The organism is Azospirillum sp. ST 5-10 (assembly GCF_051225715.1).
Lineage (GTDB): Bacteria > Pseudomonadota > Alphaproteobacteria > Azospirillales > Azospirillaceae > Azospirillum.
In genome coordinates, this window is record NZ_JBPJSP010000002.1 from 290648 (window position 1) to 346169 (window position 55522).

General features: G+C 71.2%; 49 protein-coding genes, 2 tRNA genes and 1 pseudogene (1 of these 52 only partly in view). 25 read left to right on the forward strand and 27 right to left on the reverse strand.

Annotated features, from left to right (window positions below; translation table 11 throughout):
* The 4 genes from ACSBPG_RS03685 to ACSBPG_RS03700 form a co-directional block, all read left to right on the forward strand.
* Positions 1-451 (forward strand): ATPase, T2SS/T4P/T4SS family (locus tag ACSBPG_RS03685; RefSeq protein WP_435535755.1); only part of this gene is annotated, 451 nt, incomplete at its 5' end.
* Positions 448-1416 carry a type II secretion system F family protein gene (locus tag ACSBPG_RS03690; RefSeq protein ID WP_435535756.1) on the forward strand — a complete coding sequence of 323 codons (969 nt, stop codon included), beginning with the start codon at positions 448-450 and terminating at the stop codon, positions 1414-1416. The genes ACSBPG_RS03685 and ACSBPG_RS03690, both read left to right, overlap by 4 nt.
* A gap of 88 nt (positions 1417-1504) precedes the next feature.
* A complete protein-coding gene (locus tag ACSBPG_RS03695) occupies positions 1505-2464 on the forward strand; it encodes a type II secretion system F family protein (RefSeq protein ID WP_435535757.1) in 960 nt (319 codons plus the stop codon).
* A 45-nt stretch (positions 2465-2509) separates the two neighbouring features.
* Positions 2510-3010, forward strand: a complete 501-nt coding sequence (locus tag ACSBPG_RS03700) for a prepilin peptidase (RefSeq protein WP_435535758.1) — start codon at positions 2510-2512, stop codon at positions 3008-3010.
* Positions 3011-3014: 4 nt separating this feature from the next.
* On the opposite strand, the gene ACSBPG_RS03705 is transcribed toward ACSBPG_RS03700, so the two are convergent.
* Complete coding sequence (locus tag ACSBPG_RS03705; protein ID WP_435535759.1) at positions 3015-4727, reverse strand: hypothetical protein; 1713 nt, start codon at positions 4725-4727, stop codon at positions 3015-3017.
* Between the two features lie 264 nt (positions 4728-4991).
* Here ACSBPG_RS03705 and ACSBPG_RS03710 point away from each other — a divergent pair, with 264 nt between their 5' ends.
* Positions 4992-6176, forward strand: coding sequence for an ATP phosphoribosyltransferase regulatory subunit (locus ACSBPG_RS03710; RefSeq protein ID WP_435535760.1), 1185 nt, complete (start codon positions 4992-4994; stop codon positions 6174-6176).
* A 65-nt stretch (positions 6177-6241) separates the two neighbouring features.
* Complete coding sequence (locus ACSBPG_RS03715; protein ID WP_435535761.1) at positions 6242-7534, forward strand: adenylosuccinate synthase; 1293 nt, start codon at positions 6242-6244, stop codon at positions 7532-7534.
* Here ACSBPG_RS03715 and ACSBPG_RS03720 read toward each other — a convergent pair.
* The 9 genes from ACSBPG_RS03720 to ACSBPG_RS03760 form a co-directional block, all read right to left on the reverse strand.
* Positions 7509-7811, reverse strand: a complete 303-nt coding sequence (locus ACSBPG_RS03720; protein ID WP_435535762.1) for a DUF3325 domain-containing protein — start codon at positions 7809-7811, stop codon at positions 7509-7511. The genes ACSBPG_RS03715 and ACSBPG_RS03720 overlap by 26 nt on opposite strands.
* Positions 7808-9334 carry a PepSY-associated TM helix domain-containing protein gene (locus ACSBPG_RS03725; RefSeq protein WP_435535763.1) on the reverse strand — a complete coding sequence of 509 codons (1527 nt, stop codon included), beginning with the start codon at positions 9332-9334 and terminating at the stop codon, positions 7808-7810. Before ACSBPG_RS03725 ends, ACSBPG_RS03720 begins: the two co-directional genes overlap by 4 nt.
* Positions 9331-9621: a DUF3649 domain-containing protein gene (locus ACSBPG_RS03730; RefSeq protein ID WP_435535764.1), complete on the reverse strand. Its 291-nt coding sequence runs from the start codon at positions 9619-9621 to the stop codon at positions 9331-9333. The genes ACSBPG_RS03725 and ACSBPG_RS03730 overlap by 4 nt, the downstream gene beginning before the upstream one ends.
* Positions 9618-12056, reverse strand: coding sequence for a TonB-dependent siderophore receptor (locus tag ACSBPG_RS03735; RefSeq protein ID WP_435535765.1), 2439 nt, complete (start codon positions 12054-12056; stop codon positions 9618-9620). The genes ACSBPG_RS03730 and ACSBPG_RS03735 overlap by 4 nt, the downstream gene beginning before the upstream one ends.
* A 198-nt stretch (positions 12057-12254) precedes the next feature.
* Positions 12255-13241, reverse strand: a complete 987-nt coding sequence (locus ACSBPG_RS03740; RefSeq protein WP_435535766.1) for a FecR family protein — start codon at positions 13239-13241, stop codon at positions 12255-12257.
* A gap of 64 nt (positions 13242-13305) precedes the next feature.
* Complete coding sequence (locus tag ACSBPG_RS03745; RefSeq protein ID WP_435535767.1) at positions 13306-13875, reverse strand: RNA polymerase sigma factor; 570 nt, start codon at positions 13873-13875, stop codon at positions 13306-13308.
* Positions 13876-14137: 262 nt separating this feature from the next.
* Positions 14138-14995 (reverse strand): fumarylacetoacetate hydrolase family protein, encoded by an 858-nt coding sequence (locus tag ACSBPG_RS03750; RefSeq protein ID WP_435535768.1) that lies wholly within the window; start codon positions 14993-14995, stop codon positions 14138-14140.
* A gap of 4 nt (positions 14996-14999) precedes the next feature.
* On the reverse strand, positions 15000-15743 hold the full coding sequence (locus ACSBPG_RS03755; RefSeq protein WP_435535769.1) for a GntR family transcriptional regulator: 744 nt from the start codon (positions 15741-15743) through the stop codon (positions 15000-15002).
* Positions 15740-16654 carry a fumarylacetoacetate hydrolase family protein gene (locus ACSBPG_RS03760; RefSeq protein WP_435535770.1) on the reverse strand — a complete coding sequence of 305 codons (915 nt, stop codon included), beginning with the start codon at positions 16652-16654 and terminating at the stop codon, positions 15740-15742. Before ACSBPG_RS03760 ends, ACSBPG_RS03755 begins: the two co-directional genes overlap by 4 nt.
* Before the next feature lie 266 nt (positions 16655-16920).
* On the opposite strand from ACSBPG_RS03760, the gene ACSBPG_RS03765 reads away from it, so the two are divergent.
* The 3 genes from ACSBPG_RS03765 to ACSBPG_RS03775 all read left to right on the forward strand — a co-directional run bounded on the left by ACSBPG_RS03765 (position 16921) and on the right by ACSBPG_RS03775 (position 19614).
* Positions 16921-17922 carry an ABC transporter substrate-binding protein gene (locus ACSBPG_RS03765; protein WP_435535771.1) on the forward strand — a complete coding sequence of 334 codons (1002 nt, stop codon included), beginning with the start codon at positions 16921-16923 and terminating at the stop codon, positions 17920-17922.
* A 63-nt stretch (positions 17923-17985) separates the two neighbouring features.
* Entirely contained in the window at positions 17986-18849 is an 864-nt protein-coding gene (locus ACSBPG_RS03770) for an ABC transporter permease (protein WP_435535772.1), read from the forward strand.
* 3 nt (positions 18850-18852) lie between these two features.
* Positions 18853-19614, forward strand: coding sequence for an ABC transporter ATP-binding protein (locus ACSBPG_RS03775; RefSeq protein WP_435535773.1), 762 nt, complete (start codon positions 18853-18855; stop codon positions 19612-19614).
* A 37-nt stretch (positions 19615-19651) separates the two neighbouring features.
* Here ACSBPG_RS03775 and ACSBPG_RS03780 read toward each other — a convergent pair whose 3' ends face one another.
* On the reverse strand, positions 19652-20299 hold the full coding sequence (locus tag ACSBPG_RS03780; RefSeq protein ID WP_435535774.1) for a polysaccharide deacetylase family protein: 648 nt from the start codon (positions 20297-20299) through the stop codon (positions 19652-19654).
* Positions 20300-20411: 112 nt separating this feature from the next.
* Between ACSBPG_RS03780 and ACSBPG_RS03785 the strand changes: the two genes are divergently transcribed.
* A complete protein-coding gene (locus tag ACSBPG_RS03785; protein WP_435535775.1) occupies positions 20412-21407 on the forward strand; it encodes a VOC family protein in 996 nt (331 codons plus the stop codon).
* An 18-nt stretch (positions 21408-21425) separates the two neighbouring features.
* Here ACSBPG_RS03785 and ACSBPG_RS03790 read toward each other — a convergent pair whose 3' ends face one another.
* The gene (locus ACSBPG_RS03790; protein WP_435535776.1) at positions 21426-22457 is read right to left on the reverse strand and encodes a hypothetical protein; all 1032 of its coding nucleotides are present in this window, start codon (positions 22455-22457) and stop codon (positions 21426-21428) included.
* A 47-nt stretch (positions 22458-22504) separates the two neighbouring features.
* On the opposite strand from ACSBPG_RS03790, the gene ACSBPG_RS03795 reads away from it, so the two are divergent.
* The 4 genes from ACSBPG_RS03795 to ACSBPG_RS03810 all read left to right on the forward strand — a co-directional run bounded on the left by ACSBPG_RS03795 (position 22505) and on the right by ACSBPG_RS03810 (position 26455).
* The gene (locus ACSBPG_RS03795; RefSeq protein ID WP_435535777.1) at positions 22505-23065 is read left to right on the forward strand and encodes a carboxymuconolactone decarboxylase family protein; all 561 of its coding nucleotides are present in this window, start codon (positions 22505-22507) and stop codon (positions 23063-23065) included.
* A gap of 90 nt (positions 23066-23155) precedes the next feature.
* A complete protein-coding gene (locus ACSBPG_RS03800; protein ID WP_435535778.1) occupies positions 23156-23722 on the forward strand; it encodes an NADPH-dependent FMN reductase in 567 nt (188 codons plus the stop codon).
* A 160-nt stretch (positions 23723-23882) separates the two neighbouring features.
* Positions 23883-25922: a serine/threonine protein kinase gene (locus tag ACSBPG_RS03805; RefSeq protein WP_435535779.1), complete on the forward strand. Its 2040-nt coding sequence runs from the start codon at positions 23883-23885 to the stop codon at positions 25920-25922.
* Positions 25923-25939: 17 nt separating this feature from the next.
* A complete protein-coding gene (locus ACSBPG_RS03810; RefSeq protein WP_435535780.1) occupies positions 25940-26455 on the forward strand; it encodes a hypothetical protein in 516 nt (171 codons plus the stop codon).
* A gap of 54 nt (positions 26456-26509) precedes the next feature.
* Here the strand turns inward: ACSBPG_RS03810 and rpoH are convergent, their stop codons facing one another.
* Entirely contained in the window at positions 26510-27394 is an 885-nt protein-coding gene (gene rpoH, locus ACSBPG_RS03815; protein WP_435535781.1) for an RNA polymerase sigma factor RpoH, read from the reverse strand.
* A gap of 135 nt (positions 27395-27529) precedes the next feature.
* Entirely contained in the window at positions 27530-28552 is a 1023-nt protein-coding gene (locus ACSBPG_RS03820; RefSeq protein WP_435535782.1) for an RluA family pseudouridine synthase, read from the reverse strand.
* A gap of 68 nt (positions 28553-28620) precedes the next feature.
* Here ACSBPG_RS03820 and ACSBPG_RS03825 point away from each other — a divergent pair, with 68 nt between their 5' ends.
* Together ACSBPG_RS03825 and ACSBPG_RS03830 are read left to right on the forward strand one after the other, a co-directional pair.
* Complete coding sequence (locus tag ACSBPG_RS03825) at positions 28621-28989, forward strand: hypothetical protein (protein ID WP_435535783.1); 369 nt, start codon at positions 28621-28623, stop codon at positions 28987-28989.
* 12 nt (positions 28990-29001) lie between these two features.
* Positions 29002-30045, forward strand: coding sequence for a threonine aldolase family protein (locus ACSBPG_RS03830; protein WP_435535784.1), 1044 nt, complete (start codon positions 29002-29004; stop codon positions 30043-30045).
* 23 nt (positions 30046-30068) lie between these two features.
* Here ACSBPG_RS03830 and ACSBPG_RS03835 read toward each other — a convergent pair whose 3' ends face one another.
* Positions 30069-31667: a sensor histidine kinase gene (locus tag ACSBPG_RS03835; protein ID WP_435535785.1), complete on the reverse strand. Its 1599-nt coding sequence runs from the start codon at positions 31665-31667 to the stop codon at positions 30069-30071.
* 220 nt (positions 31668-31887) lie between these two features.
* Between ACSBPG_RS03835 and ACSBPG_RS03840 the strand changes: the two genes are divergently transcribed.
* Both ACSBPG_RS03840 and ACSBPG_RS03845 read left to right on the forward strand, forming a co-directional pair.
* A tRNA-Glu gene (locus tag ACSBPG_RS03840) sits at positions 31888-31963 on the forward strand.
* Positions 31964-32037: 74 nt separating this feature from the next.
* Positions 32038-32113: transfer RNA gene (locus tag ACSBPG_RS03845), tRNA-Glu, on the forward strand.
* Between the two features lie 118 nt (positions 32114-32231).
* On the opposite strand, the pseudogene ACSBPG_RS03850 reads toward ACSBPG_RS03845, so the two are convergent.
* The 3 genes and pseudogenes from ACSBPG_RS03850 to ACSBPG_RS03860 form a co-directional block, all read right to left on the reverse strand.
* Positions 32232-32517: pseudogene (locus tag ACSBPG_RS03850) on the reverse strand (IS3 family transposase); the annotation flags it as partial.
* A gap of 66 nt (positions 32518-32583) precedes the next feature.
* Complete coding sequence (locus ACSBPG_RS03855; RefSeq protein WP_435535786.1) at positions 32584-33660, reverse strand: alpha/beta fold hydrolase; 1077 nt, start codon at positions 33658-33660, stop codon at positions 32584-32586.
* A 185-nt stretch (positions 33661-33845) separates the two neighbouring features.
* A complete protein-coding gene (locus tag ACSBPG_RS03860; RefSeq protein ID WP_435535787.1) occupies positions 33846-35444 on the reverse strand; it encodes an ABC-F family ATP-binding cassette domain-containing protein in 1599 nt (532 codons plus the stop codon).
* Between the two features lie 115 nt (positions 35445-35559).
* Between ACSBPG_RS03860 and ACSBPG_RS03865 the strand changes: the two genes are divergently transcribed.
* Positions 35560-36207: a TetR/AcrR family transcriptional regulator gene (locus ACSBPG_RS03865; RefSeq protein WP_435535788.1), complete on the forward strand. Its 648-nt coding sequence runs from the start codon at positions 35560-35562 to the stop codon at positions 36205-36207.
* 126 nt (positions 36208-36333) lie between these two features.
* Here ACSBPG_RS03865 and ACSBPG_RS03870 read toward each other — a convergent pair whose 3' ends face one another.
* Both ACSBPG_RS03870 and ACSBPG_RS03875 read right to left on the reverse strand, forming a co-directional pair.
* A complete protein-coding gene (locus ACSBPG_RS03870) occupies positions 36334-37671 on the reverse strand; it encodes a sensor histidine kinase (RefSeq protein WP_435535789.1) in 1338 nt (445 codons plus the stop codon).
* Entirely contained in the window at positions 37668-38408 is a 741-nt protein-coding gene (locus ACSBPG_RS03875) for a response regulator (protein WP_435535790.1), read from the reverse strand. Before ACSBPG_RS03875 ends, ACSBPG_RS03870 begins: the two co-directional genes overlap by 4 nt.
* A 225-nt stretch (positions 38409-38633) precedes the next feature.
* Here ACSBPG_RS03875 and ACSBPG_RS03880 point away from each other — a divergent pair, with 225 nt between their 5' ends.
* On the forward strand, positions 38634-39404 hold the full coding sequence (locus ACSBPG_RS03880; protein ID WP_435535791.1) for an alpha/beta fold hydrolase: 771 nt from the start codon (positions 38634-38636) through the stop codon (positions 39402-39404).
* A 73-nt stretch (positions 39405-39477) separates the two neighbouring features.
* On the forward strand, positions 39478-41247 hold the full coding sequence (locus tag ACSBPG_RS03885) for a cytochrome c biogenesis protein DipZ (RefSeq protein ID WP_435535792.1): 1770 nt from the start codon (positions 39478-39480) through the stop codon (positions 41245-41247).
* A gap of 42 nt (positions 41248-41289) precedes the next feature.
* On the opposite strand, the gene ACSBPG_RS03890 is transcribed toward ACSBPG_RS03885, so the two are convergent.
* Positions 41290-41796 (reverse strand): MarR family winged helix-turn-helix transcriptional regulator, encoded by a 507-nt coding sequence (locus ACSBPG_RS03890; RefSeq protein WP_435535793.1) that lies wholly within the window; start codon positions 41794-41796, stop codon positions 41290-41292.
* 320 nt (positions 41797-42116) lie between these two features.
* Between ACSBPG_RS03890 and maiA the strand changes: the two genes are divergently transcribed.
* Positions 42117-42770: a maleylacetoacetate isomerase gene (maiA, locus tag ACSBPG_RS03895; protein ID WP_435535794.1), complete on the forward strand. Its 654-nt coding sequence runs from the start codon at positions 42117-42119 to the stop codon at positions 42768-42770.
* Between the two features lie 301 nt (positions 42771-43071).
* Here maiA and glyA read toward each other — a convergent pair whose 3' ends face one another.
* The 6 genes from glyA to ACSBPG_RS03925 all read right to left on the reverse strand — a co-directional run bounded on the left by glyA (position 43072) and on the right by ACSBPG_RS03925 (position 51145).
* Complete coding sequence (gene glyA / locus ACSBPG_RS03900; protein WP_435535795.1) at positions 43072-44388, reverse strand: serine hydroxymethyltransferase; 1317 nt, start codon at positions 44386-44388, stop codon at positions 43072-43074.
* 41 nt (positions 44389-44429) lie between these two features.
* On the reverse strand, positions 44430-45809 hold the full coding sequence (locus ACSBPG_RS03905) for an L-serine ammonia-lyase (RefSeq protein ID WP_435535796.1): 1380 nt from the start codon (positions 45807-45809) through the stop codon (positions 44430-44432).
* A 115-nt stretch (positions 45810-45924) separates the two neighbouring features.
* On the reverse strand, positions 45925-46530 hold the full coding sequence (locus ACSBPG_RS03910; RefSeq protein WP_435535797.1) for a sarcosine oxidase subunit gamma: 606 nt from the start codon (positions 46528-46530) through the stop codon (positions 45925-45927).
* Positions 46523-49543: a sarcosine oxidase subunit alpha gene (locus tag ACSBPG_RS03915; RefSeq protein ID WP_435535798.1), complete on the reverse strand. Its 3021-nt coding sequence runs from the start codon at positions 49541-49543 to the stop codon at positions 46523-46525. Before ACSBPG_RS03915 ends, ACSBPG_RS03910 begins: the two co-directional genes overlap by 8 nt.
* Positions 49543-49869: a sarcosine oxidase subunit delta gene (locus ACSBPG_RS03920; protein ID WP_435535799.1), complete on the reverse strand. Its 327-nt coding sequence runs from the start codon at positions 49867-49869 to the stop codon at positions 49543-49545. The genes ACSBPG_RS03915 and ACSBPG_RS03920 overlap by 1 nt, the downstream gene beginning before the upstream one ends.
* 25 nt (positions 49870-49894) lie before the next feature.
* Positions 49895-51145: a sarcosine oxidase subunit beta family protein gene (locus ACSBPG_RS03925; protein WP_435535800.1), complete on the reverse strand. Its 1251-nt coding sequence runs from the start codon at positions 51143-51145 to the stop codon at positions 49895-49897.
* Positions 51146-51398: 253 nt separating this feature from the next.
* On the opposite strand from ACSBPG_RS03925, the gene ACSBPG_RS03930 reads away from it, so the two are divergent.
* From ACSBPG_RS03930 to ACSBPG_RS03940, 3 genes are all read left to right on the forward strand, one after another.
* Positions 51399-53099, forward strand: a complete 1701-nt coding sequence (locus tag ACSBPG_RS03930) for a methyl-accepting chemotaxis protein (protein WP_435535801.1) — start codon at positions 51399-51401, stop codon at positions 53097-53099.
* A gap of 202 nt (positions 53100-53301) precedes the next feature.
* A complete protein-coding gene (locus ACSBPG_RS03935; protein ID WP_435535802.1) occupies positions 53302-54579 on the forward strand; it encodes an aromatic ring-hydroxylating oxygenase subunit alpha in 1278 nt (425 codons plus the stop codon).
* 17 nt (positions 54580-54596) lie between these two features.
* On the forward strand, positions 54597-55522 hold the 5' portion of the coding sequence (locus ACSBPG_RS03940; RefSeq protein ID WP_435535803.1) for a 2Fe-2S iron-sulfur cluster-binding protein. 190 nt of this gene lie beyond the right edge of the window; the window shows 926 of its 1116 coding nt (coding positions 1-926); it begins with the start codon at positions 54597-54599; its stop codon lies beyond the right edge, outside the window.

The window sequence follows — 55522 nt, forward strand, 5'->3', positions numbered from 1 at the left end:
GCGCGCCGGCGAGGCGTTCGACATGCTGCAGGCCATGAACACCGGCCACGACGGCTCGATGACGACGGTCCACGCCAACTCCTGCCGCGACGCCATCGGCCGCCTGGAGCAGATGATCGGCATGGCCGGCATCGACATGCCGGTGCGCTCGGTGCGCGCCCAGATCGCCTCGGCCGTCGACCTCGTCCTGCAGCTCGAGCGCATGGGCGACGGCCGCCGCCGGCTGGTCAGCATCCATGAGGTCCTCGGGCTGGAAGGCGACGTGGTGGTGATGAACGAGCTGTTCCAGTTCCGCCGCGAGCGCACCGACACGGACGGCACGGTCCACGGCCGCTTCCGCGCCACCGGCGTGCGGCCGCACTGCCTGGGCGAGCTGCGGGCGCGCGGCCTCGACCTGCCGAGCGCCCTGTTCGATCCCGACCGCCCGGCGGCGTCAGGAGGGGCGCCGTGACCATCGATCCCCTGCACCTGCTGTACGCCTGCGTGTTCCTCAGCGTCCTGCTGCTGGTCGAAGGGCTGTACCTGCTGGTCGCCGACCGGATGCGGTCGCGCGCCGTCAACCGCCGCCAGCGCCTGCTCGACGCCGGGGCGGCGCGCCAGGACGCGCTCGCCACCCTGCTGCGCCGGCGCTCCGGGGGCGACGCCGGCTGGCTCGCCCGACTGGCGCCGCTGGCGCGCCTCGACCGCATGGCGGCGCAGGCCGGCGTGCGGATGGCGACGCCGCGGCTGCTGGCGCTGGCCGGCCTGTGGACGGTCGCCGCCGGCGCCCTGGCGCTGCGGCTCGACGGCGTGCCGCCGGCGGCGGCGCTGGCGCTCGGCCTGGCGGCCGGGGCGGGGACGCCGCTGGCGCTGCTGGCGATCGCCCGCCGGCGGCGGCTGGCGCGGTTCGGCCGGCAGCTGCCCGACGCCCTCGACGTCGTCGTGCGGTCGCTGCGCGCCGGCCATCCCGTGTCGGTGGCGGTGCGCATGGTGGGCGAGCAGATGGCCGACCCCATCGGCAGCGAGTTCGGCGTCGTCGTCGACGAGATGACCTACGGCCTGGAGCTGCGCGAGGCGCTGGAGCGCCTGTGCCAGCGGGTCGGCCATCCCGAGCTCGGCCTGATGGTGGTGGCGATCAAGGTGCAGCACCAGTCCGGCGGCAACCTGGCGGAGGTGCTGTCCGGGCTGGCGCGGGTGCTGCGGGCGCGCGAGGCGATGCGGCGCAAGGTCCGCTCGCTGTCGGCGGAAGGGCGCCTGTCGGCGTGGATCCTCACCGTCATGCCGTTCCTGGTGGCGGGCGGCGTCTCGCTGCTCAGCCCCGGCTATTTCCGCGACGTCCAGAGCGATCCGCTGTTCGCCGCCGCACTCGGCGCCGCCGGCACCGGCCTGGCGATGGGCGTCTTCTTCGTCTGGCGGATCGTCAACGTCCGCATCTAGAGCAAGATCGCTTCTGGCCGATCCGGCCAAAAGCGTGATTCTTGCTCCGAACGTTCGAATTTGGAGCGGGAAGGGGAGGGAGGCCATCATGGATGCCACCACCGGCCTGGGAACCGTGGCGACGCCGCCGGTCCTGCTGCTCGTCCTGGTCTTCGCGACGACGGTCCTGGCGGTGCTCGGCGGTGCGGCTCTGGCCGCCCGGCCGCGGCCGCGCCGGCGTGCCGTCGTGCCCGAGGTCGCGGCGGCGGCCGAGGCGCCCAGCCTGCGCCGCGGCGGCGCCTCGCTGCAGCGCCTGCTGGCGCCGGTGGCGCGCCGCCTGCCCGGCGAGGTGGAGGGCCGGCGCTCGCCGCTGCGGCTGCGGCTGATGCGGGCGGGCTGCTACGGCACGGGCGCGGCGGCCACCTACCAGGCGGCGCGGATCGCCCTGGCGCTCGCCGGGGCGGTGGCGGCCGGGCTGCTGCTGCCGTTGACGCTGGAGGCGGTCAGCGGCCCGGCGCTGCTGCTGGGCGTGCTGGCCGGCGCCGCGACCGGAGCCATGCTGCCGGTGCTGTGGCTGTGCGAGCGCATCAGCGAGCGCACCCGCGCCGTCCAGGACGCCTTTCCCGACGCCCTCGACCTGCTGCTGGTGTGCGTCGAGGCGGGGCTGGGCGTCGACGCCGCCATGGCCCGCGTCGGCGACGAGCTGTTGGGCGTCCACCCCGTGATGGCCGAGCAGTTCCTCATGGTCGGGCTGGAGCTGCGCGCCGGACGCTCGCGCGAGGACGCCCTGCGCGGCTTCGCCGAGCGGATCGGCCTCGACGAGGTGACCGGATTCGTCAACCTGCTGGTGCAGTCCGACCGGCTCGGCACCAGCATGGCCGAGGCGCTGCGGGTCGGCGCCGAGGAGATGCGGGCGCGCCGCATGGCGCGCGCCGAGGAGAAGGCCCACCAGCTCCCGGCCAAGCTGGCGGTGCCCATGGTGCTCTTCCTGCTGCCGGGACTGGTCACGGTGGTCCTGCTGCCGGCGCTGATCCAGTTCCTGCGCTTCATGGGACCGGCCGGGTTCTGAGAGGGGCCGTCCACCCCGCAAGCCCCCAAGCAACGAGGACCAACCATGCCCGACACCGTCGTCCTGTTCCTCTACGCCGTGCCGCTGGCGCTCGCCATGGGCCTCGACGCCGTCACCTTCCGCATCCCCAACCCGCTGACGGCGGCCTTCGCCCTGGCGTTCCCGGCGGCGGCGGCGCTGGCGCCGGCGCCGGTCGACTGGCTGTCGCACCTGGGGGCCGGCGCCCTGGTCTTCGCGGTGGCGGCGGCGGCCTTCGCCGGCGGCGCGCTTGGCGGCGGCGACGTCAAGCTGCTGGGGGCGGCGGCGCTGTGGCTCGGCTTCGGCGCGTTGCCCGACTTCGCGCTGCTCACCGCCCTCTACGGCGGCGCGCTGGCGCTCGCCGTCCTGGTGGCGCGCCGCTGGACGCCGCCGCTGCTGGCCCGGCTGCCGGGCTGCGCCCAGCCGGCGTTGCCGCGCCTGCTGAGCGACGGCGAAGCGGTGCCCTACGGCCTCGCCATCGGCGCCGCCGGCCTGACCCTGGCGGCGCGGCTGCCTCTGCTGGGCTGAGGCGTCAGCAGAATCCGGCCTGGCCCAGGAGCTTGTAGAAGTCGCGCAGGGCGCGCTGCTGCATCGCCGGATCGACGATGTCGGAGACGTAGCGCTTCTCGAAGTTGGGCTGGCGCAGATGGTCGACGACGCGGCGGCGCACCATGTCCAGCGCCTTGCGGCTGCGCAGGGTGCCGGGGGCGCAGAGCTGGATCAGCCGGTTGGCGCGCAGGCGCAGCAGGTCCTCCGGGTTGTCCAGCCGCTCGACCACCCGGCTGTTGAGGATGTAGGCGCACAGCAGCTCGTCCAGGTTGTCGGTGAGCCGGTCGCGCAGCGGCTCGGGCAGGGGCGCCTCGACGGCCTGGACGTAGAGCCGGGTCAGCTCCTCGAGGTTGATCTTGATGGGCTGGTTGCGGTCGACGAAGCGGCCGACCGCCCCGGCGTCGCCGGTGAGCTGGTCCAGCGCCGCGCCGACGTCGTCGTCGTGCTGCCGGCCGAGGTCCGAACCGGCCAGCGCCATCAGGAAGCGCACCCGGTCCTTGGCGTCGGGCAGGCGGGCCGGCACTTCGGCGATCGCCTGCCGGCGCCCCGGCGCGCCGCCGGCCTCCAGGAAGCGGACGTAGCGCAGCACCAGCGCCTCGGCCATGGCGGCGCCGCCGAACAGGCCCTCGGGGCCGGTCGCCGCCGCCAGCACCCGGTCGAAGGCGGCGCGCTCCCCCGCCGGGTCGCTGCGGCTCAGCGGCTGGGTGCTCTTGAGCTGGCGGCGCACGAGATCGACCGCGACGTGGCGCGTCTCGTCCAGGTCGTGGAAGGCGAGCAGCTCGCTGAGCTGGAGCGCCCGGTCGTCGTCGGCGCGGCCGGCCGGCGACAGGCGGCCGCGCGACAGGTCCATGAGGCTGCACAGCGCCTCGGCCAGATTGCGCTGGACGCCCAGCAGCTCCTGCATCACCGACGGCGCGCCGAGCACGTCGGCGATCACCCCGTCGACGAGCGCCAGCGGCCGGTCGACCAGCCCGCCGTCCTCGCGCACCAGCTCCGACAGGAAGTCCAGCTTGGCGAACCAGTTGCGCATCTGCACCAGGTCGCGCGACAGCACCGTGCGGGCGAGGAAGTCGCGGTCGTCGGGGGGCGCCGTCGCGCACAGCGTCTCGTAGGCCGGGCGCAGGCCGCCCAAGGCGATCTCCGGCAGGTCGCGGCGGGCGGCGGCCTGGCGCGCCCGCTCGGTCATCGCGTCGACGACGCCGTGGATCTCGTCGCGCCGGGCCCGGCCGTCGCCGCCGCTGCGGTCGGCCTGCAGCGCCGCCACCCGGCCGACCGCCGAGGGGACCAGATTGTCCTTGTCCCGCAGGCGCTTCAGCTCCCCGTAATTGTGCATGATCTCGGTCGGGGTGACGACCATCCGCTCGGTGTAGCCGCGCAGCAGGCGGTTCATCACCATGCGGCTCTCCGCCCCGTAATAGTCCTCCATGCGCCGGCACACGGCCGGTGCGTCGTCGATGGGCGACACCAGGATGGTGTGGGCGGCGGGACCGCGGAACTCCGACAGCAGCTCGGTCTCGACGTGGCGGCCGTCGGGGCGCTGCCAGTCGCGGACGACCCGGTAGCCTTCGACCTTGGCCGACCACAGGAGCTTCTTGCCATGGTCGCGGGCCTGGGCCTCGTCGGTGAAGCAACCGTCGAGCACCCAGTGGTCCACCTTGTAGACCTGCACTTCGAAACGGTTGCTGCCGACAGCCATGCGTCCGGTCCCCTGCTCGCCGCGGCGGGGTACCCCCAAAGAGGGTGGGGTGTGGCAATTTTCAGCCAATATTCGGACAATTTCAATGATGATCTGCGGGCCGCACGGTCGACCGCGGCGCCGAAATCCGGAGCCCTGCCGCACCGCGGCGGCCTTTTCCGTTTGCACCGGGAGGGTCTGGTCGGCTATTCACCGGCCCCGTGCGCCCGACGCACGCGTTTCGCGCGCTCCCCGCGGGGAGCGGCACCCGACCGGACCGATGTCATGTCCAACACGATGAGCAACGCCCTGCTGCCCGCCGGCCTGCACGACGTGCTGCCGCCCGACGCCGCGCACGAGGCCGCCGCCATCGAGCGGCTGATGGCCGAGTTCGCCAGCCACGGCTACGAGCGGGTCAAGCCGCCGCTCGTCGAGTTCGAGGAGGGGCTGCTGGCCGGCCCCGGCGCCGCCATGGCGCAGCAGACCTTCCGCCTGCTCGACCCGGTCTCCCAGCGCACCATGGGGGTGCGCGCCGACATCACCCCGCAGGTCGCCCGCATCGCCACCTCGCGCCTCGGCAAGGCGGCGCGGCCGCTGCGCCTGTGCTACGCCGGCCAGGTGCTGCGGGTGAAGGGCTCGCATCTGCGCCCGGAACGCCAGCTTGCCCAGGCCGGCGTGGAGCTGATCGGGGCGCTGCGGCCGGAGGGCGACGCCGAGGTGATCCTGCTGGGCGTGCGGGCGCTCGACGTCGTCGGCGTGCGCCACGTCTCGGTCGACCTCTGCGTGCCGACCATGGTGCCGCTGGTGTGCCAGGGTCTTGGCCTCGCCGAGGCGGAGACGCTGGCCCTGCGCGCCGCGCTGGACCGCAAGGACGCCGCCGCCGTGGCGGCGGTCGGCGGGCCGGCGGCCGACCTCCTGGAGCGGCTGATGGACGCCTCCGGGCCGGCCGAGCGCGCCATGGCGGCGCTGGCCGCCGTCGACCTGCCGGAACCGGCCGAGAAGGACCGCCGCCGCCTGACCGAGGTGATGCGCCTCCTGCGGGCCGCCCGGCCGGACCTGACGGTGACCGTCGACCTGGTGGAGCATCGCGGCTTCGAGTACCAGACCGGCCTCTCCTTCACCCTGTTCGCCCGCGGCGTGCGCGCCGAGCTGGGGGTGGGCGGCCGCTACCGCGCCGGGGCGAACGGCGGCGGGGCCGGCGACGGCGAGCCGGCCACCGGCTTCACGCTCTATCTCGATTCGGTGCTGCGCGCGGTGCCGGCACCGCAGCCGGCGCGCCGCGTCTACCTGCCCCACGGCACCCCGGCGGGTGCGGGCGAGGCGCTGCGGGCGGCCGGCTGGGTGACGGTGGCCGCCCTGGAACCGGTGGCCGACCCGGCCGCCGCCGCCCGGGCCCAGCGCTGCACCCATCTCCATGACGGCGCCCCGGACGGCGCCCATGACGGCGGCGCGCCGAAGGTGTTGGACTAGAGGCCGAGGTCCCGTCCGCAGCGGACGGGACATTCCCACGGAACCCGGATATCGCGGAGAGACAGATGGCCAACGTGGCTGTGGTCGGCGCCCAGTGGGGCGACGAGGGCAAGGGCAAGATCGTCGACTGGCTGTCGAGCCGGGCCGACGTGGTGGTGCGCTTCCAGGGCGGCCACAACGCCGGCCACACCCTGGTGATCGGCGGCGTGACCTACAAGCTGAGCCTGCTGCCGTCGGGCGTGGTGCGCCCGGGCAAGCTGGCGGTGGTCGGCAACGGCGTCGTCTTCGACCCCTGGGCCTTCCTGCGGGAAGTCGAGTCGATCCGCGAGAAGGGCGTGACGGTCACCCCGGAGAACCTGCTGGTGGCGGAGAGCGTGCCGCTGATCCTGCCGGTGCACGGTGCCGTCGACCGCGCCCGCGAGGAGGCGCGCGGCGCCTCGAAGATCGGCACCACCGGCCGCGGCATCGGCCCGGCCTACGAGGACAAGGTGGCGCGCCGCGCCATCCGCCTGTGCGACCTCGCCGATCCGGCGTCCTTGGCGGAGAAGGTCGACCACCTGCTGTTCCACCACAACGCCGTGCTGCGCGGCCTCGGCGCCGCCGAGGTCGCCCAGGCGGAGGTGCTGGAGCCGCTGATGGAGGTGGCGCCCCGGATCCTGCCCTTCGCCGCCGTCGTCTGGCAGCGCCTGGACGAGTTGCGCCGCGCCGGCAAGCGCATCCTGTTCGAGGGCGCGCAGGGGGCGATGCTGGACATCGACCACGGCACCTATCCCTACGTCACCTCCTCCAACACGGTGGCCGGCAACGCCGCCTCGGGCTCGGGCATCGGGCCGCGCCACATCGGCTACGTGCTGGGCATCTGCAAGGCCTACACCACCCGCGTCGGCTCCGGCCCGTTCCCGACCGAGCAGGCCAACGAGGTCGGCGACCTGATCGGCGAGCGCGGCCGCGAGTTCGGCACGGTCACCGGCCGCAAGCGCCGCTGCGGCTGGTTCGACGCGGTGCTGGTGCGCCAGGCGATCAAGACGGGCGGCATCGACGGCATCGCGCTGACCAAGCTCGACGTGCTGGACGGGCTGGACGAGATCAGGGTGTGCGTCGGCTACCGCCTGGACGGCAAGGAGCTCGACCACCTGCCGGCCGCCGCCTCGCTGCAGGCGCGGGTCGAGCCGGTCTACGAGACCTTCGAGGGCTGGAAGGAGAGCACCCAGGGGGCGCGCTCCTGGGCCGACCTGCCGGCCCAGGCGGTGAAGTACGTGCGCCACATCGAGGAGCTGATCCAGTGCCCGGTGGCGCTGCTGTCCACCAGCCCGGAGCGCGACGACACCATCCTCATGCACGACCCGTTCGAGGATTGAGACGACGGGCCGCGGGGGCAAAGACCAAAACGAGGGCGGCGCCCGTCAGGACGCCGCACCAGGTGACCAGCCCGACGCTCCAACCCATCCCGGCGATGCACAGGGCGGCGGCCGTGGCCAGCCCGGTCCAGCCCCCCGTCCGCAGGACCGCCCGCCGCAACGGCCCGGGGAGGCGGCCGAAGGCCGCCCGGTGATGGCGGTCCATCGCCAAGCGCAGGCCGGCAAACCCGAGCATGGCGGGAACGAGCGCCAGAGCGATCAGTGCGGCGTCGCTCATCGCGCCGCTCCCGCACCGGAAACGCCACCGCGGCGGCAGGCGAGCCAAGCGAACGCCGAGCCCGCCGCGACGGCGCAGAGATCGAACCCGGCCAGCGGCCAGTCGCCGGCCGGCAACGACACCATGAGACCCCGTCCGGTGGTGGTGGCGTTGAGCACCGGAACCAGCGTGAACAAGGCTGCCGCGGTGCCGAACTGCTGGCGCCACGCCCGATCGGGCGGCACCAGGGCGGCGTGCAGCGCCGCCGAGGCCCAGACCACGTAGAAGATCAAGCCCTCCGTTTCCAACCGGGACGGGAAGGGCACGGGCACCAGCCGGTTGGCCCAGAAGAGGCCGGCAACGGCGATGGGCAGTCCGCCAATCGTGGCGACGTTCATCCGTTCCGCGACGCGCAGGCCGCGGGACGGGCGCCCGGCCTCCTTCCGCCGTCGCTTGGCCACCCACAGCACCAGACCGGTGGCGATCATCGCGGTGCCGACGGCGCCCGACAGGGCGAACAGCCAGCGCAACCCCGGCCCCGCGAACCGAGCCAGATGAAGCCCGTAGAGAACCGCACGCGTGTCGGCCGCCGGCCGAGACGGCGCGGCGGTGCCGATCACCGTTCCGCTGGCCCCGTCGAAGGCGATGCGGTCGCGCAGGTAGGACATGGACGTGGCTTCATGCGGTGCGGCTTCGATCGCCGCGTTGGCGTCGTTGGGGCGGTGGACCTCGATGCGTCCGGGCGGCGCGCCGCCCCAACGCCGCGACGCCTCGGCCAGCACCCCGTCCATGGCGGCCAGCGGCGCCGCGGTCCCGGAAGCCGGCGGCACGGGCCGTCCTTCCTCCGCCTCGGCGAAATAGGCGGCGCGGTCGCCGCCGTAGACGATGTCCACGCCCCAGGGCATGTACAGGTACATCAGCGTCACCAGTCCGCTGAAGGTGATCATGAGGTGGTAGGGCAGGGCGAGCACGCCGGCCGCGTTGTGGGCGTCCAGCCAGGCCCGCGGGGCGGACCCGTCCGGGCGGAAGGTGAAGAAATCGGTGAAGATGCGCCGGTGGATGATCACCCCGCTGACGATGGCAGCCAGCATGACCACCGCGGCGGCACCCACCAGCAGCCGTCCCCACACGCCGGGAAGGTTGAGGTCGAAATGGAAGTAGTAGAGGAAGTCGCCGCCCATCGTCTCGCGGGCGTCGACCGGCCGACCGGTCGTCGCGTCGAGCAGCACCCGGCGGAACCGCGGGCCCTCGCCCTGGTCGGACCATACCGCCGCGGTGCCCGCGGGGTGGCGGGCATCGGCCGGCAGGATCAGCCAGCGGGCGGCGTCGGGGGCGTTGTCCTGCAACCAGTCGGCCATTCGGACGGCGGACGCCGTGGGGTCGGCGTTCCCCGCCGCGGGAAGCTCGGGCCGCATCCACAGCGAGATCTCCGGCCTGAAATAGCTCAGGGTGCCGGTCAGGAAGACGGCGAACAGAAGCCATCCCGCCACCAGTCCGCCCCAGCTGTGAAGCTCGGCCATGGTCCGGCGAAACCGTTCGCTCATCCCGCGTTCCTTGCGTGCAGGATCAAGGCCCAGGCGCCGAGGCCGAGGGTCGGCAGCAGCAGGCCGAGCCATGCCCTCAGGGTCGAACGCGCCCCGAAGGCCCACAGCACGGCGCCGGTCATCACCAGGAAGCTCACGAGGATGCCGGTGGTCACGGCCTCCGACCGCGGCCCCGGCAGGACGAGCCCGAGCCAGACCGCGACCGCCGCCGACAACGCGTAGCCGCCGGCGCCAGCGGCCAGCACCCGCGATCCCACCGCCGCGCGGCGCGACCACCGCCCCTTCACCACTGGTACCTCACGGTGCCGATCACGGTCCGGCCGGTGCCGAAATAGCAGGAGGTGGCGCGCGTGCACGAGCCGACGTACTCGCGGTCGAACAGGTTGGTGGCGTTCACCGCGATGGACGTCCCGGCGAGCCTGTCGGACAGGGCGGCCAGGTCATAGCGGACCATGGCATCGACGACGGTGTAGGACGGCACCTTGAAGGTGTTGGCGGTGTCGCCCCAGGTCGATCCGACGAAGCGGACGCCGCCGCCGAAGCCCACGCCGGTCAGCGGGCCGGACATCATCGTGTAGTTGGCCCACAGCGACGCTTGGTGGGATGGAACCGCCGTCGGCGTCTTGCCGCGATCGGTGCCGTTGCTCTCGGTCACTTCGGCGTCCAGGAAGGTGTAGGCGGCCACGACGTCGAGGCCGTCGGAAAGGTTGGCCTTGCCTTCCACTTCGACGCCGCGCGAGCGCACCTCGCCGGTCTGCACGCTGAAACCGGTGTGGACGGGATCGGCGGTGGCGACGTTGCTCTGGGTCAGCTGGAACACCGCGACGCTGACGAAGCTGTCGGCGCCCGGCGGCTGGTACTTCACGCCGGCTTCGTACTGGGTGCCGGTGGTCGGCTCGAACGCGTTGCCGGAATAGTCCGTGCCGCTGGCCGGCTCGAAGGATTCGGCGTAGCTGACGTAAGGAGCGAAGCCGCTGTCGAAGTGGTAGAGGAGGCCGGCGCGGCCGGTGAAGGCGCGGTCGAACTGCTCGCTCTCGGCGCCGGACAGGCGGTCCGTGGTGCGCGTCTTGGCCCAGTCGTGACGGCCGCCGAGCAGCAGGTTCCAGCCCCCGTACTTGATCTGGTCCTGCAGGTAGACGCCGGTCTGCGTGCTGTGCTGCGCCACGCTCTGATAGATCGCGGGGTCGGCGAACGCGCCGTGGTAGACCGGCGTGAACAGGTCAAGGGTTGGAGCCGCACCGAGGCCGCGCACCGTGTCGGCGCGCAGATGGCTGTAGTCGACTCCGAACAGCACGGTGTGCCGCAGCGGGCCGGTGTCCGCCGTCGCCTGCACCTGGGTGTCCACGGCGAAATGGTCGGATCCTTCGTCGGCGGTGAAGGCGCGGCGGCTGAGTGTCCGCCCGTCGCTGGCCAGACCGGAGGGGTAGACCGCCTTGAGGTCGAGGTCGTTGTGCTGGTACCGGGCGTTCTGCCGCAGCGTCCAGCGGTCGCTCAGGTGGTGTTCGAACAGGTAGCCGACGGACTGCACCGTACGGTCCCATTCGTCGAAGTCCGGCTCGCCCGTGTAGAAGCCGCGCGCAATGTCGCCGTTCGGATTTGCCAGAACGGTGCCGTAGGCGGGCACGTAGTTCAGCGGCGACCCCGCAATGTCGTCGTGCTGGTGCGACGCCAGCAGGGTGAGCGACGTGTCGGCGGCCGGCCTCCAGGTCAGGGCCGGGGCGATGGCGGTGCGCTGCCGCTCGGTGAAATCGGTCTGGGTGTCGGTGTCCAGCGCGACGCCGGTGAGGCGGTAGAGAAGGGTGCCTTCAGCGTCGAGTGGTCCGGTGACGTCGAAGGCGCCCTGCAGCCGGTCATGGTTTCCCCACTGCCCGACGATCTCTCCGCCCGGCGTCGCCGACGGACGCCGGGAGATGGCGTTGACGATCCCTCCCGGCATTCCCTGGCCGTAGAGGACGGAGGCCGGTCCCTTGAGGATGTCGATCCGCTCGTAGAGGTACGGGTCGAACCCGGCCACGGCGTAGTTCGTGCCACGCACCCGCAGCCCATCGATGTACTCGCTGAAGGAGGCACCGGCCGTGCCGTCTCCGCCGAAGCCGCGGATGGCGATGTTGTCACCGCCGAAGGAGGAGGATTCGCCGCGGCCGCCGGTGGTGACGCCGGAGGTGTAGGACAGCGCCTCGCCGAGGTTGCGGACGGCGCGGACCTCCATTTCCGGGCGTCCAACCACCGCCACCGACTGCGGCGTTTCGATGATCGGCGTGTCCGTCTTGGTGCCGGCCGCGCTCTGGGTCGCCACATAGCCCCGGACCGGACCGGTGGCGCTTGCCGCCAGGCCTTCCACCGAAATCGGGTCGAGCGTGATGGCGCCCTCGTCCGCGGGGGCCTTCTCCAGTGTCACGGTCGTCGCGTTGGTGAAGCGGTGGGTGAGCCCGGTGCCGGCCAGCAGGCGGCTCAGCGCCGCGACGGGTGCCATGGTGCCGGAAACCCCGGGCGACCGGAGATCCCGGGCCATGCTGGCGTCGAAGAGGAGTTGCAGTCCGGTGGTGTCGGAAAAGCTCACCAGTGCCGGAATCAGCGGCTGGGCGGGAATGTCGAAGCGATGTTCGACCACCTGGGCCACCTGGGCCACCTGGGCCACCTGGGCCGCCCGGGCCGCCGGCCCGCCCTCGCTCGCCCCCCAGGCCAGCGAGCCGCCTTGGGACCACACGAGGGTGGTGAGCATCAACCAGCCGATCCCACTCCGGCTGCGCTTCGGTCCGCGGGGCTCTCGGCCGATGCCGCGAAGGATGCCCGCACCCGTGTCCATCCGTACCATGCCGTCTCCGCATATAAGAATGCGACGCATTTGCGTCTCTATCCACATGGACGGCCGGGACGAACGAAGTGAGGAGGGGACCGGCGAAAAAATCGGCGCCGGTCGTCAGTCCCGCGGCGACAGCAGGACCAGAAAGTCGGTGACGCGGCGGACGCGGACCGGCAGGGCGTCGGCGATGGCGGCGAGGGCTGCGTCGGTGTTTCGCGTGTTGATGACGGCGGTCACCGGCAGTCCGGCAATCCGGTCGTCGGTGATGAGGATGCGGCCATGGCGGAATCGCTCCAGGTCGGCGACCACGTCGATGAGCGGTGAATCGTGGAACACAAGGCGGTCGCGCCGCCATGCCTGAGCCAAGCTCGGATCGGCCGGCGTCACCCTCCCGACGCCGCCAGCCCCATAGCGCAGCTGCTGGCCTTCCGACACCGTGAGCGAGGCGCCGCCGGCGGAGCTCACCGCCACCGCATGCTCGGCGACGGTAACGATCACGGCATCGCCGGCCCGTTTCACGTTGAAAGCGGTTCCCAGCGCGACGGACCGCCCATCTGCCGCCACGACGATGAACGGCCGGTTCGCATCGGCCGCGACGGTGAAGAACGCCTCACCCTCATGCAGGGTGAGAAGCCGCGCGGACGCATCGTACGAGACGGACAGCGCGCTGGCGCTTCCAAGTTCGACGGACGAACCGTCGGCCAGCCACACGGTGCGACGTTCTCCGACGCCGGTGCGCGCGTCCGCGAACAGGGCCGGGCCGCCGACGGTGAAGCCGCCGGCGACCAGGACGACTCCGGCTGCGGCAGCCGCCATCCAATGGCGGCGGCTCATGCGACCCCTGCGACCGCCGTCGGCGTCGGTCGCAGGGGCGCTGCGGGGGCGTCGCGCCACGCGAAGCGCGGGGGTGAGCGTGTCGAGGCGGGACCAGACCTGACGCGCCTGGTCCCACGCGGCCCTGCGGTTCGGATCGCCGCCGAGCCAGGCGTCGAACGCCCGGCGATCCTCGTCGGTCGCGTCGGCGTCGTTGAGCACGACCAGCCAGCGCAGCGCCTCCTCGGTCAAAGGATCTCGACGGTTTCGGTCCATGGTGGTCTCTGTCATGCGATCGGCACGGCGTGCGCTGTCGTGTGGCCACGCTTCGCGGGGTGCGCGACCCCTTCATCTCCTAGGACGCGCGACGCGGGAAAGATGTGGATGGCGCCGGCGAACTTTTCCGCGGTGCCTGCGCCTCGCCCTCCCGCATGCCCTCTTCCAAGGCGACCAGCGCATTCACCATGTGGGTGATCACCGTCGTTCGCGCGATGCCGAGCCGGTCGGCGATGGCGGCGTAGGTCAGCCCCTCCACCTTGGCGAGGATAAACACCTCCCGGCTCCGGGGCGACAGGCCGTTCACCAGCTGCTGCAATCGCTCCAATTCGGACCGGTGAAGCGTCGCCATCTCGGGTGTGGGCCGCGGGTCCGCGACGACGGCCACCGTTTCGTCGGCGACCTGCACCTCGATGTGGTGGGCGACGTGGCGCTGGTGGTCGCGCGCGAGATTGGTGGCGATGCGGTAGAGATAGGCGGTCGGGTTGTCGATGGCGGTGGCGCCGTCGGCTCCGGCCGCGCGCAGCCAGGTTTCCTGAGCGAGGTCTTCCGCCAGAGCCATGTTGCCGAGGCGACGCTGCAGAAAGCGGAGCAGGGCGTCACGCTGGTCCAGGAACGCCGACAACAGAGTTGAGCGACTGCCGGGCATCGTTGTCCTTGGGCGGTGCACCACCTCCCCGGCAGCGGGTCGCGGCCCCGTCGGGTTCAGAGCGATGGAACAATAGTGCGGTTGATACGCATTTTCAACATCACCCTGCAATGGCTTCCTGCTGAGGCGGGCCGGCGGTGTCGAGGCCATCACGGCCGTCGACGCCGGCCCCCTTCAGGGGTCGTGCCCTATACGGGTCCAGTCAAACCCCATGCCCACCATCCGTTCGAGGACCGACGGAGCATCCTGCTCCGGTCGCCCGTCACGCGTCCCGCACCGCCACCGCCATCCGGCCGATGCGCTCGATGCGGCAGTCCATGACGTCGCCCGGCTCCACCGGGCCGACGCCTTCGGGGGTGCCGGTGAGGATGACGTCGCCGGGGTCGAGGCGGTAGGCGTGGGAGGCGTAGGCGATCAGGCGCGCCACGCCGTAGATCAGGTGCCGCGTGTTGGAGGCCTGGCGCACCGCCCCGTTGACCCGGAGCTCGAAATCGACGTCGCCGGGGTCGCCGAACGCGTCGGCCGTGACCAGCCAGGGCCCCAGCACGCTGAAGGTGTCGAGGGACTTGCGGTAGCTGCGGTCCTCGGTGCCGCGGATCGTCATGTCGAGGCCGATGGTGTAGCCGGCGACGTGGGCCAGCGCCTCGGCCTCCGGGATGTCGCGGCCGCCGCGGCCGATCACCGCCGCCAGCTCGATCTCGTGGTCGGTGCGGCGGTCGCGCCGCGGCGACACCACGCCCTCGCCCGGCCCCACCAGCGAGCTGGGGGCCTTCAGGAACACGCCGTACTCGTCGATGGTCTTGACGTGGCTGCCGAAGTTGATCCCGGCGTCGCGGCGGGATTCCTCCAGGTGCAGCGTGTAGTTGACGGGGGCGGCGACAATCTTGCCGGGATTGGCCACCGGGCTGAGCAGGCGGACGGAGCCGAGCGGCCGGCGCGGCGCGGTGGCGGCACGCCGTTCCAGCGCGCCGCGCAGGTCGGGCAGGGCGGCGACGAAGAGGTCGCCGGGCGGCAGCGGCCAGCGCACCGCGGGGATCGCCTCGGCCACGTCGGTGACGTCGGCGACCTCGTCGCCCACCACCACGCCCAGACGCTGGTCGTCGAAACGGCAGATGCGCATGCCCTCAGTCCTCCCCGGCCGTCGCCTGTGCCCGCCGCACGCCGCGCCGGTCGCCGGCCGGCCCGCGCGCCAGCATCGCCAGCCGGGGGCGCAGCAGCTCGCCGGTGCGGTGGTAATGCTCGACCAGCCGCGCCGCCGCAAGGTCGGCGTCGCGGGCCAGCGCCGCCTCGGCGATGCGGTTGTGCTCCTCGTAGGCGTCGGTGCGGGCGTCGGGGCTGAGGCGGGCGATGTAGCGGTAGCGGTTGTTCTCGTCGTAGAGCTGGGCGCAGAAGCGCAGCAGCATGGAGGACCGGCAGCCGGCGATCAGGTTGGCGTGGAACTCCCGGTGGCGGCGCTCCCACGCCAGCGTCGCCTCGTGGTCGACGTCGGGCGACACCCGCGGCGTGCGCGACAGATGGTAGAGGGCCAGCACGATGCCCTCCTCCCACTCCCGCCCGCCGTGCTCGATCGACTCCCGCAGCGCCCGCTCCTCCAGCCAGCAGCGGGTGCGCAGCAACTCCTCGAAGTTGGCCTCGCCGACCTGGGCGACGCGGAAGCCGCGCTGGTCGAGCCGCTCCACCAGCCCGTCGGAGGTGAGCAGGCTGAGCGCTTCGCGCAGCGGCGTGGCGCCGACGTCGTAGCGCTCGGTCAGGGTGTCGATCTTCAGCTTCATGCCGGGCGTCAGCGCGCCGTAGATGATGTCGTCGCGCAGGCGGGCGTAGAGCGCGTGGGTGCGGGAGGTGGCGCCGGTCGTGTCGCGTCCGCTCATGCCGGCAGCTCCGCGGCGGTCCCGGCGGCGGCCCCCGTCCCGCCGGCGGCCTCGGCGGTCACCGGGTTGGACAGGGTGCCGATGCCCTCGATCTCGATGGCGATGGTGTCGCCCGGCTTCAGCCACACTGGCGGGCGCCGGGCGTGGCCCACCCCGGCCGGCGTGCCGGTGGCGATGAGGTCGCCGGGCTCCAGCGTCATGATCTCCGACAGGATGGCGATGGTCCGCGCCACCCCGAAGATCATCCGCCCGGTGTCGGAGTCCTGCATGGTCTCGCCGTTGAGCAGCGAGCGGATGCGCAGCCCCGCCGCCCCCGGCGGCAGCGCGTCGGCGGTCACCACCCATGGCCCGATCGGGCCGGTGCCGTCGAAGTTCTTGCCGGCCGTCCACTGGGCGGTGCGGCGCTGGTAGTCGCGCACCGAGCCGTCGTTGAAGGCGGTGTAGCCGAACACGACGTCGAGTGCCCGCTCCTCCGGCACATGGCGGCAGCGCCGGCCGACGACGATCATCAGCTCCGCCTCGTAGTCCAGCCGTTCCGAGCAGGCCGGCACGACCATCGATGCGCCCGGACCGATCAGCGACGTGGTGCAGCGCAGGAACAGCGAGGGGTAGTCGGGCACGGCGTGCCCGCCCTCCTTGGCGTGGTCGGCGTAGTTGAGGCCGAGGCAGACGACCTTGCCGGGATCGCCGACCGGCGGCAGCAGGCGGCACGCGTCGAGCGGGACGAGCGCCGCCTCCGGCGCCTCCGCCACCCGCCGGGCGACCTCGGCCTGGAGCGGCGCCCCGGCGGCGATCAGCGCCCGCAGGGAGCGCGGCGCCCCGTCGAACAGGCCGGACACCGGGACGACCCCGTTCCCCCGCACCGCCCCCAGCGACGGAACCCCGCCGTCGTCGAAACTCACGTAGCGCATGACGCCCCCGCAGACCGTTCGCCCGGCGCTCCGCCGGCGGCCGGTCGGCCATCGCGGAAACGCACGTTCGGCGAAAATTATCGATTTTTCCCGTTGTGTCAAGAGTACGGCTCTGTACCGCGATTATATCGACAAAACGTCCGTGGTAACAAAATATCGATATTGACCGGGTGCGCGCAACACCGTACGCTCGCCGGCAACAAGCAACAAAAGATCGCCGGCCGGCGCCGCGCCGGAATGGCGAAGCCAGGGAGGGACCGAGGACGATGGATTGGAAATCCGCAGCCTTCGGCGCGTTGCTGGCGGTCGCCGCCGGCAGCGCCGCCGCGCCCGCCGCCGCGCAGGGTGAGAAGGTCGCCATCAGCATGGCGTCGGGCGTGAACTTCGTCTCGTCGCTGGTCGGCCGCGAGAAGGGATTCTTCGCCAAGGAGGGGGTCGACGTGACCTTGAAGCCGGTGCCGCGCGGCAGCATCGCCGTCGAGGCGTTGGTCGGCGGCTCCGTGCAGATCGCCGAGGTCGCGCACGTCACCTTCTTCGCCGGCGCCTCCAAGGGGCTGCCGCTGGTCTCGGTCGGCGTCGGCTCGCGCGGCTTCACCGGCAAGATGGTGGCGTCCAACGCCAACGCCGGCCTGACCTCGCTGGCCGACTTCAAGGGCAAGCGCATCGGCATCCAGGTCGGCACCGGGGTGCACGGCGTCTTCCAGATGCTGCTGGACAAGCAGGGCCTGAAGGAGAGCGACTTCGAGGTCGCCAACGTGCGCGTCACCGACATGCCGACCGCCATGGCCACGCCCGGCGCCTTCGACGCGGTGATCGGCTGGGATCCGATGATGCAGCGCATCGTCCAGGCCGGCTACGGCAAGGAGGTGATCTCGGCCCGCCGCTTTGAGGAGCTGGCGGACATCACCTATCCGCTGATCCTCATCACCACCCGGGCGTACCTGGAGGCCAAGCCGGCGGTGGTGCAGGGCGTGGTCAACGCCTACGCCGCCGCCCACCGCTACATCCGCGAGCACCGGGACGAGGCGGTCCGCATCTACACCGACTACATGGCCGAGACGGGCGCCACCCTCGACGAGGACATGCTGCGGGTCATGATGTTCGAGGTCGACAAGTTCGGCGGCGCCGCCTACAGCGACGGCGACTGGCGCGACATGCGCGGCACGCTCGACTTCCTGACCCGCTCCGGCCAGATCGAGACCCCGCCGGCGCTCGATGCCGTCGTCGACCGCAGCGTCGGCGAGCGGGCGGACAAGGCCGTGCACTGACCCGGTCCCCGTGAGCCGGACTGTCGATACGGGTCGCAACCGCAGCCTGGGAGGCTTGCCGCCTTGACGGACCTGTCGCACACCGCGGTCCACACGGACCGGCGTCTCGCCCCGGGGGCGCCGGAGGAGGTCCGCTCGGGCGGCGGCCTCCTCGCCGGCACCCGGAACGTTCTCTACGTCGTCCTGCCGCTCTGCGTCCTGCTGCTGGGGTGGGAGGTGGTGGCACGGGTGAGCCAGGTGCCGGCCGCCCTGCTGCCGCCGGTCAGCGACATCCTGGCCGCGCTCGCCCACATGGCGGCCACCGGCCAGCTCTGGGCCGACCTGGCCGGCACGCTCGGCCGGCTGTTCAAGAGCGTCTTCGTCGGCATCGCCGTCGGCACCGTGATCGGCACGCTGATGGGCTATTTCAAGCTGTGGGAGCGGGTGCTGTCGGCGCCGGTGAACTTCCTGCTGGCGATCCCCGGCACGGCGCTGTTCCCGCTGTCGATGATCTGGTTCGGCCTGAGCGAGCTGGCGATCACCAGCATCCTCATGTACGAGGTGGCGCTCACCGTCGTCCTCAACACCTGGACCGGCGTGAAGAGCGTGGACGCCTCGCTGATCCGGGCCGGCAAGGCCTTCGGGGCCGGCGGCGTGTCGCTGTTCTGGCGGGTGCTGATCCCGGCGGCGCTGCCGTCGATCATGGCCGGCTACCGCCTCGCCTTCTCGCGCTGCTGGCGCATCCTGATCGTTGCCGAGATGCTGGTCTCGGTGACCAGCGGGCTCGGCTACCGCATCTACTGGGGCCGCGAGTTCTTCCATTCGGAAGCCGTCTACGCCGGCCTGCTGGTGGTCGGGCTGGTCGGCCTCCTCATCGAGCGCGTCCTTCTCCGCACCATCGAGGTCGTCACGATCGAACGCTGGGGCACGGTCCGGGAGCTGAGCTGAGCCATGGGCGAGCTGCGCATCGACAATCTGAGCAAGGCCTTCGAACGCAAGGAAGGCTGGAACACCACGCGCATCCTGCACGTGTTCCGCGGCATCTCCTTCACGGTGAACGACGGCGAGTTCGTCTCCATCATCGGCCCGTCGGGCTGCGGCAAGTCGACCCTGCTGAACATGGCGGCCGGCTTGGCCGCGGCGACGGAGGGGGCGATCTACGTCGACGGGGCGCCGGTGCGCGGTCCCGGCCTCGACCGCGGCGTGGTGTTCCAGGAGTTCGCCCTGTTCCCCTGGCTGACCGTGCTGGGCAACATCGCCTTCGGCCTCAAGTCCGGCGGCATGCCGCGCGGCGAGCGGATCGAGGTGGCGCGGCGCTACGTCGACCTGGTCGGGCTGGCGGGGTTCGAGACCTACTATCCCCAGCGCCTGTCCGGCGGCATGCGCCAGCGCGTCGGGCTGGCGCGGGCGCTGGCGGTGGAGCCGGCGGCCCTGCTGATGGACGAGCCGTTCGGCGCGCTCGACGCCCAGACGCGCGAGGCCATGCAGCAGGCGCTGAGCGAGATCTGGCAGCGCACGCGCAGCACCGTCCTCTTCATCACCCACGACATCCGCGAGGCGGTCTACCTGTCGGACCGGGTCCTCGTGCTGGCCGGCCGGCCGGCCCGCATCGCGCTGGAGATGCCGATCGAGCTGCCGCGCCCGCGCGACCGCTTCGACCCGCTGTTCCAGGCCCACGAGCGCGAGCTGGAGCGGGCGATCGGCGGGCCCTGAGGCCGGCGGGTTCCGGGGGGCGGGTCCCGGGGCGGGGTCAGCCCGCCACCAGCCCGTCGATCGGCCGCACCACGCGGCCGCGGACGATCGGCACACAGCGGTCCGGAAGGTCCTGGACGACCGCCACGCCGGCGGCGGCGAGGCGGTCGAGGAAGGTGTCCAGCGTGTCCATCATGGCGTCCAGGCAATGATCGTGCAGGACCACCAGCGCGTGCTCCTCCCCCGGCAGGGCGGCGAACGCGCGGTCCACCCATTCCCGCGGCGGCTCCTCCCAGTCGCGGGGCACCGTGGTCCAGGTCACCAGCGTGTGCCGGTGGGCCAGCAGGTGGTCGCGGGCCTCCCGGCTGAGGACGTGCGGTCCCAGGCAGCCGCGCCCGACCGGGCGGAACAGGCGCTCGGGCATGGCGAGATCGCCCAGGATGCGCTCGGTCTCGCCGATCTCCCGCGCCGCGTGGCCGGGGTCGCGGCGTTCGCCCAGCGGATCGCCGTGGCTGAGGGTGTGGTTGCCGATCCAGTGCCCCTCGGCCCGGGCACGCTCCGCCAGGCGCCGCGCCGCGGGGTCGGCGAGGCGCTCGCCGACCAGGAAGAAGGTGGCCCGCAACCCGCGGTCGCGCAGCACGTCGAGAATGCGGCCGGTCGCTCCCGGAATCGGCCCGTTGTCGAAGGTCAGCGTCGCCCGCGCCATGACATCCCCCTGCGATCGTGCACCTGGCGGATGATGAAATCATCGAATCATCCGAAGAGTCAAGCAAGAGAGGCGTAGAATTTCCGAATATTCCGAGAAAAAGAGGAATATCATGCCAATACCTGCGACAAACTTCTCGCCACCGTTCAACATAACGCGGGCGAGCCACACGGTTCTCTCGGTGAATGACTTGGCCGAAAGCAAGCGGTTCTACGTCGAGGTGATCGGTCTGGTGGTCAGCGACGAGGATGCCGGCGCCGTCTACCTGCGCGGGCTGGAGGAGAGCGGCCACCACAGCCTGGTGCTGAAACGGACGCCGGGTCCGCCGCTGTGCGAGCGGGTCGGCCTGCGCGTCTTCACCGAGGAGGACCTGGACCGCGCCAAGGCCCACTTCGACGACCAGGGCCGCGAGGCCCGCTGGGTGGAGCTGCCGCACCAGGGCCGCACCCTGCACGTCAGCGATTCCCTGGGCATGCCGTTGGAGCTGGTCGCCGCCATGCCCAAGCAGCGCCGCCTGCACGACCAGCTGCAGCTCCACCGCGGGGCCGGCGGGCTGCGTTTCGACCATTTCCAGTTCCTCGCCCCCGACGTGGTGGAGGCGAGCCGCTTCTACACCGACCTCGGCTTCCGCATCTCCGACTACTTCACCGACACCGCCGAGGACGACCAGCCGCTGGGCATCTTCCTGTTCCGCAAGAACAACCCGCACGACCTGGTGTTCATGACCCGGCCCGGGCCGAAGATGCACCACTTCGCCTACATCGTGCAGGAATCGGCCAACCTGTTCCGCGCCCTCGACGTCGCCGGCAACCTCGGCTACGCCGCCAACATCGAGCGCGGCCCCGGCCGCCACGGGCAGGGGCACCAGCTCTACGTCTATTTCCGCGACCCCGACGGCCACCGCGTGGAGATCCTGCCGCCGCCCATCCAGCTCATCGATTTCGATGACGGGCCCGTGCACTGGCACGGCGGCAACCGCTACTCCTGGGACATGCCGCCGCCCAGCCGCTGGCTGCACGAGGCGTCCGGCTTCCCGGACGCCCCGGTGCGGCAGGGCGCCATCCCGCACAAGCTGCTGTCGCTGGAGGAGTTCCTGGCGCGGCGCTGAGCCGCCGCCCGGCTCCGGTCAGGACGCCAGTTCGCGGCGGACGGCGGCGGCCCCTTCGGCGAGCGCCTTCAGCTTGCCGAAGGCGGTCTCGCGCGACAGGAACTTCATGCCGCAGTCGGGGGCCGGCATCAGCCGGTCCGCCGGCACGTGCTCCAGGCCGCGGCGAATGCGCTCGGCGACCCGGCCGGGGGACTCCACCGCCGGATCGCCCATGTCGAGCACGCCGAGGATGATCGTCTGCCGGGTGAAGGCGCGCAGCACGCCGAGGTCGTAGGAGGGCTGCGCCGCCTCGATCGACACCTGCTCGACGACGCTGTCGGCGAGCGCCTCCAGGAACGCGTAGCCACCGGTCTTCTCATGGACGAACTGGGCATAGCCGAAGCACAGATGCACCGCCGTGGCGCCGGGCACGTCCTGGAGCGCACGGTCGATGACGCGCACGCCGTACCGGGCCGCGTCCTCCGGGAAGGCCTGCAGCCACGGCTCGTCGAGCTGCACCACGTCGGCGCCGGCCGCCTTGAGGTCCAGCGCCTCCTGGTTGACGGCGGCGGCGAGGTCGAGCGCCAGCGCCTCGGCATCGCCGTAGGCCTCGTCGCTGGCCTGGTGGGCCATGGTGAAGGGGCCGGGCAGGGTGACCTTGATGGCGCGCTCGGTGTTGCGGCGCAGGAACGCCACCGTCTCCACCTCCACCGGCTGCACCCGGCGGATGCGGCCGGTCACCCGCGGCACCTGGATGGGCCGGCCGGTGCGGCCGGTGATGGTGGCCGGCCGGTCCGCCGCGATCCCCTCCAGCGCCGTGGCGAAGCGGTTGGAGTAGCTTTCGCGCCGGATCTCGCCGTCGGTGATGACGTCGATGCCGGCGCGCTCCATGTCGCGCACGGCGAGCAGGGTGGCGTCGTCCTGGGCCGCCGCCAGGAACGGCTCGGGGACGCGCCAGATCTCCGGCGCGCGCACCCGCGGCACCCCCTTGCGCAGCGCCTCGCGGTCGATCAGCCAGTCCGGCTGCGGATAGCTGCCGACCACCGTGGTCGGCAGGAGGTGGTCCAACATCGCCGTCTCCTCCCTCGTGATCCCTGTCCTCGCCAACGGAGCGCCCCATGACGTCCGGTCCCCGCATCCCGCTGCCCGAGCCCGGCTCCCTCGACGCCGAGCAGCGCGCCGTCCACGACGCCATCGCGGCGGGGCCGCGCGGCCGGGTGCGCGGGCCGACGCAGATCTGGCTGCACAGCCCCCGCCTGGCCGACCGGGCGCAGCGGCTGGGCGAGTTCCTGCGCTGGGAGACGGTGTTCGAGCCCCGTCTGGCGGAGCTGGCGATCCTCGCCACGGCGCGGCACTGCACGGCGCACTACGTCTGGTTCAACCACCGCGGCCCGGCGCTCGCCGCCGGGCTGGCGGCGGAGACCGTCGAGGCCATCGCGCAGCGCCGCCGCCCCGCCTTCGCCCGCGAGGACGAGGCCGCGGTCCACGCCTTCGTCACCGAGACGCTGGAGCACCATCGCATCGCCGACGCCACCCTGGCCCGCGTGACCGCCCTGTTCGGCCCGCGCGGCGCCGTCGAGCTCGGCGCGCTGGTCGGCTACTACGTCATGGGCATCATCGCCCTGGAGACGGCGCGACCGCCGCTGCCCGACGGCAGCCATGCCTGCCTTCCCGAGTGAGAAATAATATCGATTTTTTGCCACGAACGGCGAAAATATGCAAACTTTTCCCGACGCCGGCCGGGCCGGCCGCAGCCGAGAGGACAGACCATGAGCGCCGCCGATCCGATCACCGTCCTGGGAATGTCCGGGAGCCTGCGCAAGGCGTCCTACAACACCGCCCTGCTGCGCGCCGCGCAGGAGCTGGCGCCGGCCGGCATGACCATCGCGCGGTTCGACCTGGCGCCGATCCCCTTCTACGACGACGACGTCCGCGCCGCCGGCTTCCCGCCCGCGGTGGCGGCCCTGCGCGACGGCATCCGGGCGGCCGACGCGGTGCTGTTCGTCACGCCGGAGTACAACCGGTCCGTTTCCGGCGTGCTGAAGAACGCCATCGACTGGGCGTCGCGCGGGCCGGAGCAGCCTTTCGACGACAAGCCGGTCGCCGTCATGGGGGCGAGCCGCAGCGCGCTGGGCACCGCGCTCGCCAACCATCACCTGCGCCAGATCCTCGTCTATCTCAACGCCCTGCCGCTCAACGGCCCGGAGGTGCTGGTCGGCGGCGCCCCGGACCGGTTCGACGGCGTGGGCCGGCTGACCGATCGGGCGACGCGCGACGTCGTGCGCGCCCACCTGGAGCGGCTGGCGGCGTTCGTGCGGCGGCTGCGCGGGCGCTGACGGCGCGCCGCCGGCGGTGCCTTTCACGCCACGGCGGCGCCGTCGGCGGGCGCCTCCCCCACGACTCCCCTCGACGCGGACCCCCTTAACGGTTTATTCCCCTTTCGGGACCAAGTCGGATCCGGGGCGCCGTCCGCAACCGAGGGGTTAGCGTTTTGCCATGCCGTCCGAAGCGCAGACCTTGGCCGCCGGCGACCGTGCGGCGATGAGCAGCGAGGCGGTGAGGCTCGCCGAGCGGTACGAGATCCTGCCGGGATCGCCGCTCGCCATGCTCAACACGCCCGGCGGCAACGCCTTCACCGCCCGGTCGCTGCGCGACAAGCGGGTGGAGACCTTCGCCATCATCTGCAGCGGCACCGTGCTGCCGCGCACCGACGTGGTGTCGACCTTCGCCAACGTCGACAACCCGACGGCCATGCGCCTGTTCGACTGGGGCGTCATCGACTGGCCGCCCGACCAGGTCCGGCGCTACTGCCTGGTGTTCGAGCGGCCCCTGGGCAAGCGCCTGATGAACGCCCTCACCGAGGCGGTCGAGCCGATGCCGGAGGACCACCTCACGCGCAACGTCGTGCAGCCCGTCGTCGGGCTGCTGCGCGAACTGTCGAGCCGGGGCCTCGTGCACGGCGGCGTGCGACCGACCAACATGTTCTACCGCGACCTGACGGCCGGGGCGATGATGGTCGGCGAATCCGTGTCGACGCCTCCCGGCTACGGCCAGCCGCTGATCATGGAGACCGTCGAGCGCGGCATGACCAGCCCGTCGGCGCGCGGCACCGGGACCATCGCCGACGATCTCTATTCGCTGGGCGTCAGCCTGCTGATCCTGCTGCTCGGCCGCAATCCCGTCGCCAACCTCGACGACGACACGCTGCTCCAGGCCAAGATCGAGCGCGGCTCGTTCCCGGCCCTCGTCGGGCAGATCCGCCTGCCGCTCGGCATCGGCGAGGTGATCCGCGGCCTGATGGTCGACGATCCCAAGCAGCGCTGGACCCTGAACGACCTCGACCTGTGGCTGTCCGGACGCCGCCTCAGCCCCAAGCAGCCGCAGATTCCCCGCCGCGCCGCCCGTCCGGCCGAGTTCCAGGGGCAGGAGTACTGGCACTGCCGCACCCTGTCGCGGGCGCTGGCCCGTCATCCCGCGGCGGCGACCCAGGTCATCGAGAGCGGCGAGCTCGACAAGTGGCTGCGCCGCAGCATGTCCGACGACGTGCGCGCCGACGCGGTGGCCAGCGCCATCCAGACCGCCGGTGCCGGCAAGGGCGGCTCCATGGCCGAACGGCTGGTGTCGCGCGTCTGCATGGCGCTCGACCCGGCGGCGCCGATCCGCTACCGCGGCAAGGCCTACATGCTGGACGGCATCGCCGCGGCCATCGCCGAATCCTTCCTGCGCGGCGAGTCGCCCCAGTCGGTGGCCGAGGTCGTGTCCAACCAGCTGCCGATGTTCTGGGTCAACGTGCAGTCGGACTTCCGGCCGGAGTTCGTGCCGCTGGTCCACAGCTTCGACCAGTGGCGCACCTTCCTGGACCGCACGGCCCCGGGCCTCGGCATCGAGCGGGCGCTCTACGAGATGAACCCGACCATGCCCTGCGTCAGCCCGCTGGTGTTCTCCCAGTACCCGCTGACCCCGGCCGACGTCCTGCGCGCCCTGGAATGGGCGGCGTCGGGCGGCGAGCGCGGCAAGGAGCCGGTCGACCGCCACATCGCCGCCTTCCTCGCCGCGCGCCACAAGCGCACGGAGGAGATGCTGTACGCCCAGCTCTCGCCCACCATCGATCCGCTGCGGCGCACCATCGCCATGCTGACGATCCTCGCCGAGGTGCAGGTGCGCACCGCCACCGGGCCGCTGCCGAACCTGTGCGCCTGGATGGTGGCCCTGCTCGACCCCGCCTTCCGCCGCTTCCACAGCCGGCCCCACCAGGAGGAGGTGCGCCGCCAGGCCGAGGTGGCGGCGCACGGCGGCCGGCTCGCCGACCTGCTGAAGATCGTCGACGATCCCCAGTCGCTGCGCCAGGACAAGGCCGACTTCGAGGCGGCGCAGATCGCCTACCGCGAGGCCGACGGCGAGATCGAGAAGCTGCGCGACCTGATCGCCGACCGCGACGGCATCGCCGAAGGCACCGGACGCCAGGTCGCGGCCGTCGTCTCCAGCCTGGTGTCGACGGTGCTGGTCGCCGGCATCATCCTGTTCTACGCCCTGTAAGGGGAGGGAGGACGTCCATGAGCCGCGCCCGCAGCCAGTCCCGCAGCGTGCACCGTCCCAAGAAGAAGCGCGGCGGCCCCTGGCTGTTCCTGCTGCTGATCCTGCCGGCCGCCCTGGTCGTCCTGCCGACGACCATCCTCTTCGGTCTGGGCATGGTGCCGACCATCGTCGCCTACGTCGTCGACCGCGACCCCGACAAATCGGCGCCGATCACCGTGGGCGGGCTCAACTTCTGCGGCTGCATGCCGTTCGCCATCGACCTGTGGAAGACCGGCCACACCGCCACGGCGGCGCTGAAGATCTTCGCCGATCCGCTGGCGTGGCTGATCATGTACGGGGCCGCCGGCCTGGGCTGGGCGCTCTACTACGGCATCCCGCCGGTCATCGCCAGCGCCGAGATCATGCGCGCGGAGAAGCGGGTCGAGGCGCTGCGGTCGCAGAAGGCCAAGCTGGTCCAGGAATGGGGCCCCGACGTCACCGGCCACCGCGACCTCGACGACGAGCCGGTCGAAGCCGGCCGGGCGGCGGGCTGACGCCCCGCCCCGCCGGGCCTTCCGCCCGACCGGTCCGCCCGGCCGGCACCCGCCTCAGCTCACCAGCTTCTGCTCCAGGGCGGCGTTCTTGATCGCCTTCTGCAGCTTCTCGAAGGCGCGCACCTCGATCTGGCGCACCCGTTCGCGGCTGATGCCGTACTTCTGGGAGAGGTCCTCGAGCGTCGTCGGGTCGTCGCGCAGGCGGCGCTCGGCCAGGATGTGGCGCTCGCGCTCGTTGAGGTTCGCCATGGCCTGGGTCAGCAGCTTGCGGCGCTTGCCCAGCTCCTCCTGCTCGGCCAGCGTGATCTCCTGGTTGGAGGTCTCGTCGACCAGCCAATCCTGCCACTCGCCCTCGCTGTCGGCCCGCAGCGGCGCGTTCAGCGAATGGTCGGGCGTGGCGAGGCGGCGGTTCATCGCCACCACGTCCTGCTCCGGCACGTCCAGCTTCTCGGCGATGGCCTTGACGTTCTCCGGCGACAGGTCGCCCTCGTCGATGGCCTGCATCTGGCCCTTCAGCTTGCGCAGGTTGAAGAACAGCTTCTTCTGCGCCGCGGTGGTCCCCATCTTCACCAGCGACCAGGAATGCAGGATGTACTCCTGGATGGCGGCGCGGATCCACCACATGGCGTAGGTGGCGAGGCGGAAGCCGCGGTCGGGGTCGAAGCGCTTGACCGCCTGCATCATGCCGACGTTGCCCTCGGAGATCAGCTCCGACACCGGCAGGCCGTAGCCGCGGTAGCCCATGGCGATCTTGGCCACCAGCCGCAGGTGGCTGGTGACCAGCCGGTGGGCCGCCTCGGAGTCGCCGTGCTCCTGCCAGCGCTTGGCCAGCATGAACTCCTCCTGCGGGTCCAGCATCGGGAACTTGCGGATCTCCTGCAGGTAGCGCGACAGGTTGCTTTCCGAGCTGATCGCCGGAATGCTGGGCAGGGTCGCCATGTCATCCTCTCCTGGCGGTCATGCCGTGCCCCCTCGGGGCGCAGCGGCCGACCGCTCGTCGCTTTTCGGCGGAACCCCCCGTGGCGGTTCCGCCCGCATCAAGAATAGCCCACGGCCGGGCATGGGCATAGTGCCTCATATTCGTTCCAGAGCGTCGACCAGTCCCTGGACGTCGGGTGCCATCGCCGTGGTGAAGCGCACCGGGGCGCCCTGCGTCGGGTGCACGAAGGCGAGGGCGACGGCGTGCAGGGCCTGGCGCGGGAACCCAACAAGCATAGCGCGGATCGGTTCCGGGAGCGAGGCGGCGTTGGCCCCGCGCGCCCGCGCCGGGCGGCCGCGCCCGTAGAGGGGATCGCCGACCACGGGATGGCCGATATGCGCCATGTGCACGCGGATCTGGTGGGTGCGTCCGGTCTCCAGCACGCATTCCACCAGCGCCGCGGCGCGCCCCCAGGCGCGCAGCACGCGGTAGCGGGTGACGGCGCGCTTGCCGGCGTCGCCGCCCACCACCGCCATCCGCTTGCGGTCGGCGGGGCAGCGGCCGATCGCGGCGTCGACCGTGCCCGCCTTGGGCGACGGGACGCCCCACACCAGGGCATGGTAGGTGCGGCTCAGCGACCGGTCGGAGAACTGCCCGGTCAGCGCCTGGTGGGCGCGGTCGTTCTTGGCGACCACCATGAGGCCGCTGGTGTCCTTGTCCAGGCGGTGGACGATGCCGGGCCGGCGCACGCCGCCGATGCCCGACAGGCTGTCGCCGCAGTGGGCCAGCAGCGCGTTCACCAGCGTGTTGTCCGGGTTGCCGGCGGCGGGGTGGACCACCAGACCGGCGGGCTTGTCGATCACCAGCACGTCCTCGTCCTCGTAGACGACGGTGAGGGGGATGTCCTGCGCCTCGGGTGAGGCGGGTTCAGCTTCGGGGACGAAAATGTCGAAAGCTTGACCGGGTTTGACCCTCTGCGAGGCGTCGGCTATGGTCCGCCCGTCGAGCCGCACGTGGCCCTGCTCCAGCAGCGCCCGGACGCGCGACCGCGACAGGTCGGGGACATGCGCCGCCAGAACCTTGTCCAGCCGCTCGCCGGCCGCGTCCGCGGGCACGGTGCCGCTGTGGCGGGTGCTGCCGCCGGCGCCGGCCGCCGCATCCGCGTCGTCGTCGGGCATCGGGGGTTCAGGGGCGGCGGGCATGGTTCGATCCTCGTCGTGCGCTTTCACCACCGTGGACCCGAGCCGTGCGCGTTCTCAAGGCCGCCGTCATCATCATGGGCGTGTTCATCCTCGCCGGATACGTCTATCTCGGCGTCGAAGTCTACAAGCGAATGGCGCGCCCGGGCGAGCCGGCCGAGACCGGCGACGAGCGGGCGCCGCTGCCCGTCGCGGCGGCCGGCGAGATCGCGCTCGGCCTGCCGGCCGGCGCGCGCATCGCCGAGCTGGTGGCGGTCGGCAACCGGGTGGTGTTCCGGGTCACCGTCCCCGACGGGGCCGACCGCCTCTACGTCCTCGATCCCCGCGACGGCGCGGTGGGCGCGATGGTCACCACCGGCGGCCCGTCAGCCGGTCCGCCGGCCGGTCCGTCGCCCGCCGCCGTCCCGGCCCAGTAACGGATGCCCCCAATGTCCGCCTACGATTTCCGCAGCGACAACGTCGCCGGCGCCGTGCCGGAGGTGGTCGACGCCCTGGCCGCGGCCGCCCGCGGCACCGCCAGCCCCTACGGCGAGGACCCCTGGACGGCGCGCGTCGCCGCCCGCCTGGCCGAGCTGTTCGAGACGGAGGTGGCGGTGTTCCCCGTCGCCACCGGCACGGCGGCCAACGCCCTCGCCCTGTCGGCGCTGACGCCGTCCTACGGCGCCGTCTACTGCCACGCCCAGAGCCACATCGACACCGACGAGTGCGGCGCCCCGGAGCTGTTCACCGGCGGCGCCAAGCTGGTGGGGCTGCCCGGCGAGCACGGCCGCCTCGCCGCCGCCGACCTGGAGCGCGCCCTGGCCGGCGGCGGCTTCGGCGTCGTCCACCACGTGCAGCCTGCCGCCCTCAGCCTCTCCCAGGCGACCGAGGCCGGCACCGCCTACCGCCCCGCCGCGGTGGCGGCGCTCGCCGAGGTGGCGCACCGCCACGGCATGGCCGTGCACATGGACGGCGCCCGCTTCGCCAACGCGCTGGCGTTCCTCGGCTGCACGCCGGCCGAGGCGACCTGGAAGGCGGGGGTCGACGCGCTGTCGCTGGGGGCCACCAAGGGCGGCGCCTTCGCCGCCGAGGCGGTGGTGTTCTTCCGGCGCGACCTCGCCGACGGCTTCGGCTACCGCCGCAAGCGCGGCGGCCATCTCGTCTCCAAGATGCGCTTCGTCTCGGCCCAGCTGGAGGCGTGGCTGAAGGACGGCCTGTGGCTGCGCCTCGCCGGCCACGCCAACGCCATGACCCGCCGCCTGGCGGACGGGCTGGCGGCGCTGCCGGGCGTCACCGTGGTGCACCCGCCGGAGGCCAACGAGCTGTTCGTCGACCTGCCGGAACCGGCGATCGCCGCGCTGGAGGCGGCCGGCTTCGGCTTCTACCGCTGGAGCGGCCGCGTGGTGCGGCTGGTGACGGCGTTCGACACGCCGCCGGCGGCGGTCGACGCCTTTCTGGCAACCGCCCGCTCCGGAGCCGCGGCGGCGCGGTAGGGAGGTGCGTCGCCGCCGGCCGCTCAGGCCGCGGCCTGCGGCCGTGCCGCCGCCGACCCCGGCCTGTCCAGCGGGAAGTCGAGGACGAACAGCGTGCCGTTCTCGTCGCGGAACGCGTGCCCGCCGCCGATCTGCTGCGCCAGGCTGCGGATGAGGCGGCTGCCCATGCCGGTGCCCCTCGCCGCCGGCGCGTAGCCGACGCCGTCGTCCTGCACCCGCAGGACGGCGCGGTCGTCCCCGGCGGCCTCGAGGGAGACGGCGATCACCCCGGGCCGGCCGTCGGGGAAGGCGTGCTTGAAGGCGTTCGAGACCGCCTCGTTGACGATCAGCCCGAGCGGCAGGGCGAGGTCGGCGTCGACGGTGAGGGGGGCGAGCCGGCACTCCACCGCGACCGCCGAGCCGTAGCCGTCGCGCAGCCCGGCCACCAGGGTGCGGATGTACTCGGCGACGTCGACGCGGTCGTAGCGGTCGGAGCGGTAGATGTGCTCGTGCACCGCCGACATGGCGGCGATCCGCCGCATCAGCTCCTCCTTGGCCTCGGGCGGCCCGGGCTGCAGGTGCACCAGCGCCGACACGGTCTGCAGGTTGTTCTTCACGCGGTGGTGGATCTCGCGGAACAGCGTGCGGTTCTGCTCCAGCGCGCCGGCGAGCGCGGCGCGGACGCGCTCCTCGCGGTGCAGCAGCCGGACCACCCACAGGGAGACCGCCAGCAGGGCGGCGGCGATCGGCGCCGCCGCCACCGCCACCTCGCCCAGGCGCTGCCAGACGCTGTCGTCGAGGGAGCGGAACGGAATGCCAACCACGGTGACGAGGGGCAGGCCGTCGACCCGGCGGTAGCCGACGACCCGGGCGATGCCGTCCGCCGGCGAGGCATCGGCGTGATAGACGCCCTGCGGTGCCACCTTGAGATGGTCGGTGAAGAGGACGTACTTGGACAGGTCGAGGGGGGCATCGGGGACGGGGTGGCGGGCCACCAGCCAGCCGTCGTCGCGCAGCAGGCCGACGGTCGAGCCGGGGCCGAGATCGAGGGATGCCCAGAACTGGGCCAGCAGGTCGGCCGGGACGTAGATGACGACGGCGCCGACGAAGCGGCCGTCCCGTTCGATTCGGCGGCCCAGCGGGAACAGCTTCACGCCGCTGCGCTCGCCCATGAGGAACGGGCCGATGTGCCAAGCGGCGCCATCCCTGAGGGCCTGGAAATAGGGGCGGTGGGCGACGTTGGCCGGGCCGAGGCTCGGCTCGTTGGTCATCACCGAATCGCCGTTGGCGTCGAACACCCAGATGTGCACGGAGCCCGGCAGGGACGAGACGGCGTCGTTGAGGTCCTGCATGCTCGGCGTCTTGAACAGGTCGAGCCGGTCGCCGACGGAATCGGCGACCCGGCTCAGCGCCTGCTGGTTGGCCTCGATCAGCCAGCGGACGTGGGTCGAGGCGGTGTAGGCGGCGGCGGCGGCGCGCGTCTCGACGGTGGCCTGGGCGTCGCGCCGGCCCTGCCAGGCGAACACCGCCGCCAGTGCCAGGACGAGCACGAACAGCAGCCCGACCATGGCGCTGGCGGCGACCACGGCGCGGCTGGCCGGCCGCGCCTCAGGCGACCGGATCGGCGATGGGCCGGAATGCACGCGACCTCTCCATCCTTGCGCACCGTACCCGCGGTATGGCCGTCCGCCCGTGGCTGTTCGAAACCGAGGAGGCGATTGTGCTCCGGCCCCGGGGCCAAGCCAAATTCTTTCTGCGGGCGCAGGCCCGCCGTCCCGCCGTCGCGGCGCCGTCCCCGCCGGCCAAAAAAGTGCTTGCGCCGCCGGGGGCGCTTCGTTACATACGGCTTCCACGCCGACCGACGTCCCCTTCGTCTAGAGGCCTAGGACACCGCCCTCTCACGGCGGCAACAGGGGTTCGAATCCCCTAGGGGACGCCATCTCCCGCTCGGGAGCGCCGTGCCAGCGGCGGGCGGAGCGCTGGCTGTCATGCGGTGCAACGCCGCCGGTTCAGGTCCCCTTCGTCTAGAGGCCTAGGACATCGCCCTCTCACGGCGGTAACAGGGGTTCGAATCCCCTAGGGGACGCCACTCCCGTACAAAGCTGGGCACCAATGCCGGTGCCAGTTCAGCGGGAGATGACGCCAGATGCGCGCGCTCGGCGATCGGTCCATTCAGCCGAACGTAGGCGTCGCCCACCTCCACGCGATCAGTCAGCGCATCGAAGCTCGGCCTGCTCTGGGGTGATGCAGCCGAGGGCTGAGTGCAGCCGTTGGCGATTGTGGTCGCCTTCGATGTAGGCGAACAGGTCCCGTTTGGCGGCGTCGCGCGTTGGATACCGTTGGTGATGGACGAATTCGGACGTCGCCGTTTCGAAGAAGCTCTCCATGGGGGCGTCGTAGCTGCGCTGGCCCTTCGGGCTCCCAGCAGGTCCCCTTGCGGCTCATGGACTGGGCGATGCCGTGATCCTTCAGGGCTTTGCGGTACTCCGCCGCCGTGGGCATCGGCGTTGCAGACACCCAGGGGCGGGCCTCCATGCTGCCTTTACGGTCAGATATCCTTCAGAGCTTGTTGACGTCCAACACGGCCTGGGCGAAGGCCTTTGGCGCCTCCTGCGGCAGGTTGTGGCCGATGCCGCCGGTGACCAGCCGATGCTCGTATTGCCCGGTGAATTTCGCACGGTACATGTCCGGTTCCGGGTGCGGCGCGCCGTTGGCGTCGCCTTCCATGGTGATCGTCGGAACCTTGATGGTCGGGAAAGCCGCCAGCGCTCTTTCAAGCGCGTCATACTGCGTTTCCCCCTCCGCAAGGCCGAGCCGCCAGCGGTAGTTATGGATGCTGATGTCGACATGGTCCGGATTGTCGAGGGAGGCCGCAGAGCGCCCGAACGTCGCGTCGTCAAAGGCCCAATTCGGGGAGGCGAGTTGCCAGATCAGCCGCGCGAAGTCGTGCGTATACTTCGCATAGCCGGCCCGGCCGCGTTCGGTCGCGAAATAATACTGATACCACCATTGCAGCTCCGCCTTGGGAGGCAGCGGCGCCCGGTTGAGGTCCTGGCTGCCGATCAGATAGCCGCTGACCGAAACCATGGCCTTACAGCGCTCCGGCCAAAGGGCGGCCATGATGTTCGCTGTCCTGGCGCCCCAATCGTAGCCGGCAAGGATCGCGGTCTCGATCTTCAGGGCATCCATCAGGGCGATCATGTCGGCGGCGATGGCCGCCTGCTGGCCGTTGCGCGGCGTTGCGGCGGACAGGAACCGTGTCGTGCCGTAGCCGCGCAGATGGGGAACGATGACGCGGTAACCGGCAGCGGCCATGATGGGGGCCACCTCCACATAGCTGTGGATGTCATAGGGCCAACCGTGCAGGAGGAGAACCACCGGTCCATCAGCGGGACCATCCTCGGCGTAGCCGATGTTGAGCGGTCCGGCATCGATCTGCTTCAGCGATTTGAAGCCGGGGAGCGAGGGGGATCCCGCTGCAGGCCGGGCCGCCGGTTGTGCCGCTGCCTGCGCCCGTCCCATTCCCAGTCCGAAGCCGGTCGCCGCGGCTGCGAGGATCGCCGTGCCGACGAAGCGGCGCCGCCCGTGGTCGACCAGGGCTGTGCCGGCGGTTTCCGTCTCGAAAATCCGTGCCATCGATCTCTCCTGTGATGCGTTCATCCATGGCCGCAACATCCGATGCCGATGTATCCCCCGCGTGTCCGGCCATGGGGCATGGTGAAAGCGTTTGTACCGTCCGGCCCATCGGACACAGTGGGATACAAAAGTCCGATGGGGATGACCGTCCCGATCCCGTTCCGGATCGACGATGCCGGCGGAGCCTAAGCGCTTCCGCCTCCCTGTGGGCCGAGGCTCAGCCGCCGGCCGATGCCGATGTTGGCCATGAAAGTCTCGTCATGGCTGACCAGTAGGATGGCGCCGTCATAGGCTCTCAACCCCACCTCCATGGCTTCGACCGATTCGATATCCAGGTGGTTGGTCGGCTCGTCCAGGATCAACAGCGCCGGTGGCCGCGGTCCGCCCAGCGTGCAGGCGAGGCCGGCGCGCAGCATCTGTCCGCCGCTCAGCGTCCCGACCTGCTGCAGGGCCGCGTCCGCCCGGAACAGGAAGCGGGCGAGTGCTGCCCGGCAGGCGTTGTCGGTTGCGCCGGGATTGATGCGTTCGAAGTTGTCGAGGATCGATGCGGCGGGATCGAGGGTGCCCACGCGCTGGTCGAGCATGGCGAAGTCGACGGCGACCGACACGGTGCCCCGGATCGGGGCGATTCCGCCGGCGATCAGCGTCACCAGCGTCGTCTTGCCCGATCCATTCGGCCCGACGATGGCAACCCGTTCCGGCCCCTCCATGGTGAAGGAGAGATCGCGGACGATCGGATGGTCCGGATCGTGGCCGGCGGTGACGTCGTCCAGCCGCAGGACGGTCCTGTTGGCCGGAAGCCCGGTGGGCGGCGGCGCCACCGACAGGTCCTGCAGGATCTCGACACGGGACCGCGCCGATGCGAGCGCCACCTCGGCCTCCGCCCGCTGGCGGTCGGCCAGCTTGGCGCCGGAACCCCGGCTTGCCTCGGCGTTGCTCTTGCGCGCGCCCAGCAGGATGCGGGGCATGTCGCCTTGCGCCGCCTTCTGTGACCCGGCGGCATCGCGCCGGTCCTTCCGTTCCGCCGCGAGTTGTGCCTTGCGCCGGACCTCCGCCACCTGCTTTTCCGCGTGGGCCAAATCCTGCTGCGCGGCGTCCAGTTCCGTCGCTTTGCGCTCGTGATAGCGCGTCCAGTTGCCGCCATAGCGAGCGGCACCCAGCGAGGTCAGTTCGACGATGGCATCCATCCGGTCGAGGAGTTCGCGGTCATGGCTGACCACGATCGCTCCGGACCGCCAGCCGGCGAGGAGGGCGATCACCAACTCCCGGCCGGAGCGGTCGAGGTTGTTGGTCGGCTCGTCGAGCAGCAGGAAATCCGGTGCCGCGAAGACCGCTGCGGCAAGGCTGGCGCGAGTCCGCTGGCCGCCCGAAAGTTCCGCCAGCCGGGTATCGGGACCAACATGGAGCCCGACGCGCGCAATGGCGGCGGTGATGCGGTCCGCCAGCGTCCAATCGGCGTCCGCCAGTTCCTCCGCCCCGGCCGCTCCGGCCTCGGCGCGGCGCAGGAGGGCGAGCGCCCCGGCCACGCCGAACAGGTCCGCCACCGTTTCCCACTCGCCGGGTCGGACCGTCTGCTTCAGAAGACCGAGCGTGCCGTTGACCCGGACGCCGCCGGCGAGTGGCTGAAGGTCTCCCGTGATGAGTTTCAGCACGGTCGATTTGCCAACTCCGTTCCGTCCGACGAGGCCGGTGCGCTCTTGCCCGAAATTCAGGTCGACACCGGTCAGGACGCTGTGGCCATCGGGCGTCGCCCAGCTGATCCGGGAGAGGGAAATGGACGCCATGCGTCGCCCCTTGTTGGGTTCAGGATATCAGCACGCATACGTGCTGATATCAGGCGACGGTGGAAAACGCAACGCTCCTGTGCTGTTTTGGTGTCGGATGGAGAATTGAGGGGACGTGAGCGTGGACATCGGCGGACGCAAGCCAGGGGGGAGACCGACCAGGGAGCAGGCCGCGGCCATCGATGCGCGTATCCTGGATGGCGCCAGGGCCGTCTTCTGCCGCAAGGGCGTCGTCAACAGCGGTTTGGAAGAGATCGCGGCCGAACTCGGTGTGTCCAAGCACACGCTTTACCGCCGTTACCCCAACAAAGCCGCCCTTCTCGAAGCCGTGGTCGGGCGCGATGTCGGGCGGTTCCGCGAAGCCCTGCTGACCGCCGCCGCTGGCGGGGAGGAAGGGGGAGCGCTCGGCGCGCTGCGCCGCGCCGCATTCCGCTATGTCGAGATCGGGTCGTCGCGCGACTACGCCGCCTTCTATCTCTCCGTCAGCGCCGAGGCTGCGGTTTCGCCTGCTCTCCGGGAGCGGTTGGCATCCTGGTCGCGCGATGCGCTGGAACCGCTTGTCGGGTTCGTCGCCGCTGCGCAAGGGTCGGGCGAACTGCGGGCGGGCGATCCGATTTCGGTCTGTGGGATACTGATCGACCTGTTGGAGGGCGTCAACAACCGGCTCCGGCTTGGCGACGACGTCGCGGCGGACGCGCCGTCCCTCTTGCGGCTGTTCGATGAACGCTGGGCCGTCTTCACCGCTGCCTTCGGAGGCAGCTAAGCAGGTTTTCCGAACGCCGCCCACCTTTGGGCGGGCTCGGAAAACCTGCAAAACCATGGAGTCCGCAGGTTTGCCCAGGCCGGGCCATCTGTGGCCCGATCTGGGCAAACCTGCTTAGTCCCACGGTCAGCCGAGCGTCACCTCGGCACAGAGGCCGCCGGTGCGCCGGTTCCGCAGCGTCAGAGACCCGCCGATCGCCAGTGCCAGCTGGTGAGCGATGGCCAGCCCCAGGCCGGTTCCTCCGGAGTCGCGGTTGCGGGACTGTTCGAGCCGGTAGAAGGGCTGGAGGACGGCGGTGAGCTGATGCTCCGGAATGCCGGGGCCGGTGTCGCGGACAGCGATGCCGATCCGGCCACCACTGTCCCGGGTCACCGTTATCTCGGCCTCTCCGGCGAATTTCAGCGCATTGTCGATCAGGTTGGTCAGGATGCGGCGCAGTGCGTGCGGCCGGGTGATCAGGACCGCGCCGGAGAGCCCGCGGATGGTCACCGGCTTGCCCGTGTCCTGATAGTCGAAGGCGAGGCTTTCGACGAAGGAGCCGACGTCGATGCGCGCCGGTGTCTCGACATCGCCATGGGCGCTGCGCGCATAGGCTACCCCGTCACGCACCAGCCGTTCGATCTGCGACAGATCCCGGAGCAACCGCTCCTTCTCCGGGCTGTCCTCCGCCATTTCGACCCGCAGCGTCATGCGGGTGATCGGCGTCTGGAGGTCGTGGGAGATGGCGGCGAGGATCCGCACGCGCTCCTCCAGGTAATGGGCGATCCTGTCCCGCATGGCATTGAAGGCAGTTGCGGCATGGGCGACCTCGCTCGGGCCGTCCTCCTCCAGCCGTGCAGCCTTGCCGCTGGGATCAAGCGTCTCGGCCGCATTGGCGAAGCGCGTCAAGGGGCGGATCGCCTGACGCACGGCAAGCCAAGTGCAGAGGACCAGCAGCAGAAGTTGAGCGGCCAGCAGGAGTGGGAGCCAAGCGGCGAGCGGCATGAGCGCCGGCGTCACGTCGATCGTCACCGGTGAGCCGTCGCGGAGCGTGACATGGGCCTGGAGATGCGGGCGGTTGCCCGGAATGGTCTCGACCGCCACCGGGAAGCCGGGGCCGGCACCGCCGTTGATGGCGCGGGCGATCTCCGCGCCGCGACCGCCCAGGTCCGGCACGCCCGGCAGGCCGGGGCCAAGCTCGTAACGGTAGTTGCGCCGCTCCAGCACCGCCAGCCAACGGCTGCGCTCCTCCGGCGGAAGGTGGTCGAGCAGTGCGACCGAGGTCGCCACATCCTGCTCCAGCGTGCCGAGCATCATCGCCTTGGCGGCACTGGTGCGCTCCAGGAACAGCGCCCCGAAGGACAGTCCGTGTGCCAGGACAAGTCCGGTCAGGAGGATGAGGAACAGCCGCCAGCGCAAGGTGCGCGGCGGATGCAAGAGGCGACGGAACCGGCGGACCGCGCCGCCCATGACCGTGTCTTTCATGGCCGTGCCCTCGTGATCTCCACCGGCATTGCCAGCACATAGCCTTCATTGCGGACGGTCTTGATGTGGCTGGGCTCGCGCGCATCATCGCGAAGCCGCTGCCGAAGCCGGCTGACCAGCAGGTCGATAGACCGTTCGAACAGTTCCGCCCCGCGTCCCTGCGTCAGGTTGAGAAGCTGGTCGCGCGACAGGACTCGCTGCGGGTGGTCGAGGAAGACACGCAGCAGCCGGTATTCCGCACCGCTCAGCGCAACAGCGGTGCCGTCATGGTCGAGCAGATGGCGGGCGACGGTGTCGAGCCGCCAGTTGCCGAAGCTCAGAAGCTGTCCGGCCTCACTGATCTGGAGATTGGGCGGCAGCATGCGCGCCCGGCGCAGGATCGCCTTGATGCGGGCCAGCAGCTCGCGTGCGGCGAACGGCTTCGCCAGATAGTCATCGGCCCCCATCTCCAGGCCGAGAATCCGGTCCGTCTCGTCGTTGCGCGCGGTCAGCATCAGGACCGGTATCGTGGCATGCCGACCGGCGCGAAGCTCCCGGCACAGAACCAGCCCGTCATCTCCCGGCATCATGATGTCGAGCACGATGAGATCCACCCGGTCGCGCTCCAGGAACGATCGCATCTGCCGGCCGTCGGCGGCGAGGGTCACGCGCAGGCCGTTCCTCTTCAGATAGCCGGATACCAGTTCCCTGATGTCCCGGTCGTCATCGACGATTAGGACGTGGTCGATGCGATCCATTCGGTCGAACCCCGCTGCTGTTCGACGGGCTTACGACGGATGGAGTCCTGCCCGCGTCCGGCGGTTTGTGTCGGTCCGTATCCGCACCGTCGGCTGATACGTGCCGATACAAAAAACCCCCTGCCGCACGCCGGCATCCGCATCGTTCCGTCTGGACAGCCCGCCTTCCGCCAATGTAATTACCAAAATAATCATTATGACGCAAACAACGTGAGGGGATGCTCCATGCTCCCGTGCAGATTTCCGACTGCCCTGTTCGGTCTGGCCCTCTCGCTGGCCGCTCCCTGGTCGCCGGCCGCCGCCGCCCCGGTAAAGTCCGTGGTCATCGTGCATGGCGCCTTCGCCGACGGCTCGGGCTGGCGCAAGGTTTCCGACATTCTGACCGCCAAGGGCTATTCCGTGTCGATCGTTCAGCAGCCGCTGACCTCGCTCGGCGACGATGTCGCGGCCACCCGCCGTGTCCTCTCCCTTCAGACGGGCCCGACCGTCCTGGTCGGCCACAGCTATGGCGGGATGGTGATCAGCGATGCCGGGAACGACAGCCATGTGGCGGCGCTGGTCTATGTCGCCGCCTTCGAGCCCGACAAGGGCGAAAGCCTCGCCAAACTGGCCGAGAGCAAGCCAGTGCCCGGTGCCGAGCCGGGTGCCGTCAAGGCGACCGCCGACGGCTACCTCTATCTCGACCCGCCGGCCTTCGCCGGTGCCTTCGCCGCCGATCTTCCGGCAGTCGACGCGGCCTTCCTCGCCCACTCCCAAGTGTTCGCGGCGAAGGACGCCTTCACGACGCCGGCTGGGGAGCCGGCGTGGAAATCCAAGCCGAGCTGGGCACTGGTGGCGACCGCCGACCGCTCGATCAATCCGGAGTTGGAACTGGAGATGGCCCGCCGGGCCGGCAGCCATGTCCGGTCGGTCGAGGCCAGCCACGCCGTCTACGCCGCCAAGCCCGACGCCGTCGCTGCCCTGATCGTCGAGGCGGCCGAGGCGGTCTCCCAATGATCTTTCAATGATCTCACAATGATTTGCCGGGTCGGGCGCGATCCAGTGCCCGGCCCTTCGAAAGGGTTCAGCCATGATCCTCTTTCTCGTCTCCTTTCTGGCGGGCGCCCTGACCATCGTCAGCCCCTGCATCTTGCCGGTCGCACCCTTCGTCTTTTCACGGGTGGGGCAGCCGCTGTTCCGCAGCGTCCTGCCGATGCTGTTCGGCATGGTGGCCAGCTTCGCCGGGGTCGCCACGCTGTCCGCCGTGGGCGGAGGCTGGGCGGTGGAAGTGAACGGAGCCGGGCGAGCCGCCGCCATCGCGCTGATGGCCGTGTTCGGGTGGACGCTCCTGTCGCCCCGCGCCGCGGCGGTGCTCAGCCGTCCGCTGGTCGCCGCCGGCAACCGGCTGTCTGGTCGGGCCGGTGTAGCCGGGTCGCTTCTGCTGGGCGTTGCCACCGGTCTGCTCTGGACACCCTGCGCCGGGCCGATCCTCGGGCTGGTCCTGACTGGTGCTGCGCTACACGGCGCCAGCCTGCAAACCACCTTGCTGCTGGTGGCCTATGCGGCCGGAGCGGCGACATCCCTGACGCTCGCCCTTCTTGCCGGCGGCCGGTCGCTGGCGGCGATGAAGCGGTCGCTCGCTGTCGGGGAGCGTCTCCGCCGGGGACTCGGCATCGCCGTCCTCGCGAGTGTCGGCGTCATCGCCTTGGGGTTCGACACGGGGGTGCTGGCCCGCCTGTCCTATGCCGGCACGTCAGGCGTCGAACAGTCGCTGATCGACCGGTTCGCTCCGGCCGCTGCCGGAGCGTCGGGTGCGCCGGAGAAGTCCGGGACGGGCTTGGTGCTTGCCGATGCCCGGCGGGTCTACCGCAGCAACCTGCCGGTCGAGGGCCTTCTTCCTTCCTTGGACGGTGCAACGGATTGGTTGAACTCAAAGCCGCTCACCACGGAGGAGCTGCGTGGAAAGGTCGTCCTGATCGACTTCTGGACCTACTCCTGCATCAACTGCATCCGGACGCTGCCGTACCTGCGGGCATGGGCGGAGAAGTACAGAGACCAGGGGCTGGTGGTGGTCGGTGTCCATGCCCCGGAGTTCGCCTTCGAGAAGCGGATCGGGAACGTGCAGAAGGCGCTGCGGGATTTTGCCATTACCTACCCGGTGGCGATCGACAATGACTTCCGCATCTGGCGGGCGTTCGGCAACAGCTATTGGCCGGCCTTCTATATCGCCGATGCCACGGGCCGGATCCGTCATCACCAGTTCGGCGAGGGCGGGTATGAGCAAACCGAACGGGTCATCCGGGACTTGCTGGCAGAGGCCGCCGGAGGCCGGGCCGCTGGGGGCCAAGTCGGCGAGGGCCGGCTGGTCAGTCCGGCGGGGCAGGGCGTCCAGGCGCCCGCCGACCTCGACGACATTCATTCCGGCGAAACCTATGTCGGCTATCGGCAGGCTGCGAACTTCGCGTCGCCGGAACGGGACGGCATCGACCGACCGCAGGACTATACCGTCGGTACGCTGCGGCTCAACCGCTGGGGACTTTCCGGCAACTGGACGGTCGGGGCCGAGCTGGCCCGGCTGAACCGGGCGGGCGGGGCGATCGTCTACCGCTTCCGGGCGCGTGACCTGCACCTCATCCTCGGCCCCGCCAAGGACGGCAAGCCGGTCCACTTCCAGGTTACAGTGGACGGCATGGCACCAGGACCCGATCACGGAACGGACACGGACGCCGAGGGCTACGGCACCGTTTCGGAAACCAAGCTCTATCAGCTGGTGCGGCAGGCCGGCGCGGTTCGGGAACGGACCTTCGAGGTCCGCTTTCTCGATCCCGGAGTCGACGCCTACGCCTTTACCTTCGGCTGAGGAGAAGCCCGCACGGCCTCGAGTTTCCGCATCCAATCTCTTTCACTTGCTGGCCTGCCGGAGGTTGTCGCGCAATCGGGCGACCGCTCTCTGGAGGGTGCGGAACTCGTCGGGCGGAAGCCCGGAAGCCTTCACCGTCAATTCGCCGAAGCCCAAGCCCTTCTCGCGAAGCTGGCGGCCCGCCTCGGTCAAAGAGACGCGGACGCTGCGTTCGTCCTCGTCGTCGCGCATCCGCGTGACATAGCCCATCGCCTCAAGCCGTTGCAGCATGGGCGTCATGGTGCTGGGCTCCAGGAAAAGCTTCTCGCTAAGGCTCTTGACGGTCTGCCGATCCTCCTCCCACAGGGTGATGATGGTGATGTACTGGGGATAGGTGACGCCAAGCTGCTCCAGCACCGGCTTGTAGACCCGCGAATAGGCGAGGTTCGCCGAATAGATCGTGAAGCACATGAAATCCGCCAGCCTGGCGGATTGCGATCTCCCGGCCGGCGCAGCAGCCGGCGTGTCGGAGGTGGCGGCGGCAGGTGTGCTGGTGGTCTTGCGGCCCATGTCGTCACTGGAAGTTCAGTTGTCCTGATCACCGTCGCCGTAGCCGCCGGTCTTGGCGGGGCGTCGATGTGATTACGATCGTAATGATTACCATACATCCACTGTAGGAGACAGCACGGTGCGTGTCCTTCTTGCGGTGGTGGCGGCCATCGGGCTCGCTGCCGTCCCCTGCGCCTGGGACGACGATCCCCACGAGGCCCCCTCCATCCTGGCTCTGCTCTCGCTGCCGCAGCCCCTCCCTTCATCTGTCGCACCCGTTCCGCACCAGCCTGCCGAAGCATCGGCAGCGGTGAGCACCCCCCATCAGTGAGGAAGAAGACGTGAAGCTGTTCGAAGACCGGATCTCCTCCGCTGTCGCCCGTGTACGGATCGCGCTGGCCCTGAAGGGAGTGGAGGTCGAAAGCGTACCGACTTCCATTCTCGGTGCGGAACCGCGCAGCCGCAGTGCCGCTTACCTTGCGGTCAATCCGCAGGGCCTCGTGCCGGCGCTTCTGACCGATGACGGCGTGTTGATCACGCAATCGCTGGCAATCGTCGAGTATCTCGACGAGCGGTTTCCCGAACCGGCGCTTTTGCCGGCCGATCCGGCCGAGCGCGCCCTGGCCCGGTCAGTAGCCCTTTCCATCGCATCGGACATCCATCCCCTTTTGCCGCCCCGCGTGGCGAAGCGGCTGGGCACCATTCCCGGCGCCGATTCCATGACCGTTATGGAATGGAACCGCCACTGGATACAGGAAGGATTGACCGCGATCGAAGCCCTGCTGTCCCGGCAGCCGGAGAGGCTGTTCGCTGTTGGGAACGCTCCGTCTGTCGCGGATATCGTACTTTTTCCGCAAGCCATCAACGCAGAGCGGGTGGGAGTTTCCCTTGAGCGGTGGCCGCGCCTCGCTGCCGTAATCTCGCCCTTGCGCGCGATTCCCGCATTTGCAGCCAACGCGCCGGTGCCTCGGTCGGCAGATACTTCCACCGAGTGAAATGCTGCCGATTCTCACGGGCACCCGTCTGCCAATGCGCCTTACTCTGGTTGTCACCGTCGAAGATGTGTTCGGTAAAGACCAAATCCCGCCCCTGATTTGAACCTGCTGTCGGCCGCTCGAGGACCGAGAGGGGAGAGGGATCGCGATCTCCCAGTGCCCAGCTTCATCACCTGTGGCACGCCATCTCCCGCTCAGCGCGGCTTTGCGCGCGCTCCGGCACACCTTCAGGTCAGTCACCGTCGGATCGGTTGGGCCCGTGCGTGGCCCCGGCCGGGCCAGGCGAGGGCCTTTCCGCACCCTACCGCCCGGCGTAGACCGGGAACCGCCGGCACAGCTCCCGCACCTCCTCGCGCACCCGCCGTTCCACCGCGGCGTTGTCGTCGGCGGTGCCGGCGGCCAGCCCGTCGAGCACCTCGGTGATCAGGTCGCCGACGCGGGCGAACTCGGCGGTGCCGAAGCCGCGCGCCGTGCCCACGGGCGAGCCGAGGCGCACGCCCGAGGTCACCGTCGGCTTCTGCGGGTCGAAGGGGACGCCGTTCTTGTTGCAGGTCATGCCGGCGCGCTCCAGGCTCGCCTCGGCGTCCTTGCCGGTCAGGCCCTTGGGCCGCAGGTCGACCAGCACGATGTGGCTGTCGGTGCCGCCCGAGACGATGGCGAAGCCGCCCTCCACCAGCCGGTCGGCGAGCGTGCGGGCGTTGTCCAGCACCGCCCGGGCGTAGGTCTTGAACGCCGGGGTCAGGGCCTCGCCGAAGGCGACGGCCTTGGCGGCGATGACGTGCATCAGCGGCCCGCCCTGCAGACCGGGGAAGACGGCGGAGTTGATCTTCTTGCCGATTTCCGGGTCGTTGGACAGCACCACGCCGCCGCGGGGCCCGCGCAGCGTCTTGTGGGTGGTGGTGGTCACCACGTGGGCGTGCGGCAGGGGGCTTGGGTAGACGCCGCCGGCGATCAGCCCGGCGTAATGGGCCATGTCCACCAGGAGCCAGGCGCCCACCGCGTCGGCGATGGCGCGGAAGCGGGCGAAGTCGATCCGGCGGGGATAGGCGGAGCCGCCGGCGACGATCAGCTTCGGCGCGTGCTCCCGCGCCAGCCGCTCCACCTCGTCGTAGTCGATCAGGCCGTCCTCGCGGCGCACGCCGTAGCCGACGGCGTTGAACCACTTGCCCGACTGGTTCGGCGGCGCGCCGTGGGTGAGATGGCCGCCGGCCGCCAGGGACATGCCGAGGATGGTGTCGCCGGGCTTCAGCAGGGCCATGAACACCGCCTGGTTCGCCTGGGCGCCGGAGTGGGGCTGCACGTTGGCGTAGGCACAGCCGAACAGCTCGCGCACGCGGTCGATGGCGAGCTGCTCCACCTCGTCGACGAATTCGCAGCCGCCGTAGTAGCGCCGTCCGGGATAGCCTTCGGCGTACTTGTTGGTCAGCACCGAGCCCTGCGCCTCCAGCACCGCCGGGGAGACCAGGTTCTCCGAGGCGATCAGCTCGATCTGGTCCTGCTGGCGCCGCAACTCGCGGCCGATGGCGGCGAAGACGGCGGGGTCGGCGGCGGCCAGGGGGGCCGCAAGGGAGGGTTCGCCGCCGGCGGCGCCGGGGCGGGTGGCATCGAGGACGGTCATCGCGGTCTCCGGAAGGGCGGGGCGGCGCTGCGCCCCGCGGGTCAGCATTCGACGAGGTTGACGGCCAGGCCGCCCAGCGAGGTTTCCTTGTATTTCGACTGCATGTCGGCGCCGGTCTCGCGCATGGTCTTGATGACCTTGTCCAGCGAGACGTGGTGGACCCCGTCGCTGCGCAGGGCCAGCCGGGCGGCGTTGATCGCCTTCACCGCGCCGACGGCGTTGCGCTCGATGCAGGGGATCTGCACCAGCCCGCCGACGGGGTCGCAGGTCAGGCCGAGGTTGTGCTCCATGCCGATCTCGGCGGCGTTCTCCACCTGCTCCGGCGTGGCGCCGAGCGCCGCGGCGAGGCCGGCGGCGGCCATCGAGCAGGCCACCCCGACCTCGCCCTGGCAGCCGACCTCGGCGCCGGAGATGGAGGCGTTCCTCTTGTAGAGCGAGCCGATGGCCGTCGCCGTCAGCAGGAAGTCGAAGACGCCCCGCTCGCTGGCGCCGTGGCAGAAGCGGTCGTAGTAATGCAGCACCGCCGGGACGATGCCGGCAGCACCGTTGGTGGGCGCGGTGACGACGCGGCCGCCGGCCGCGTTCTCCTCGTTCACGGCGATGGCGTACATGCTGATCCAGTCCATCACCGCCAAGGGGTCGCGCAGCATCGCCTCGGCCCGGCCGGTGAGGTCGCGGTGCAGCGCGGCGGCGCGGCGGCGCACCTTGAAGGCGCCGGGCAGCACCCCCTCCTGGGTCAGGCCTCGGGCGACGCACGCCTTCATGGCGTCCCAGATGGCGCGCAGGCCGGCGTCCAGCTCGGCGTCGCCGCGCGCCACCCGTTCGTTGGCGCGGACCAGGGCGGCGATGGTCATGCCGTGCTCGCGGGTCAGCCGCAGCAGCTCCTCGCCGCTGGCGAAGCCGTAGGGGACGGCGGGCCCCTCGGGCGCCGGCTCGTTGCGGAACAGCTCCTCCTCGGTCACCACGAAGCCGCCACCGACGGAGTAGCAGACGCGGGCGTCGATCAGCCGGTCCTGCCCGTCGAAGGCGGAGAAGCGCAGGCCGTTGGGATGGCCGGGCAGCGTCTCGCCGCGGTGCAGCAGCAGGTCGCGCGCCTCGTCGAAGCCGACGACGTGGCGGTCGCCCAGCCGGATGGCGCCGGTGGCGCGGACGCGCTCGGCCCGCACGGCCACGCCGTCGGGGTCCACCGTCTCCGGCCACTCCCCCATCAGGCCGAGCAGCACGGCGCGGTCCGTGCCGTGCCCCGGCCCGGTCAGGGCGAGCGAGCCGTAAAGCTCCGCCGTCACCCGGCGCACCCGGTCGAGCACGCCGCGCCCGGCCAGGTCGGCGACGAAGCCGGCGGCGGCCTTCATGGGGCCGACGGTGTGGGAGCTCGACGGCCCGATGCCGATCTTGAAGATGTCGAAGACGCTGACCGTCATGGCCGTGGCTTTCCGAAGATCGTCGGCGGATCGTGCGGGCACCCGCCGCCCCCCGCCCGCGGCGGCGGGCGGTCGCGGCATCCCCGGGGAATATGGGTGTCGCGACGGGCGTCCGTCAGGCCGTGCGGCCGCCATATTCCGTCATGGCATCCGCCAGCCAGGCCCACACGTACTCGCCGAAGGACCGGCGGGGCAGGAGGTCGTAGGTCGGCGCCTCGTCCACCTGGCGCAGGATCACGCCGGCCCGCGCCAGCAGGGTCTGGGCGCATTGCCCCGGCCGGAAGCTGCGGGGGTGCAGGTCGAGGCTGCAGCCCTTCAGCAGGGTCTCCCGCGCCAGCGGGCCGGACAGGCGGAACAGCGCCCGGTTGCCGGTGACGTCGGTGACGGCGGCGTGCAGGTCGGCGAGTGCCGCGCACAGGCGGCCGATCAGCGCCGACTCCGCCCCCGGCGCCGTCAGCACCAGCCACTCGTCGGGCCCCAGCCACAGCACCGTGACGTCGCCCACCGCCTGCACGGTGTTGGCCGTCAGCGGCAGCACGCAGTCCAGCACGCCGCCGACCGCACGGGCGAAGCGGGGATCGGCCGGGTCGCCGCGCAGGTTGATCTGCCCCGGCGGGGTGAGCTCGACCAGCGACAGGGTGCCCGCCGGCAGGACCGGCGGTTCGTCGTGGGCGGCGGCGATGCGGGCGACGGCGCCCGCGCGGACCAGCGCGCTAGCCATGGAGACGCACTCCTTCGGTGTCGTAGAAGACCGGGCTGGTGACGGTGCAGGCCACCGTCCTGCCGGCGAGCGGCGCGTAGACGGTCCGGCCCGTCAGCGCCGGGCCGTCCTTGATCAGGGCGAGCGCGATGGAGCGGCCCAGCGTCTCGCTGCGGTAGCTGGAGGTGACGTGGCCCAGCATGGGGACCGGCGCCGTGCCGCCCGGGGTGGCGGTGATCTGCGCCCCTTCCGGCAGCACCTCGGCGGGATCCTCGGTGAACAGGCCGACCAGCCGCTTGCGGTCGCCGCGCGCCGTGTCGGTGCGGCGGAACGAGCGCTTGCCGACGAAATCCGGCTTCTGCTTGGAGACGATCCAGTCCATGCCGAGGTCCTGCGGCGTCACCGTGCCGTCCGTCTCCTGGCCGACGATGATGTAGCCCTTCTCGGCGCGCAGCACGTGCATGGTCTCGGTGCCGTAGGCGGTGATGCCGTGCTCGGCCCCCGCCGCCATCACGGCGCGCCACAGGGCGAGGCCGTGCTGCGCCGGCACGTTGATCTCGTAGGAGAGCTCGCCGGTGAAGCTGATGCGGAACACCCGCGCCGGGATGCCGGCGGCGGTGCCCTCCTTCATGGCCATGAAGGGGAACGCCTTGGGGTCGAGGTCGACGTCGGGCATCAGCGCCCGCACGACGTCGCGCGACCTCGGCCCGGCGATCGAGGCGGTGGCCCAGTGCTCGGTGACCGAGGTCAGGTAGACCTTGAGGTGCGGCCACTCCGTCTGCAGGTACTCCTCCAGCCAGTCGAGAACGCGGGCGGCGTTGCCGGTGGTGGTGGTCATCAGGAAATGGTTGGGGCCGAGGCGTGTCGTCACGCCGTCGTCCATCACCATCCCGTCCTCCTTGCACATCACCCCGTAACGGCAGCGCCCGACCTCCAGCTTCAGCCAGGCGTTCGTGTACATGCGGTTGAGGAACTCCGCCGCGTCGGGGCCCTGGATGTCGATCTTGCCCAGGGTCGAGGCGTCGAGCACGCCGACCGCCGAGCGCACGGCGCGGCACTCCCGGGCCACCGCCTGGTCCATCGTCTCGGCGCCGCGGGGGAAGTAGCGCGGGCGCTTCCACTGGCCGACGTCCTCGAACACCGCGCCGGCCTCCAGGTGCCAGGGATGCATGGGCGTGAGGCGCGCGGGGTCGGCCAGCGCGCCGACGTCGCGGCCGGCGAGCGTGCCGTAGGTCACCGGCGTGTAGGGCGGGCGGAAGGTGGTGGTGCCGACCTGGGGGATCGGGCTCGCCAGCGATCGCGCGAGGATGGCCAGCGCGTTGACGTTGGAGGTCTTGCCCTGGTCGGTGCCCATGCCGGTGGTGGTGTAGCGCTTCAGGTGCTCCACCGACTGGTAGCCTTCCCGCGAGGCCAGCAGCACGTCGGCCGCCGTCACGTCGTTCTGGTAATCGACGAAGTGCTTGGCCTTGCCGTGGCCCGGCGGCTTCGTCGAGGGAACGACCCACAGGGGCCGCAGCGGCGCTTCCGCGACGGCGTCCGCCGCGGGAACGGCCGCCGGCGCGCCGTCGCCGAAGCCGGCGAGCCGGGCCGCCTCGGCGCCGGCCTCGGCGCCTTCGGCGAGGCAGCCGGGCAGGTCGAAGGTGCCCCTGCAGGCGCCGGCGGACCGCTCCGCCTGGACCGATTTGCCCGGCACGAAGCAGGCCCGGGCCTCGTCGTAGACCACCTTGGCGGTCGACTGGGAGTGGAGGTGGACGGCGGGGTTCCAGCCGCCGGACATGGCCAGCAGGTCGCAGGCGATGGTGGTGGCCGGCCCCGTCACGCCGCTGCCGTCGGCCGTCAGCGCCATGACGTCGACCCCCGACACCCGCTTCGTGCCGCGGGTGGCGACGACCGCGCTGCCGGCGACGATGCGCAGGCCACGGCGGCGCGCCTCGGCGGGCAGGGCGCCGTCGGCGTGCGGGCGCAGGTCGACGATGGCGGCCACCGCGATGCCGGCGTCGGCCATGTCGAGGGCGGCGGCGTAGGCGCTGTCGTTGTTGGTCAGCACCACCGCGGTGCGGCCGGGCAGGGCGGCGTAGCGGTTGACGTAGGTGCGCACGGCCCCGGCCAGCATGACGCCGGGGCGGTCGTTGTCGGCGAACACCAGCGGCCGCTCGTGGGCGCCGGTCGCCAGCACCACCCGCTTGGCCCGCACCTTCCACAGGCGCTGGCGCGAGATGGCCGGTGCGCCGCCGCGCGGCAGGTGGTCGGTGCGCCGCTCCGCCATGATCAGGTAGTTGTGGTCGTAGTAGCCGGTGACCGTGGTGCGCGGCAGCAGCCGCACCTCCGGATGGGACCCCAGCTCGGCCACGGCGGCGGCCACCCAGTCGGCGGCGGGCCTGCCGTCCAGGGTGTCGCGCTGGCCGAGCAGGGAGCCGCCGAACTCGTTCTGCTCGTCGGCCAGGATCACCCGGGCGCCGGTGCGCGCCGCCGACAGGGCGGCGGCGAGGCCGGCCGGTCCGCCGCCCACCACCAGCACGTCGCAGTGGGCGTGCATCTTGTCGTAGGTGTCGGGGTCGACCGCCCGCGGCGCCTTGCCGAGGCCGGCGGCGCGGCGGATCAGCGGCTCGTAGACCCGCATCCACAGGCTGCGCGGGTGCATGAAGGTCTTGTAGTAGAAGCCGGCGACGAAGATCTTGCCGAGCACGTCGTTGATGGCGCCGACATCCGTCTCCACGCTGGGCCAGCAGTTCTGGCTGGCGGCGACGAGGCCGTCGTACAGCTCGACCTGGGTGGCGCGGACGTTGGGCTCGGTGGCGGCGCCGGAGCCGAGCTGCACCAGCGCCGACGGCTCCTCCGAGCCGGCCGACAGGATGCCGCGCGGCCGGTGATACTTGAAGCCGCGGCCGACCAGGGCGACCCCGTTGGCCAGCAGCGCCGAGGCCAGCGTGTCGCCGGCGCAGCCCTGGTAGCTCTTGCCGTTGAAGGTGAAGCTCACGGTGCGGGAGCGGTCGATGCGCCCGCCCTGGGCGGTGCGGTGGCTGGACGTGGCCATCAGCGTCCCCCCCGCTCGGCGGCCAGCGCCAGTTCCGGTTCTGCGGACGCGGCCGGCGCCACGGTCGTGCCGTCGCCGGTGTAGACCCGCAGGATCTCGTGGGTGACGGTGTGGCGCTCCACGTTGAACCAGCGGCGGCAGCCGTGGCTGTGCACCCAGCGCTCGCGGTGGGCGCCCTTGGGGTTGCGCCGCATGAAGAGGAAATCGGCCCACTGCGCGTCGCTCAGCGCGGCGGGGTCGGCCGGGCGGACCCGGTGCGCCTCGCCGCCGCAGCAGAACTCGGTCTCGTCGCGGGGGCCGCACCAGGGGCAGGTGATCAGCAGCATGGCGGTGTCCTCGGGCGTCGTGCGGTCAGTGAGCCACGGCCGCCGCGCCGTGCTCGTCGATGAGATGGCCCGACGTGAAGCGGTCGAGCGAGAAGGGCGCGTTGAGGGCGTGCGGCTGGTCGCGGGCGATGGTGTGGGCGAACACCCAGCCCGAGCCCGGCGTGGCCTTGAAGCCGCCCGTGCCCCAGCCGCAGTTGATGTAGAGCCCGTCGACCGGCGTCTTGGAGATGATCGGGCTGGCGTCGGGGCAGGTGTCGACGATGCCGGCCCACTGGCGCAGCATGCGCAGCCGGCTGAAGATCGGGAACAGCTCCAGCAGCGCGCCCATCTGGTGCTCGATGACGTGGAAGCTGCCGCGCTGGCCGTAGGAGTTGTAGCCGTCGATGCCGGCCCCCATCACCAGCTCGCCCTTGTCGGACTGGCTGACGTAGACGTGCACCGCGTTGGACATGACGACGCAGTCGATGACCGGCTTCACCGGTTCCGACACCAGCGCCTGCAGGGGATGGCTGTCCAGCGGCAGTCGGAGGTCGGCCATGGCGGCGACCACGCTGGAATGGCCGGCGGCGACGATGCCCACCTTGCCGGCGCGGATGAGGCCCTTGCTGGTCTCCACCCCGGTGACGCGGCCGCCGTCGCGGCGGATGCCGGTGACCTCGCAGTTCTGGATGATGTCGACGCCGCGCCGGCTGGCGGCGCGGGCGAGGCCCCAGGCGACGGCGTCGTGCCGGGCCGTGCCGCCGCGGCGCTGCAGGGTGCCGCCCATGATCGGGTAGCGCACGTCGGGCGCGGTGTTGATGATCGGGCAGTACGCCTTGATCTCCTCGGCCGACAGCCACTCGCTGTCGATTCCGTTCAAGCGCAGCGCGTTGACCCGCCGCATGCCCTCGCGCACGTCGTGGAGATTGTGGGCGAGGTTCAGCACGCCGCGCTGGCTGAACATGACGTTGTAGTTGATGTCCTGGCTCAGCCCCTCGAAGAGCTGCACCGACTTCTCGTAGAGCGCGGCGCTCTCGTCCCAGAGGTAGTTGGAGCGCACGATCGTCGTGTTGCGGCCGGTGTTGCCGCCGCCCAGCCAGCCGCGCTCGACCACGGCGACGTTGGTGATCCCGTGCTCCTTGGCCAGGTAGTAGGCCGTCGCCAGCCCGTGGCCGCCGCCGCCGATGATCACCACGTCGTAGGCGGCCTTCGGCGTGGCGTCACGCCACGCCCGGTCCCAGCCCTGGTGATGGGACAGCGCGTTCTTCAGCAGGGAGGTGAGGGAGTATGTCGCCATGGCCAGCCTCGCGGGTTGAGCGGCGCCAAACTAGCCAGGACTTGCCTCGGCACGCCTAGAACGAAGTGGCCAATCCGCTTGTACGGAAGCGACGTCGCCGGACTTTGCGCCGAGCCGCCGGGCGGGGCCGTTCCCCCGCCGTCCGTCGCTTGGCGCGATTGCCAACGAGGGTGTCGCGAACAAGTAGGTAAGGGTCGCGCTAAGATTATTAGTTTTTGACTCGGTTTTTTGCGGTGCGGCACCGGAGGCGACGATGCAGGCTTCATCCAGGACGTCATCGGCCATTCTCACCGGCGAGGGACTGCATCGTGTCTTCGGCGGCCGGCCGGCGGCGGCGCTCGCCATGGTGCGGGACGGCGTTCCCTCGGACGAGGTGACGCGGGCGACCGGCGCCACCGTCGCGGTGCGTGACGTGTCGCTGGAACTGCGCGAGGGCGAGACCTTGGTCGTCATGGGCCTCGTCCAGTCCGGCAAGTCCACCCTGATCCGCCTGCTCAACCGGCTGGTGGAGCCTTCGGCGGGCACCGTACGCCTGCGGGGCACCGACCTCGGCGCCTGTTCGGCGAAGGAGCTCGCCGCGATCCGCCGCAGCGCGTTCGGCATGGTCTTCTCCACGGCCGCCCTGTTCCCCAACCGCACCGTCCTGGAGAACATCGCCTTCGCTCCGGAGATCGCCGGTGCGGCGAAGGCGGACCGGCGTGCCCGCGCGCAGGCGCTCCTTGCCGACGCCGGCCTGGAGGCGCTGGCGCACCTCCATCCGCGCGCGCTGACGGCGGAGCAACGCCTGCGCGTCGGGCTGGCGCGGGCGCTGGTGAACGATCCCGCGGTGCTGCTGATGGACGACCCCCTCGCCGGGATCGATCCCGTGACCCGCATGGCGCTCCAGGGCGAGATCGCGCGCCTGCAGCAGGCGCGGCGGCGCAGCGTCGTGTTCGTCACCGACGATCCGGAGGAGGCCGTGCGCGTCGGCGACCGCATCATGGTGATGCGCGAGGGGCGCGTGGTCCAGCCCGCCGTCGCCCCCGAGGCGGTCCTCGAGGAGCCGGCGGACGACTACGTGCGGACCCTGTTCCGCGCCGTCGCCGCGCAGCACGGGCAGCGCCGCCAGACGCAGCGGATCGAGGGGCTGATCGGCCAGTTCGAGCAGGTGGTGACGGAGGCGCTCGGCGCCGTGGACCGCTCCGCCGGGGAGCTGGACGCCACGGCCCGCCGCCTGACCGACATCATCGCCCGCACCCACGAGCAGTCGACCGCCACGACGACGGCGGCCGAGGAGATCGCGACCAACGTGCAGGCCATGGCGGCGGTCACCGACGACACCTTCGCGTCGTTCGCCGAGATCCGGCAGCAGATCGACGAGTCCTCGCGCATCGCCGAGACGGCGGTGGAGCAGGCCGGCCGGATCAACGACTCCGTGCACGGGCTGCAGGAATCGGCGGACAGCATCGGCAACGTCGTGCGCATCATTTCGGAGATCGCCGGGCAGACCAACCTGCTGGCGCTCAACGCGACCATCGAGGCGGCCCGCGCCGGCGAGGCCGGCAAGGGCTTCGCCGTGGTGGCGTCGGAGGTCAAGGTGCTGGCCACCCAGACCGGCAAGGCGACGGAGGAGATCACCGCCCGCATCGGCGCCATGCAGCAGGCCACCGCGGCCGCGGTGGACGCGATCCAGAAGATCGGCGCCACCATCGCCGAGGTCAGCCGCACCGCCGGCACCATCGCCGCCGCGATGACGACCCAGGCGGGCGCCTCGGCGCGCATCCACGCCAGCATCGGACAGGCGGTCGCCGGCACCGACGTGGTGACCCGCAATGCCCTGCGCATGACCGACGGTGCCCGCGCCACCGAGAGCGCCACCGATCAGGTGCTGACCGCCGGCCAAGGACTGGCGCGCCAGACCGCCCGGCTGCGCGGCAGCGTGGAGCGCTTCCTCGCCGGCATTCGCGCGGGCTGACCGCCCGCGGCCGCGGGGCCGGCCGGTGGCGGGCCGGACGTCCTTGTCGGGGTTTCGCACGTCGCTGTCGCAGTGGAAGAGGTGCGGCGTCGGGCGCTGCGGCACCCTCGTGCGCAAGCATGGCGAACGGGCGACCCGGCCGTGCGACGGTTCCAACCTCCCATACCCAGTCCCCAGGGAGACACCCAGAATGTCCACGGCGATGGCTGTGCAATCCTTGCTTCAGCGCCGCACGCCCGGCTTCAGCCTCGAGGCCCCGTTCTACACCAGCGAGGACATCTTCAAACTCGACATGGAGGTCATTTTCGGTCGCCATTGGCTGCAGGTGGGGGTTGAGCCGGACGTGCCCGAGCCGGGCGACGTCCTGGTGGTCGACGTCGGCAAGACGTCCGTCCTCATCCTGCGCGACGACGACATGCAGATCCGCGCCTACCACAACGTGTGCCGCCACCGCGGCGCCCGGCTCGTGCTCCAGGAGCGGGCCTCGGTGGGCAATCTGGTGTGCAGCTACCACCAGTGGACCTACGGCCTGGACGGCGCGCTTCTCGCCGCCGAGCAGATGGGCGGCGGCTTCGATCGCTCCTGCCGCAACCTGAAGCCCGTCCACCTGCGCTCGATCGGCGGGCTGCTGTTCATCTGCCTGGCGGAGAACCCGCCGGCCGACATCGACCACATGGCGGCGGCGATCGAGCCGTACCTCCTCCCCCACGACATCGCCAACTGCAAGGTGGCGAAGGAGATCGACATCGTCGAGGAGGGCAACTGGAAGCTCACGATGGAGAACAATCGGGAGTGCTATCACTGCATGAGCAACCACCCCGAACTGACGGTGCCGCTGTTCGAGTACGGCTTCGGCTTTGCCGTCGACGGCGCCGATCCGCGGCGGCGCGAGCACGCCGCGAAGTACGACGCCCTGGTGGCGGCCTGCCACGACCGCTGGGAGGGCAACGGCCTGCCGTCGCGCGAGATCGACGTGCTCTCCGGCACCCCGACCGGGTTCCGCGTGCAGCGCCTGCCGCTCGACGGGGCGGGGGAGTCGCACACCCGCGACACCCGCGCCGCCTGCCGGAAGCCGATGGGCGCGCTCACCGAACGCGACATCGGGGCGCTGTCCTTCTGGATGCAGCCGAACTCCTGGAACCACTTCATGGGCGACCACGCCGTGATCTTCACGGTGCTGCCGCTGGGCCCCGACCGCACGCTGCTGAAGACGCGCTGGCTGGTCCACAAGGACGCGGTCGAGGGCGTGGACTACGATCCGGAGAACCTGACCTTCGTGTGGAAGGCGACCAACGACCAGGACTCCCACCTCGTCGGCATCTCGCAGGCCGGCATCGCCAGCCCGGCCTACGAACCCGGCCCCTACTCCCCCTACACCGAGCCGCTGGTGGAGAAGTTCACCGCCTGGTACGTCGAGCGCCTGTCCGAGCACCTGCTGAACCACGGCGATCCGGGCACGGTCGCCATCGCGGCCGAGTGAGGCGGAGCCCGGACATCATGCCTGACGGAACGGACGCGGTGCCGCTGGGCGGCCCGCCGGCGCTGCCGGACTGGAACCCGGACGTCGATGATACCCTGGTGTGCCGGGCCGTCCGGCAGGAGACCCGCGACGTGAAGACCTTCGTCTTCGCGCCGCGCCATCCCTGCCTGTTCCGCTTCCGGCCGGGGCAGTTCCTCACGCTGGAGCTGCCCATCGGCGGCGGGACCGTCCAGCGCAGCTACACCATCGCCTCGTCGGCGGCGCGGCCGTTCCGCCTGGCCATCACGGTGAAGCGGGTGCCCGGCGGGCCGGTGTCCAACTGGCTGCACGACACCGTGAAGCCGGGGGACACCATCCGCGCGGTCGGTCCGCTCGGCGACTTCACGCCCGGAGAGCGGGCCGGTGCGGGCAAGTACCTGTTCCTGTCCGGCGGCAGCGGCATCACGCCGCTGATGTCGATGGCGCGCACCTTCGACGACCTGGGCGAGGACCACGACGTGGTCTTCGTCCACGCCGCCCGCACGCCGGCCGACATCATCTTCCGCAAGGAGCTCGACACGATGGCGGCGCGCAATCCCGGCCTGCGCATCGCCCACGTCTGCGAAGCCACGGACGGGGAGCGGGAGTGGGCCGGCCACACCGGCCGGCTGTCCCTGCCCATGCTGCGGCTGATCGCACCGGACCTGCTGGAGCGCGAGGTGTACGTCTGCGGCCCGTCGCCGTTCATGGCGGCGGTCCGCGGCTGCCTGCTCGACGCCGGCTTTCCCATGGAGCGCCACCACCAGGAGAGCTTCAACTTCGAGGAGCTGACCGCGGGCGGCGGCGCCCCGTCGCGCCCGGCCGTGCCGGCGGAGTCGCCGGTCGCGGCGGCCACCCACCGCGTGGAGTTCGCCCGGCTCGGCCGCACCGTCCACTGCCCGGCCGACACCACCATCGTCGCGGC

What these genes read in the sequence shown, in the direction of transcription:
- ACSBPG_RS03745 (WP_435535767.1), bottom strand. Translation starts at nt 13,875, where the DNA reads ATGCCCGGCAGTCGCTCAACTCTGTTGTCGGCGTTCCTGGACCAGCGT.
- ACSBPG_RS03920 (WP_435535799.1), bottom strand. Translation starts at nt 49,869, where the DNA reads ATGCTGCTGATCACCTGCCCCTGGTGCGGCCCCCGCGACGAGACCGAG.
- ACSBPG_RS03750 (WP_435535768.1), bottom strand. Translation starts at nt 14,995, where the DNA reads ATGCGCATCTGCCGTTTCGACGACCAGCGTCTGGGCGTGGTGGTGGGC.
- ACSBPG_RS03910 (WP_435535797.1), bottom strand. Translation starts at nt 46,530, where the DNA reads ATGGCTAGCGCGCTGGTCCGCGCGGGCGCCGTCGCCCGCATCGCCGCC.
- ACSBPG_RS03700 (WP_435535758.1), top strand. Translation starts at nt 2,510, where the DNA reads ATGCCCGACACCGTCGTCCTGTTCCTCTACGCCGTGCCGCTGGCGCTC.
- ACSBPG_RS03930 (WP_435535801.1), top strand. Translation starts at nt 51,399, where the DNA reads ATGCAGGCTTCATCCAGGACGTCATCGGCCATTCTCACCGGCGAGGGA.
- ACSBPG_RS03935 (WP_435535802.1), top strand. Translation starts at nt 53,302, where the DNA reads ATGGCTGTGCAATCCTTGCTTCAGCGCCGCACGCCCGGCTTCAGCCTC.
- ACSBPG_RS03925 (WP_435535800.1), bottom strand. Translation starts at nt 51,145, where the DNA reads ATGGCGACATACTCCCTCACCTCCCTGCTGAAGAACGCGCTGTCCCAT.
- ACSBPG_RS03785 (WP_435535775.1), top strand. Translation starts at nt 20,412, where the DNA reads ATGCCAATACCTGCGACAAACTTCTCGCCACCGTTCAACATAACGCGG.
- ACSBPG_RS03885 (WP_435535792.1), top strand. Translation starts at nt 39,478, where the DNA reads ATGATCCTCTTTCTCGTCTCCTTTCTGGCGGGCGCCCTGACCATCGTC.
- ACSBPG_RS03790 (WP_435535776.1), bottom strand. Translation starts at nt 22,457, where the DNA reads ATGTTGGACCACCTCCTGCCGACCACGGTGGTCGGCAGCTATCCGCAG.
- ACSBPG_RS03725 (WP_435535763.1), bottom strand. Translation starts at nt 9,334, where the DNA reads ATGAGCGAACGGTTTCGCCGGACCATGGCCGAGCTTCACAGCTGGGGC.
- ACSBPG_RS03875 (WP_435535790.1), bottom strand. Translation starts at nt 38,408, where the DNA reads ATGGATCGCATCGACCACGTCCTAATCGTCGATGACGACCGGGACATC.
- ACSBPG_RS03880 (WP_435535791.1), top strand. Translation starts at nt 38,634, where the DNA reads ATGCTCCCGTGCAGATTTCCGACTGCCCTGTTCGGTCTGGCCCTCTCG.
- ACSBPG_RS03905 (WP_435535796.1), bottom strand. Translation starts at nt 45,809, where the DNA reads ATGACGGTCAGCGTCTTCGACATCTTCAAGATCGGCATCGGGCCGTCG.
- ACSBPG_RS03855 (WP_435535786.1), bottom strand. Translation starts at nt 33,660, where the DNA reads ATGGCACGGATTTTCGAGACGGAAACCGCCGGCACAGCCCTGGTCGAC.
- ACSBPG_RS03720 (WP_435535762.1), bottom strand. Translation starts at nt 7,811, where the DNA reads ATGAGCGACGCCGCACTGATCGCTCTGGCGCTCGTTCCCGCCATGCTC.
- ACSBPG_RS03760 (WP_435535770.1), bottom strand. Translation starts at nt 16,654, where the DNA reads ATGCGCTACGTGAGTTTCGACGACGGCGGGGTTCCGTCGCTGGGGGCG.
- ACSBPG_RS03715 (WP_435535761.1), top strand. Translation starts at nt 6,242, where the DNA reads ATGGCCAACGTGGCTGTGGTCGGCGCCCAGTGGGGCGACGAGGGCAAG.
- ACSBPG_RS03755 (WP_435535769.1), bottom strand. Translation starts at nt 15,743, where the DNA reads ATGAGCGGACGCGACACGACCGGCGCCACCTCCCGCACCCACGCGCTC.
- ACSBPG_RS03795 (WP_435535777.1), top strand. Translation starts at nt 22,505, where the DNA reads ATGACGTCCGGTCCCCGCATCCCGCTGCCCGAGCCCGGCTCCCTCGAC.
- ACSBPG_RS03890 (WP_435535793.1), bottom strand. Translation starts at nt 41,796, where the DNA reads ATGGGCCGCAAGACCACCAGCACACCTGCCGCCGCCACCTCCGACACG.
- rpoH (WP_435535781.1), bottom strand. Translation starts at nt 27,394, where the DNA reads ATGGCGACCCTGCCCAGCATTCCGGCGATCAGCTCGGAAAGCAACCTG.
- ACSBPG_RS03915 (WP_435535798.1), bottom strand. Translation starts at nt 49,543, where the DNA reads ATGGCCACGTCCAGCCACCGCACCGCCCAGGGCGGGCGCATCGACCGC.
- ACSBPG_RS03870 (WP_435535789.1), bottom strand. Translation starts at nt 37,671, where the DNA reads ATGAAAGACACGGTCATGGGCGGCGCGGTCCGCCGGTTCCGTCGCCTC.
- ACSBPG_RS03820 (WP_435535782.1), bottom strand. Translation starts at nt 28,552, where the DNA reads ATGCCCGACGACGACGCGGATGCGGCGGCCGGCGCCGGCGGCAGCACC.
- ACSBPG_RS03735 (WP_435535765.1), bottom strand. Translation starts at nt 12,056, where the DNA reads ATGCTCACCACCCTCGTGTGGTCCCAAGGCGGCTCGCTGGCCTGGGGG.
- ACSBPG_RS03775 (WP_435535773.1), top strand. Translation starts at nt 18,853, where the DNA reads ATGGGCGAGCTGCGCATCGACAATCTGAGCAAGGCCTTCGAACGCAAG.
- ACSBPG_RS03780 (WP_435535774.1), bottom strand. Translation starts at nt 20,299, where the DNA reads ATGGCGCGGGCGACGCTGACCTTCGACAACGGGCCGATTCCGGGAGCG.
- ACSBPG_RS03805 (WP_435535779.1), top strand. Translation starts at nt 23,883, where the DNA reads ATGCCGTCCGAAGCGCAGACCTTGGCCGCCGGCGACCGTGCGGCGATG.
- glyA (WP_435535795.1), bottom strand. Translation starts at nt 44,388, where the DNA reads ATGACCGTCCTCGATGCCACCCGCCCCGGCGCCGCCGGCGGCGAACCC.
- ACSBPG_RS03810 (WP_435535780.1), top strand. Translation starts at nt 25,940, where the DNA reads ATGAGCCGCGCCCGCAGCCAGTCCCGCAGCGTGCACCGTCCCAAGAAG.
- ACSBPG_RS03740 (WP_435535766.1), bottom strand. Translation starts at nt 13,241, where the DNA reads ATGACAGAGACCACCATGGACCGAAACCGTCGAGATCCTTTGACCGAG.
- ACSBPG_RS03695 (WP_435535757.1), top strand. Translation starts at nt 1,505, where the DNA reads ATGGATGCCACCACCGGCCTGGGAACCGTGGCGACGCCGCCGGTCCTG.
- ACSBPG_RS03830 (WP_435535784.1), top strand. Translation starts at nt 29,002, where the DNA reads ATGTCCGCCTACGATTTCCGCAGCGACAACGTCGCCGGCGCCGTGCCG.
- ACSBPG_RS03710 (WP_435535760.1), top strand. Translation starts at nt 4,992, where the DNA reads ATGTCCAACACGATGAGCAACGCCCTGCTGCCCGCCGGCCTGCACGAC.
- ACSBPG_RS03860 (WP_435535787.1), bottom strand. Translation starts at nt 35,444, where the DNA reads ATGGCGTCCATTTCCCTCTCCCGGATCAGCTGGGCGACGCCCGATGGC.
- ACSBPG_RS03765 (WP_435535771.1), top strand. Translation starts at nt 16,921, where the DNA reads ATGGATTGGAAATCCGCAGCCTTCGGCGCGTTGCTGGCGGTCGCCGCC.
- ACSBPG_RS03705 (WP_435535759.1), bottom strand. Translation starts at nt 4,727, where the DNA reads ATGGCTGTCGGCAGCAACCGTTTCGAAGTGCAGGTCTACAAGGTGGAC.
- ACSBPG_RS03800 (WP_435535778.1), top strand. Translation starts at nt 23,156, where the DNA reads ATGAGCGCCGCCGATCCGATCACCGTCCTGGGAATGTCCGGGAGCCTG.